The following is a 55,731-nucleotide window of genomic DNA, read 5'->3' as shown; positions in this document are numbered from 1 at the left end:
CGTGCTCGGCATGGAATCCGGCTTCGAGACCGACGAATTCGCCGTCATCAGCGAGCAGGATATTCTCGGTGACCGCCTGGTGCGGCCGCGCAAGGCGAGCCGCAAGCTCGACAATTTCATCTCGGAGGTGACGAGCCTTGCAACCGGCGATCTCGTGGTCCATGTCGAGCACGGCATCGGCCGCTTCGTCGGGCTGCAGACACTGGAAGTCTCCGGCGCGCCGCATGACTGTCTCGAGCTGCATTATGCCGCCGAAACAAAGCTGTTCCTGCCGGTCGAGAACATCGAGCTGTTGTCGCGCTACGGCTCCGACAGCGCCAATGTCGAGCTCGACCGTCTCGGCGGCGGCGGCTGGCAGGCACGCAAGGCCAAGCTGAAGAACCGGATCCGCGAGATCGCGGGCGAATTGATCAAGATCGCGGCCGAGCGGCAGCTGCACGAGGCGCCGAAATTCCCGCTGCAACCGCATGTCTATGACGAGTTCTGCGCGCGCTTCCCCTATGAGGAGACCGAGGATCAGTTAGGGGCCATCACCTCGACCTTGAAGGATCTCGAGATCGGCCGCCCGATGGACCGGCTGATCTGCGGCGACGTCGGCTTCGGCAAGACCGAGGTGGCGCTGCGCGCGGCGTTCGCCGTGGCGCTGGAGGGCAGGCAGGTCGCGGTGGTGGTGCCGACCACGCTGCTGGCGCGTCAGCACTCGCGGACCTTTACCGAGCGCTTCCGCGGCTTCCCGGTCAATGTCGCGCAGGCCTCGCGGCTGGTGTCGACCAAGGAGCTCAACCAGGTCAAGAAGGGGCTCACCGACGGCAACGTCGACATCGTCGTCGGCACCCATGCGCTGCTCGGCAAGACCATCAAGTTCAAGGACCTCGGCCTGTTGATCGTCGACGAGGAGCAGCATTTCGGAGTCAGCCACAAGGAGCGGCTGAAGCAGCTGCGCGCCCAGGTCCATGTGCTGACGCTGTCGGCGACCCCGATCCCGCGCACCCTTCAATTGGCATTGACCGGCGTCCGCGAGCTCTCGATCATCGCCTCGCCGCCGGTCGATCGCCTTGCAGTGCGCACCTTCGTCGCGCCGCATGATCCCCTGATGATCCGCGAGGCGCTGCTGCGCGAACGCTACCGTGGCGGCCAGGCGTTCTATGTCGTGCCGCGGATCGAGGACCTCGCCGGCGTCAAGGATTTCCTCGACAAGAACGTGCCGGAGATGAAAGTCGCGGTCGCCCACGGCCAGATGCCGCCGACCGTGATCGAGGACATCATGTCCGCGTTCTACGACGGCAAGTACGACATCCTGCTCTCGACCACGATCGTCGAGTCCGGTCTCGACATCCCGAACGCCAACACGCTGGTCGTGCACCGCGCCGACATGTTCGGCCTCGCCCAGCTCTACCAGCTGCGCGGCCGCGTCGGCCGCTCTAAGCTGCGTGCCTATGCGCTGTTCACACTGCCGGCACAGCAGAAGATCACGGCGCAGGCGGAGCGGCGGCTTAAGGTGCTGCAGTCGCTGGAGACGCTGGGCGCCGGCTTCCAGCTCGCCTCGCACGACCTCGACATCCGCGGCGCCGGCAATCTGCTCGGCGAAGAGCAATCCGGCCACATCAAGGAAGTCGGCTTCGAGCTGTACCAGTCGATGCTGGAGGAGGCGATCGTCAACCTCAAGGCCGGCGTCGCCGAGCCGGCCGCCGACCGCTGGTCGCCGCAGATCACGATCGGCATGCCGGTCCTGATCCCCGAGGACTATGTCAACGACCTCAGCGTGCGGCTGTCGCTGTATCGCCGGCTCGCCGATCTCGACACCGACGAGGACATCGACGCCTTCGCCGCCGAAATGCGCGACCGCTTCGGCGTGCTGCCGGACGAGGTGCGCTATCTGTTCAAGGTCGCGGCGATCAAGGCCTATTGCCGAAGGGCCAATGTCGGGAAGGTCGATGCCGGCCCGAAGGGCGCCGTGATCGCATTCCGCGACAACAGCTTTGCGCATCCGGAGCGGCTGGTGAGCTTCATCCGCCAGCACGGCCAGGCCGCCAAGGTGCGGCCCGATATGAAGGTGGTGTTCTTCCAGGAGTGGGATACGCCCGAAGAGCGGCTCGCCGGCACCACCGAGATACTGCGCCAGCTCGCCAATCTCGCCGAGAGCAAGAAGGCGGCTTGACACGCGGTTCGACGCAAGCCCCCGCTCAGGATCGGATCAAATAGGGCGCAACGTGGTCGTCGAGCAGTTTCAGGAACTGCTCGGCGAGAACGCTGAGTTCGCCGATCGTCGGCTTGAGGACCCCGACCTCGTAGTGGATCGCCGGCGCGAAGGGGCGGACGACGAGCTTGCTCGCACCGCTGGTTCGCCTGAGCGTTTCGGACGCGCTGAGCGCGTCGACGAGGCAGACGCCCGCGCCATCGATGACGAGGTTGAGCGCGACGGCAAAGAATTCACACTCGATCGCCGGATGAAACGGCGTACCGCTGGCTTCGAAGGCGCGCGATACCGCGGCATAGGTCGATCGGCTCTGCGAGGTGATGATCAGATCATGTCGCTCGAGAAGATCGGGAGTGACGACTTTCCGGTCAGCCAGTGCATGCGTTGCAGGCATCACGCAGTCGAGCGACATCCGGTAGCGCCGCAACACGACATTGGTGCGGTCGAACGGCGGCTCGGCGACTCCGAAGTCGAATGCACGCGCCGAGACCAGGCTCCGGACATTCTCGGAGCTTCGGGTCAGGAGCCTGATCGTTGTTGACGGGCGCTCGCGCTGGAAGCGGCTGACGACGCCCGGAAGCCAGACTATCCCAGGTCCCGGACTCGCGATCGTCAGAACGCCGCGCTTGCCTGCGGAGATTCCGGCAGCGGCGTCCTCCAGTTCGGCAAACCCGGCGAGCGCCCGGATCGCTTCATTGTGCAACAGATGCGCCTCCGGCGTAGGCACGATATGGCGGCTCTCCCGGCGAAACAGCGCAAACCCGACATCTGCCTCCAGCCGTTTCAAGGCCGCACTCACAGCCGGCTGCGATACCCCGAGTGCACGCGCGGCCTCGGTTGCCGATCGATGCTGCATAACAGCATGAAAAATCTCAACAAGACGCCGATCCATAACCAATATCTATATATCGTTTCGATGTCGCTCGTGGTATGAGCATGAAGGGAAACGCCAATAATACAAGGAATTTTCGCACATCACGCCGGCGAAATTCCAGATAGTGTTACCGCAATCTGAGCGTGACGAGCATTGGCATTATATTTGCTTATGTTTCGATATGAAGTCGTCTGGAGGGTCTGCGGGGATGAACACAAGCCACGCATCGTGCGCCGCGTCGGTCCTGGCCGCCGAAGCGGTGGTCAAACGCTTCGGCGCCCACACCGTTCTGAACGGCGTGGATCTTGCGCTGGGCACCGGGCAGTCGACCTGCATCATCGGTCCAAGCGGCTCAGGCAAGACGACCCTTCTGCGATGCATGGCGCTGCTGGAGGCTCCTTCCGACGGGCGCGTCGTGATGGAGGGGGCGACGGTCTCGCAGGCCCGGCCATCGTCCGATGTGCGGCTCGCTGCCCGCAAGGTGCGGCCGGAAATCGGAATGGTGTTCCAGCAGTTCAATCTGTGGCCGCACATGACGGTGCTGGGAAACATCATCGAGGCCCCGATGCGCGTGCGCGGGGTCAGCCGGGATGAGGCGGTCGTCACGGCCGAACGGCTGCTTCAGAAGGTCGGCATGGAGGCGAAGCGCGATGCCTATCCGGCCAGGCTGTCCGGAGGCCAGCAACAACGCGTCGCGATCGCCCGGGCGCTTGCCATGCAGCCGAAGATACTCCTGTTCGACGAGCCGACGTCGGCTCTCGATCCCGAACTTCGCCGCGAGGTGCTGCAGGTCATGCGCACGCTCGCGCTCGAAGGCATGACGATGCTCGTGGTGACGCACGAGATGGGCTTCGCCCGCCGCGTGGCGAGCGATGTCGTGTTCATGGACGAGGGGATGATCGTTGAGCAAGGCACGCCGGCCGCCTTTTTCGAACGGCCGACAACCGAGCGCGCCAAGCGCTTTCTCAATCAGTTTGACGAGTGATCACTGCACGACAGGAGATTGAAGCTCATGCCAAATCTGCGCCGACTTGCCTTCGTTTGCGCGCTCTTTCTCTCGATGACGCCGGCGGCTGCCCAGCAGACGCAGTCGCGCCTCTACGAGATCACCAAGAGCGGGGTACTCAGGGTCTGCATCTGGCCGATGTACTATTCAATTTCGTTCCGCAATCCAGATAGCGGGCAGCTCGAGGGGATCGACATCGATCTCTCCAAGGAGCTCGCCAAGGACATGGGCGTGAAGCTGGACTATGTGGAGACCAGCTTTGGCAGTTTCATCGCCGACCTGCAGGCCAACAAATGCGATCTCGGCATGTTCGGCGTCGGGGCGACGATGAAGCGTGCGCAGGCCGTCGCGTTCTCGGACCCGTATCTGACGAGCGGCGTCTATGCCGTCGTGCGCAAGGGCGGCCCGATCACATCCTGGGCGGATATCGACAAGCCGGGCGTCAATGCCGGCGTCTCGCTCGGCAGCTATGTCGAGAACTTCATGAGGTCCTACTTCAAGAACGCCAAGACCCTCGCGGTCGCACCTCCGGCCACGACCCAGGCTGAGCTGATGGCGCAACGCGTCGACGTCGTCATGACCGATTATCCGGCCTCGATCAAAATGAATGCCCAGTTCGACTGGACCACGACGGTGGCGCCGCCGGAAAACCTGTCCGTGACGCCTTACGCGTACGTCATGAACCAGGGTGACCAGATCTGGCTGAACTACGTGAACCTGTTCGTACGCACCATCAAGCTCGACGGCCGGCTCAAGGCCGCCGCCGAGAAGAACAAGCTCGGACCGATCGTCGCGCCCTGAGACATCAGATGCAAAGCTACAGCTTTCGCTGGGACGTCATCCCGAACAATCTGGGCTTTCTTGCCTCCGGCATGGAAATGACCCTTTTCATTTCAATTGTCACGCTCGTGGTGGCGACCCTGTTGGGGCTCGTCATCGCGATCATGCAGATGTCCCGTTTCCGCATCGCGCGCATCATCGCGCTTTCGGTCGGCGAAATCGTCCGCAATACGCCGATCCTCGTGCAGCTGCTATGGGTCTATTACGTGCTGCCGATCGTCTTCAATGTGAGGATCGATGCGCTGGCCGCATCGATCCTCGGTCTCTCGCTCTATTCGGCGGTGTTCATCTCCGAGGTCTTCAGGGCGGGCATCCAGACCGTTCCGGTCGGGCACCGCGAGGCGGCACAGGTGCTCGGCCTGACGCCCGCGCAGAGCTTTGTGCGGATCGTTGGCCCGCAGGCGATTCGCAGCGTGCTGCCGCCGCTGGCCGCCAATTTCGTCCAGCTCATCAAATATTCCTCGCTTGCGTCCGTGGTGTCGGTCGGCGAGGTCACGCGGCGCGGCATGGAGTTGTCGTCGTCAACGTTCAGGCCGCTGGAAATATTCACCTTCATCGCGGTGGTGTATTTCGCGATCTGCTGGCCGCTCACCCACTCAATCCGCATATGGGAAGCGCGCCTTGCACGACGTTGATCAAGTTCGCCGCGCGGTTTCGAGCGATCGGACCGGCCAGGTCGTCGAGCTGGCGATGCGGCTGATCGGAGTGCCGTCGCCAAATCCGGACGGCGACACGCGCGCCGTGGCGGCGCTGGCGGCCGATCTTCTCAGGGCGCATGTGCCGGGCGTTGCGGTTGAGCTGCATCCGGGGACAGCCGAGATCGTCAACGTCGTCGCGCGGATCAAGGGCCATGCCCCCGGCCGCCGCATCGTGTTCAACGGCCATCTCGACACCTATCCGTTGGGCGAGCGGATGAGCTGGTCGGTCAATCCCGACGGAGAGGTCGTGGGCGGCCGCCTTTACGGCCGCGGCGCGGCCGACATGAAGGGCGGCATTGCGGCATCGATGGCCGCGATGGTCGCGCTGGCCGAGCAGCGCGAGGCATGGGCGGGAGAGGTGGTGCTGACGCTCGCCGGCGACGAGGAAAGCATGGGTCCGTACGGGACCAAATACCTGCTCGACCAGGTCTCCCATGCCAGGGGCGACGCCGTGATCATTGGCGACGCCGGTTCGCCGATGGTGCTGCGCTTCGGCGAGAAGGGATTCCTCTGGATCGAGATCGAGGCGGAGGGCAGCGCGGCGCACGGCGCGCATGTCCATCTCGGCATCAATGCGATCGATCGCTTGCGCGAAGCGCTGGACAGAGTGAGTGAGCTGCGCAGCCTGGCCGTTGCGATGCCGGTCAATGTCGCCGACGCCATCCGCCGCGCAAGGCCTGTCTCCGAACCGTTGTGCGGCGCCGGCGAAGCCGACGTCCTGTCGAGCGTCACGGTCAACATCGGAACGGTGAGTGGCGGTTCGTCACCGAACCTGGTGCCGAGCCATGCGCGAGCGGCCATCGACCTGCGTCTGCCGGTCGGCGTCACGTCGGAAGCTGTTCTCGCGCTGTTGCGAGAGGTGCTCGATCTGCCCGGCATCACATGGCGCGTGTTGCGCTGCTTCGAACCCAATCACACCGACCCCGGTGACGAGATCGTCACGCGCTGCGCAACTGCGGCGACGGACATCATCGGCAGGGCGCCGGCGATCAACATGCGCGTCGGCGGCTCCGATGCGCGCTGGTTTCGCATGGCCGGAATCCCGACGGTCGTCTATGGACCGACACCTCACAACATGGGCGCGCCGGACGAGTACGCTGACATCGCCGAACTGGCGACGGTGTCGCGCGTGCACGCGCTGACCGCCTTCGACATGCTGACAAGAGAGAACAGAGAATGAGCGACGTGGCGGGTTTCGTGGGTCCGGAAACATTCATGGGATTGCCGGCGGGGTTACCGCGGCCGGGCAGCCGCGCTGCCGTGCTCGGCGTGCCGTTCGACTGCGGCACGCATCCGTTCCGCGTCGGCGCCCGGCAAGGTCCGCTGGAGGTCCGGCGGGAGTCGCGGCTCATTCGCCGCTATCATCCGTCGCTCGCCGACGTCGATGTGCTGTCATTGCTGGGGGCGGTCGATGCCGGCGATGTTGCCTTGGTGCCGGGACGCATCGAAGACGCTTTTGTCAAGATCGAGGCTGCCGCTGGCCAGATTCTCGAGCTTGGCGCGGTGCCGGTCGGGATCGGCGGCGACGGTTCGGTCTCGCTTCCGCTGATGCGGGCCGCCGCCCGGTATCACAAGGATCTCGTCGCACTGCATATCGACAGCCATACCGATGCATATCCGTATACGCCGGACGATCGGTACAATGCGGCCACGCAGTTCACCAACGCGGCGCAGGAGGGCGTGGTGAACGCCGGCCGATCCTGGCACATCGGCGTGCGCGGATTCACCTATTGCCCGGGTGTGCTCGAACATACGCGGTCGCTCGGATTTCGCGTCGTCACGATCGAGGAGCTGATGCGGCGCGGTTTCGCGCAGACCGTCGCGGAATTCAGCCAGGTCGTCGGCGCGCGGCCGGTCTATCTGTGCTGGGACATGGATGTGTTCGATCCATCGGTTGCTCCCGGCGTCTGCACGCCCGCCTGGGGAGGCCTGTCGGCCCGCGAGGGGATCGAATTGCTGCGCAGCCTTTCAGGCTTGAATATCGTCGCGATGGATTTCAACACGGTCAGCCCGCCACAGGACGTTCAGGGGATGGCCGCCCAGCTCTGCGCCCATATGATCATGGAGGCTCTCGTGCTGCTTGCCGCGGGCATGGGGCTGTTGCCGGACTGAAATCGCAGCGGCTTGATGGGTCATGCTGCGCCGACGATGACCGTGCCCTAAAATCCGCGGGCCTTACGACGCCGCGCGCTCCGGCGCTCCGAACAAACGCCCCAGCAGCGATAGCGCGGAATCGCCCGGCATCAGCGTTGCGACGCTGACGGCGGGCTCGGAGCGGGCATCGCGGCGGCCGTTCTGGGTGTGGCGCATCACGCTCGCCAGGCGCCGCGTGATCGCTTGCGCGTTGCGCAGGTCGGTGCCGGCGAATGCCACGACCAGCGAGCGCTCGTCATGGACCGCGCCGAAATCGGCCCGGCGCATCAGCCGGCTGATGATCCGTGCGCCGTCGAACTGCGCGCGCGGCTGCGCGTCGTCGAAGGTGAAGCGCGCCACCGAGAGCGCGCCGCCGCGCTCGGCGGTCTGGTAGACGGCGGTCGCGAAGTCGCGCTCGAACGCGACCTTGGTGAGCAGGCCGGTGCGGGCATCGATCAGGCCCTTGGCGTCGATCGCCTTCAGCATGCGGCCGAGCCGCGCCTCGAAGGCGTGCTGGCGGATCATCGGCAGCGCCATGTCGGCGATGCGGGTCGGCCCGGCCGTGACGATCTCGAGATTGGGCAACTCGTATCGCGGCGTCAGTTCGCCCGAGGCGACGATCACGGGCAACGGGCGGAAGCGGACGTCCTCGGTCAGCACGGTCAGGAACGCATCCATCACCCGCGGCGTGAAGCCCTCCGCCAGCACGATGCCGTCGATGTCGCGGCTACTGAGATGCTTGGCGGCGGCCTCGATGCTGAGCGCGCCGACTACGCCGGCCCGTTCGCCGAGCGCGACCGACAGCGTCGGATAAGCGCCGCCGCGGCCGATCAATAGCGCGGTGGCCTCTCCGATCGGATCGATGTCAGACAAGGCGATTGGCGCAGGCGGCACCAGGCGGCGCATCACGGTTGCATGCAGCGCGCGAACGCGTAAGGACGCGTTGAGCCGGGCGACCAGCCGATCCGGCAGACCCTTGTTCTGGAAGAATGCGATCACGGTGTCGGGCAGGGTGGTCGCGGGATCGACCGCGATCAGCGGCAGATACGGCGCGCGGGCGGCGGCGCGCTTGGCGAGACCCGACAGGGTGACGAAGTCGACGCCCTCGGCGGCCGCGATGATCGCGGCCGGCTTGACCTGCTCGATGGCCCGTCCGACCTCGTTCCAGTCGGTGACCACGACCGGGAACAGTTTCGTCTCATCGAGGGCCGCGGCAAACGACGGCTTTGTCGACGCCGATACGATGAGGACCGGACCTTGTTGGGACATTCGAACGCTCGAAACCAATGCTTAAGATCAGCAACGGCTGCGATGCTAGTTCGCATGGCTTAATGCGGCGTCAACACAATGATAAGACTAACACAATGATAAGATTTTAACTCAACCCGGCGCCGCCACGGTCGCGAAATGCCTCGACCATCAAGGGGTTAAGACCAAGTTCTGTGAGGGCGTCGCGGGCGCGCGCATTGTCCTGTGCCCGTCCGGCCAGCCGGTGGCCGCTGAGACGGTCCGGCAATGCGGTGAGCAGCGCCCCCTGGCCGAGGCGGCGCGACCACTCCTGCAGCTCCTGGGCGAGGAAGCGGTAGCCGCCGACCGTCATCACCCCCGACGGCGGCGCGGTGATGTTGACGGCCCCGGTCGCGCGATCGACCCGTGCGGCATATTCGGTGTCGACGAAATCGCGCGGCGGCGGCGCGATCAGGCTGTCGCCGGGCGGAGGCGGCGGCGCATAGGCGGCGACCGGCACCATCGGGCCGCGCAGGCCGAGCGTGCCCTTCGGCGTCAACAGGATCTCGCCGGCGACCGATGCGCCGGGCGCTTCGCGCGGCGCGCTGTGCGGCCCCGGCTTGATCAGGGCCGGCGATCCATCTTCGGCGGTACGGCGGGCGCCGAACAGCCCGGCCTCGCCGAACAGATAGACATCGGTCATGGCCACCCGCCGCGAGCTCCAGTGCGCGCTGGAGGCAACCTGCTCCGGCGTACGCCAGAGGCCGATCACGGTGCGCAGGCTGGGCAGGCGCTCCGACAGGCCGCGCTCGTCGAGCCGCAGCGCGAGCTGCGCCGGCGCGATCAGCGAATTGCAGGTGTGATCGTTGAACTGGGTCTCGAACGCGTCCTCGTCGAAGGGGTGGTGCAACACCAGCGTTCCGCCCGACAGCAGCCAGGTCACGAGCGACGCGCAGATGCCGGCGAACGACATCGGCGCGAACGCCGACATGATGGTGGCGCCTTGCGGCAGATCGCTCTCCAGCGACATCGCGAGCCCGCCGGCGATCAGGCCGAAATGCGCCCGCGGCACCGGACGAAGACCTTCGCTGGTGACGTCGAAGGAGATCAGCGCCGGCTTGCGGCCGTCCTGGATCATCGGGCGCGAGGCCCGGGAGTCCTCCAGGATCGCCTGGTCGAGCGAAGCCATACCTTCGGGCAGATCGCTCCCGAAGCCGCAGACATGGCGGATCGAGAACGCTTCCGCCGCAGCGTTCATGGCGATGTCGGCATAGGAGACGCCGTCGATCCGGCCGCAGCTGACGATCGCCCGCGCCGCGGTGCGGTTGAGCACGGACGTCAGCTCGGCCTGCCGCCACAGCAGCGGCAGCGGCACCACCACGAGGCCGACCCGATGCGCGGCAAGGACCGTCAGGGCGAATTCAACCGTGCCGGGCAGCTGCACGGCGATCACCGTGTTGGCCGGCAATCCGCTCTGCACGAAGTGGGCGGCGATCGCCGAGATCGCGCGGTCGGCCTGGGCATAGGTCAGGCGCTTGCGGGTCTGTCCGGTGATGCGCTGCTTGTTGAGCGGGTCGACCAGCGCCAGCGCCTCGGGCTGCCGCGACAAAGTGCGCTTGAACAGGGTATCGAGCGTTGGCGAGGTGATCGACTGGTTCACGGGTTCAACGTCGGTTGCATCGCTTCGATCGGACCAGATCATGCCGCATCGGGTCGCAAATCACTTGGAAATCACTTGGACTGCGCGGCGGGCTTCTGCCACCAGGTTTCCGGCAGGTAGCCCGTCAACGCCGTGGTCGAAGGCCGTTCTATCCGATTCCAGCGCGCGATCCATTGCTCTCCCAAGTTAAATAGGGGGATAGCGTAGAAGCCCGACATCAGGGCCCGGTCCAGCGCCCGCACCGCCGAGACGAAGGCCGGCCGCTCGCGCGCCGCGAGCAGCGCCGCGATCATGGCGTCGATGGCGGGATCCTTGGCGCCCATGTAATTCCTTGTGCCCGGCACATCGGCGGCCTGGCTGCTCCAGTAGAACCACTGCTCGTTGCCCGGCGACAGCGACTGGTCCCAGCGGATGGGGATCATGTCGAAGTCATAGCCGACCCGGCGCTGCTCGAACTGCACCGCGTCGACCACCCGCACCGCGGCTTCGATGCCGGCCCGCTTCAGGTCACGCTGATAGGCGAGGGCGATCCGCTCGTGCTCGCGCGTCGTCACCAGGATCTCGATGCGCAGCGGCGTCCCTGTCGAGCGCTGCTTCAAGACCGTGCCGTCGAGCGCGTAGCCCGCCTCGGCGAGCAGCGCGAGCGCACTGCGCAGGAGGCCGCGGTCGCGCCCCGACCCGTCGGTGACCGGCAGACGATAGCGGCCGTCGAGGATATCGGGCTGGATGTGCGACAGATATGGCTTGAGCAGCTCGAGCTCGCGATCGTCGGCGGGGCGGCCATAGGCGGACAGATCCGATCCGGCGAAGAAACCCCCGGCGCGTGAGAACAGTCCGAAATAGTAGTTGCGGTTGACCCATTCGAAATCGAACAGCATCGCGAGTGCCTGACGCACCCGCAGGTCGGCGAATTTCGGCCGCCGGCTGTTGAACACCAGGAATTCAGACGGCCGCGGCGTGCCGATCTTGATGGTGTCGCGGATCACCTCGCCGTTGCGCGCCGCCGGGAAGTCATAGCCGTCGTGCCAGCGCAGCGGTTCGGTCTCGGTCCGGAAGTCATACAGGCCGCGCTTGAAGGCCTCGAACATGCCGTTGGCCTCGCGGTAGTAATCGAGCCTGATCTCGTCGAAGTTCCAGAGGCCGCGGTTGATGGGCAGGTCGCGGCCCCAATAATTGGGATCCCGCGTGAAGGTCACGCTGGCGCCGGGCTTGACCGCCGTCACGCGGTAGGGGCCGGACCCGATCGGCGGCGCCAAGGTGGTTTCCTCGAATTTTTCGGGGTCGATGGCGTGCCGCGGCAGGATCGGCATCAGGCTGAGGATCAACGGCAATTCGCGATCCGCCACGCCGCCGAAACCGAACCGGACCGTGAGCGGGTCGAGCGCCTCGGCCTTTGCGACTTTCGAATAATACTGACGGTGCATCGGACGGCCGTGGTCGCGCAGCAGCGCCAGCGAGAACAGCACGTCGTCGGCCAGTACCGGCTGTCCATCCGAGAAGCGGGCGCGGGGATCGATGTGGAATGTCACATAGCTTCTGGCGTCGTCGGTCTCGACGCTGCGCGCGAGCAGGCCGTACAGCGTGAACGGCTCGTTATTGCCCCGCGCCATCAGGCTTTCGTAGACATAACCGCGCTCGTAGCCGTAGCCCCTGACCTGCTGCACGGGGACGCCCCTGATGATCAGGGGATTGAGGCTGTCGAAGGTGCCAATCACACCCTGGACCAGGCGGCCGCCCTTGGGAGCGTCGGGATTGGCGTAGGGCAGGTGGGTAAAGTCGGGTGGCAGCGCGGGGGCGCCATGCATCGCGATCGCGTGGCTCTCGGCGGCCGCCGCAGGGGCCAGCCCGCTCGTCATGTACCCCGAGACCAAGAATCCCAACACCAGCCAGATGGCGGCCCATGCGGCGCGCCAAGTGTGCCCGGGAACACGTGCGTGAGGCGCCGGATTTGATTCGCGAAACGTCACGTCCGGAGGTTTATCACAGGCCGCTGAAACTCGCCGCGAGATGGTCGCAAATCCGCTTGTCGGCATTGATCTTTCCGCGCGCCGCTGTATTGAAGGCGTGCAATTCGAAGGCGGGAACGCCTGTCACGTATCCGCCTCAATTGACTAGGAGACAGCCGCCCAAACGGCTATGTGTCGGCGCCTGCAGCGGTTTCGGGCTTCCGTTCAGAAAGGGTTTTCCGCAATGAATTTCCGTATCTTGGCCGCCCCGGTCCGGCCGCATGGGCGAATTGTTGCCCTGATGGCGGCGACGGCATTCTCTGCAGCGCTCCTGGTTCCTGCCGCTCGGGCCCAGCAGCCGGCAGCGCCGGCGCCTGCGGCACCGAAGGCTGCGCCCAAGGCGGCACCCAAGGCAGCTCCGAAGGCTCCGGCAGCCCAGGCGCCCGCCCAAGCACCGGCCGCCGGCCAGCCGCCCGCTGCGGCCGCCCAGCCGCCGGCGCAGGATCAGCAGATCCAGCTGATCTACGCCCCCTGGACCAAGTTCTGCCTGAAGGGCCAGGAAGCCAACGCCAAGCAGGTCTGCTTCACCGGCAAGGACGGCCGCATCGAGTCCGGCCAGCCGGTGATCGCCGCCGTGATCATCGAGCCGGAAGGCGAGCCGAAGAAGATCCTGCGCGTCACGCTGCCGCTCGGCATGCAGCTCGTGCACGGCACCCGCATCATCGTCGACGGCAACCCGCCGCAGCAGGCGCCCTATGTGATCTGCTTCCAGAACGGCTGCATGTCCGACTATGAAGCAACGCCCGAGCTGATCGCCAACATGAAGAAGGGCCAGAACCTCGTGGTCCAGGCGATCAATTCGAACGGCGCGCCGCTGACGCTGCCGCTGCCGCTCAACACCGAATTCGCCAAGGCCTATGACGGCCCGCCGACCGATCCGAAGGTGTTCGAGGAAAACTCGAAGAAGCTGCAGGAAGAGTTGCAGAAGCGCGCCGAAGAGCAGCGCAAGAAGCTGGAAGGCGCGGGCGGTGGCTCTGCGCAGGCTCCGGCGCCGGCCAACCCGGCGGCCAAGTAAACACTTCAATCACGCGTTCAAGAAAACGCGAGATCATCGCGATCAAAAGGCGCCCGGAAGGGCGCCTTTTTTGTCATGCGAAACAGACTGGCTGCTGGCAGCCTGCTGCGCTGGTGATCGTGCAGATCGTGTGCGATGGTCATCGAAGGGTGCTTCGATTGCGTCGCGCGAGGAGCGCGCATCGTCGGTGCCTCGTCCGGACAAGTCCGGCGTCGAAGCACAATCATAAATCCGATACGGGAGGCCAGACGAAAGCGCGGACAGCGCCTTCGATGCGCAAATCTGCGCGTGGTTCTTCCGCGAATCCTGGCCGCCGCTCGCAGTCATGGAAGTCGCGCAATGTCCCAGCAAGTCAGCACGCAGCGGCGCGAACCGCGCTCCCGGCCTCGGGAGCAGCCGGCCGGCGGTGCTTCGGTCGACGCTGGCGTTCGCGTCAGCCAGGACAACGCCCCCGGAACGTTTCATCCCGGCATCGTCCATCTCGCGCTGGCGATGGGCGGCTTTGCGATCGGCATCGCCGAATTCGCAACCATGAGCCTGTTGCCGTTCTTCGCCCACGACCTGCACGTCAGCGAGCCCCAGGCCGGCCACGCGATCAGCGCCTACGCGCTCGGCGTCGTCGTCGGTGCGCCGGTCATCGCGGTGTTGTCGGCGCGCATGACGCGGCGGACGCTGCTGATCGCGCTGATGGGCTTCTTCGCGCTGATGAACGGCCTTTCGGGGCTGGCGCCCGACTATCACTCCATGCTGGCGCTGCGCTTCCTGGCGGGGCTGCCGCACGGCGCCTATTTCGGCATCGCCATGCTGGTCGCGGCCTCGCTGGTCCCGACGGACAAGCGCACGGCGGCTGTCGGCCGCGTGCTGCTGGGGCTCACCATCGCGACCACGATCGGCGTTCCGCTCGCCAACGGGGTCGGGCAGGCGATCGGCTGGCGCTGGGCCTTCGCGATCGTCGCCGGCCTCGCGCTCTTGACCGCGGTCCTGGTCCTGATCTTCGCCCCGCGTGATGCCGCCAACAGCAAGGCGAGCCCGCTGCGTGAACTGTCGGCGCTCGGGCGCAAGCATGTCTGGCTGACGCTGGCGATCGGCGCCATCGGTTTCGGCGGGCTGTTCTCGGTCTACACCTATCTGGCCTCGACCATGCTGGCGGTGACCCACACCTCGTCCGCGCTGGTGCCGGTCACGCTGTGCGTGTTCGGCGCCGGCCTCACCGCCGGCAACATCATCGTGCCGCGCTTCGCCGACCGCGCGCTGATGGCAACCGCGGGCGGGCTCCTGCTGTGGTCGGCGGCGACGCTCGCGCTCTATCCGCTGGCGGCCGGAAATTTCTGGACGCTGACCGCCGACGTGTTCCTGATCGGGCTGGGCGGAGCGCTCGCCACCGTGTTGCAGACCCGCCTGATGGACGTCGCGGGCGAGGCACAGAGCCTCGCCGCCGCGCTCAACCACTCCGCCTTCAACGTCGCCAATGCGCTGGGTCCGTGGCTCGGCGGAATGGCGGTTGCCGCGGGCTATGGCTGGACGTCGACCGGCCTCGTCGGCGCGGGGCTGGCGCTGGCGGGATTTGTCGTCTGGGCGATCGCGGTTGTATTGGCCAGGCGCGAGGGGGTGTGAGCGTGGCAGCGCGAACGCCGTGGCATTCGCCGGAGCGTCGCCGAACCTCAGTTCAGCGACGGATTGCGCGGACGGTAGCCGCCCGATTTGTCCTTGATGAAGATCTCCGCCACCTGCGAATGCCGGATCGGCTCGCCGGACTCGTCGGGCAAGAGGTTCTGCTCCGAGACATAGGCGACGTACTCGGTCTCCGAGTTTTCCGCGAGCAAATGGTAGAACGGCTGGTCCTTGTGGGGCCGCATGTCCTCGGGGATCGACAGCCACCATTCCTCGGTGTTGTTGAACTCCGGGTCGATATCAAAAATCACGCCCCGGAAGGAGAACACCCGGTGACGGACGATCTGCCCGATCTGAAACTTGGCGGTGCGCGCTTTGATCATGGTTCGTCGATAGACCAACATTGTGGCCGATGCTAGGGGCTAAGGTCCGAATTAACCCACGCTTTACCGATTCCAGCCCTGCAAAAACGACCCGAAATCCGGCCGAGAAACTACTTTCAGAATGATCGATATCCTCAATCTGGCGTTGCCGTATTTCGGCTTGATCTTCATCGGTTACGCGTGCGGCAAGGCCAAGGGTTTGCCCGAGAGCGGGCTCGCCTGGATGAATTTCTTCCTGCTTTACGTTTCGTTGCCGGCGCTACTGTTCGGGATCATGTCCAAGACGCCGTTTGCGGAGCTGAACAACCCGCCATTCCTGATCGCCACCACGCTCGGAACCGTGCTCGCATTCTTCCTGGCAATGGTCGCGGGCAAGGTGATCGGCGGGCTCACGCTGCGCGAGGCGACGCTGGCCGGCCTGTCGGGAGCCTACGGCAATATCGGCTATATGGGGCCCGGCCTTGCGCTCGCCGTGCTCGGTGCCAAGGCGGCGGCGCCGACCGCGCTGATCTTTTGCTGCGACAGCATCTTCCTGTTCTCGATCGTGCCGCTGCTGATCGAGCTCACCGACCGCGACCATCCCTCGCTGCTGCACGCCCTCGGCGTGGTGCTGCGGCAGATCGTGCAGAACCCGCTGATCATGTCGGCGGTGTTCGGGGCACAGGTCGCCGCGTTTCACATCCGGATCCCGGTCGCGCTCGATCGCACCATCCAGTTCCTGGAGAACGCCGCCGCGCCGACAGCACTGTTCGTGCTCGGCATCACGGTGGCGCTGCGGCCGTTCGAGCGGGTGCCGTGGGAGGTCCCGGGCGTGGTCGCGATCAAGCTTTTGATCCACCCGCTGCTGGCGTTCGGCCTGATGCTGCTGTTCGGCCCGTTCGCGCAGCCTTGGGCTGCGACAGCGGTGCTGATGGCTTCGCTGCCGCCGGCGCTCAATGTGTTCGTGATCGCGCGGCAGAACGACACCTGGATCGAGCCGGCCTCGGTCGCGGTGCTGATCGGCACCTTCGCCTCGGTGGTCACGCTGACCAGCGTGATGTGGTTCATCCAGAGCGGACGGCTGGTGTTTCCCTGATCGGCGCGCTTCTTATTTGACGCGTTTTCTTAACGCGAACCGGTACCCACTTCGCTCGAAAACGCTTTGCTTACCGCCGCCACGACGGCGCGAGGCCTTCGCGCATCGCGAGGCGCCGCAACGGGCCGAATGCGTCGAGCAGATGCAGGCCGGCAGCGCGCGCCGTCTGCATGCCGAGGAAATCGCTCAGCAGCGATCGGTTGGCGATGTCGATCGCCCAGGTCCGGCTGGCGACATCGGGGCGCCGCGCCGCCTGGTAGCGCGACAGCACATTGGGCGCGCCGGGATCTTCGCCACGACCGATCGCCTGACCGGTGATCTCGGCGATATCGGCGGCATCGCGCAGTCCCATATTGAGGCCCTGCGCGCCGATCGGCGGCAGCACATGGGCGGATTCCCCGACCAGTGCGATCCGGTCCTTGGCGAATTGCCGCGGCCGTTCGATCGCGAGCGGAAACACGTGACGGCCGCCCTGGACCTCGACGCGGCCGAGGATCGAATGCGATTGTCGCTCGGCGGCGAGGGACAATTCGTCGTCCCCGAGTGCCATCAGCCGTTCGGCCTCCTTGGGCGCCGAGACCCAGACCACGCTGCTTCTGACGCCGCTGAGCGGCACGAACACGCAGGGGCCGTGCTCGGTGTGGAACTCGGTCGAGATGTTGTGGTGCGGCCGGGTGTGGGTGACGTTGAAGGTGAGGGCGGACTGCCCGAGCTCGCGGCTTGTCACCTCGATGCCGGCGGCCTCGCGGGACAATGAATTGCGCCCGTCGGCACCGACCACGAGCCGGGCCTGAAGCGACTGGCCCTGCCGCGTCACCACGGTGACCGCTGCATCGTCCGGCCGCACCGAGGCGGCTTCATCGTCGAACCGCGTCAGCGCGGACATTTCACCGGCGCGGTCCTCGAGCGCCGCGACCAGCGAGCGGTTGTCGATGTTGAAGCCGAATTGCTCGCGGCCGATCTCATCGGACGAAAAGCGCACCTCGGGCGCACGGATCAGGCGGCCGGTGTCGTCGACGAGGCGCATGGTCTTGAGCGCCGCCGCTCGGTCGCTGCAGCGCCGCCAGACGTCGAGCCGATCCAGGATATCGGTCGAGGCACCGAGCAGCGCGGTGGTCCGGTTGTCGGCATAGGGCGCGCGGCGCGCCAGCAGCGCAGTCCGCGCACCTGCGTCGGCAAGGGCAATCGCAGCCGTTAATCCGGCCGGACCGCCGCCTATTACGATAACGTCATAATCCAGCGAGCTGTCGGTCATATCAGGACATTTGACATGCTTGGCCCGATTTTCAAGCCATCGGTAACCACCAAGAGTTTCCAACGCTTTGCGCGGCGGAACGCCGCAAGACCGCATATGCAAACCGGTCCGATTCCTGATAGCACTCGGCCGATGGAGCATTCGAGCCAGCCCGATGCGTTGCCAGAACGGATGCGGACCGCCGCATTCACCGTTCATATTTTCACGGCGCTCGGCGCCGGGGTCGCGCTGCTGGCGATGCTGGAGGCGGTGCGCGAGCACTGGGCCAACATGTTCGCCTGGCTCGGGGTCGCGCTCATCATCGACGGGATCGACGGCCCGCTGGCGCGCCGGCTCGACGTGGTGCGGCTGCAGCCGAACTGGTCGGGCGAGGTGCTCGACCTGGTGGTTGATTTCGTCACCTATGTGTTCGTGCCGGCCTATGCGATCACCGCGAGCGGCATGCTGCTGCCGCTGGCGGCGCCGATCCTCGGCGTCGGCATCGTGGTCTCCAGCGCGCTGTATTTTGCCGACCGCCGCATGAAGGCCGATGACAACCATTTCCGCGGCTTCCCGGCGCTGTGGAATGCGGCGGCGTTCTACCTGTTCCTGCTGCACCTGCCGCCGGTGCTGTCGACGATCGTGGTCGCGCTCCTGATCGTGCTGACCTTTGCGCCGTTCCACGTGCTGCATCCGCTGCGTGTGGTGCGGCTGCGCTGGCTGACGCTGTGGCTGCTCGGCGCATGGGCACTGCTCGGCATGTACACGCTTGCCAACGATTTCGTGGTCGGAGCCCCGATCACCTTCGGTCTCTGCGCCATCGCCGTCTACATCATCGGCAGCGATACCGTGATCCGCCGGATGAAAGCCTTCAGAGCATGATGCAATTGATCACCAGCCCGGAAGCCTGGGCGGCGCTGTTGACCCTGACAGCGCTCGAGATCGTGCTCGGCATCGACAACGTGATCTTCCTGTCGGTGATCGTGTCGCGGATTCCGCCGGCGCAGGCCAAGCGCGCGCGGCAGATCGGCCTGCTGCTGGCGCTGGTGTTCCGCATTGTGCTGCTCTCGATCCTGGTCTGGCTGATCGGGCTGACCCAACCGGTGATCACCGTCAGCGACGTCGCGCTGTCGTGGCGCGACATCATCCTGATCGGCGGCGGCCTGTTCCTGATCGCGAAAGCGACCCATGAGATCCACGGCGAGGTCGAGGCGCGCGAGGCGGAAGCCGACGGCAGGCCGAGCGCCAGCGCGTTCTTCTGGGTGATCGTGCAGATCATCATCATCGACCTGGTGTTCTCGCTGGATTCGATCATCACCGCGATCGGCATGGCGCAGGACATCGAGATCATGATCGCGGCGGTCGTGATCGCCTGCGTCATCATGTACATCTCGTCGGGACCGGTGGCGCGGTTTGTCGCCGAGCATCCGACCACCAAGATGCTGGCGCTGGCCTTCCTGGTGCTGATCGGCGTGGCGCTGGTGGCCGATGGCTTCAAATTCCACATCCCGCGCGGCTACATCTATTTCGCGATTGCCTTCTCGGCCGCGGTCGAGGCGTTCAACGTCATGGCCAAGCGCAACCGCAGGAAGCCGGCGCGCTGATGGGCATGATCTCCGCGCAAACGCTGCGCGTTTGTCGCGAGGGAAAGCCGGTTCGCACATTTCCGGATCGTGCCGTAGCCGGTTCCGGCCCGCTTGGTTGACAAGCCGGCCGCGATGGCATTCGCTCGCTTGACGCTGATATCTGAGGGGAGCGACGACATGACCAAGGCTGTGCGCGTGCACCAGGTGGGGGGCCCGGAAGTCCTGACCTATGAGGACGTCGAGGTGGGCGCGCCGGGGACGGGCGAGGTCCGGATCCGCCAGCACGCGGTCGGTCTGAACTTCATCGACGTCTATTTCCGCACCGGCCTCTACAAGGCGCCCGGCCTGCCGTTCATTGCCGGCAACGAGGCCGCAGGCGAGGTGTTGGCCGTGGGTCCGGGCGTGACCAATTTCCACCCCGGCGATCGCGTCGCCTACTACTACAATCTCGGCGGCTACGCGTCCGAGCGCGTCATCCCGGCCGACAAGCTCGTCAAGCTGCCCGACCATATCACCTACGAGCAGGGCGCCGTGCTGATGCTGAAGGGCCTCACGGTCTGGTATCTCCTGCACAAGACCTTCAAGGTCGAGCACGGCCATCGTGTGCTGATCCACGCCGCGGCGGGCGGCATCGGGCTGCTCGCCTGCCAATGGGCGCGGGCGCTCGGCGCGCATGTCATCGGTACCGTCGGCTCGAAGGCGAAGGCCGATCTCGCGCTCGCCAATGGCTGCGATCACGTCATCCTCTACAACGAGGAGAACTTCGTCGAACGCGTCAAGCAGATCAGTCGCGGCGAGCTCTGCGACGTCGTCTACGACGGCGTCGGCAAGACCACGTTCCCGGGATCGCTGTCCTGCCTCAGGCCGCGCGGTCTGTTCGTCTCCTTCGGCAACGCGTCGGGCCCGGTGCCGCCGTTCCCGCTTGCCGAGCTCAACAACCACGGCTCGCTGTTCGCGACGCGGCCCAAGCTCAACGACTATGTCGGCACCCGCAAGGAATTGCTCGAAGGCGCCGACACGCTGTTCGCCGCCGTGATCAACGGCAAGCTGCACGTGCCGATCAACCACGCCTATGCGCTCAAGGACGCCGCCAAGGCGCATATCGACCTCGAGAGCAGGGCGACCACCGGCGCAGCGATCCTGCGGCCGTAATTCTCGCCGTCATTGCGAGGCGCGAAGCGTCGAAGCAATCCATTGTCCCGCATATGCGGAGGGATGGATTGCTTCGCTTCGCTCGCAATGACGCGCGCGGGCGCTACGCCACCCGCCGCGCAGCGCCGACCTTGGTCAGCACCGTATCCAGGCAGTCGATGACAAGGGAAATCTCCTCCCGCGTCACGTTCAGCGCCGGCATGAAGCGCAGCGTGTCCGGCTGCGGCGAGTTGATCAGCACGCCGGCCGCGAACGCCTCGGCAACGACGGCCGCGCCGATCGGCATCTTCAGGTCGAGCGCCAGCAGGAGGCCGCGCCCCCTGATCTCGCCGAGACCGTGCCGCGACGACAGCCGTTGCAATTCCCGCTCGAGCAAAAGGCCGGCATCGACAACCGATTTCAGGAAATCGGGCTTTGCGATCTGATCGAGCACGACAAGCCCCGCGGCGCACATCAGCGGATTGCCGTTGAAGGTGCCGCCCTGATCGCCGTGATCGAAGCACGAGGCATGCTCGGTCGCGAGCAGGGCCGCGAGCGGCACGCCGCCGCCGATGCCCTTGCCGAGCGTCATGATGTCGGGCTCGACCCCGGCGTGCTGATAGCCGAACAGCTTTCCGGTCCGGCCGATGCCGGTCTGGATCTCGTCGACAATGAGCAGCAGGCCGCGCTGCTGGGTCAGCGCCCGCAACTCCTGCAAAAACTCATCCGTCGCGGGCCAGACGCCGGCCTCGCCCTGGATCGGCTCCAGCATGACCGCGACCGTCGACGACGAGATCAGCTTTCGCACCGACCCGATGTCGTTCAGCCTGGCCTTGCGGAAGCCCGAGACCTTCGGCTCGAACAGCGGCTCGAACGCCTTCTTGCCCGAGGCCGACATGGTCGCGAGCGTGCGGCCGTGGAAGCCGCCTTCGAAGGTGATGATCTCGTGGGCGCCATTCTTGTACTTGGCGCCGAATTTCCGCGCGAGCTTGATCGCACCTTCATTGGCCTCGGCGCCCGAATTGGCAAAGAACACCTGGTCGAAGCAGCTGTTGTCGACCAGCAACTTTGCCAGTTTCAGGCTCTGCTCGTTGTAGAACGCCGGGCTTGGCGTCAGCAGCCGTCTCGCCTGCGCGGCCAGCGCGTCGGCTACGATGACCGGTGAGTGGCCGAGGGGATTCACGGCCCAGCCCTGCACGAAGTCGAGATAGCGGTTGCGCTTGCTGTCCCACAAATACGAGCCCGCGCCGCGCACGAACACGACCTCGGGGCGAGCGGTGATGTCCATCAGCGCATCGAACGGATGGGTGGCGTTGGTCATGTCGTTCTCCTCTGGGGTCGGTGTTGGGAAAGGGTAGGCCGAAAAGCGAGAAGGCCGCGCTTTGGGGGCGCGGCCTTCTCGAAAACCTTGGCTGATTTATAGGATCAGCGATGGCGTCGGACACGGCGCAGCCCAGCATCGTCGCGGGTGCGACGACGGCAGATGGCGCGGCGGTGGGTCCGGTTCAGCTTCATGGCGCAGGGCCATACAGCGAGAGGGGCGGTGGTGTCAAGCGCGGACAGCGCCTCATTCGACGGTCATAGCGCGGAAGCAGACCGCGCGCGTTCGCAAGCAGGACCGTGCGCGCGTCGCCGGCGGGCAGGATTACGAGGTGAGCTATGAGGCGAGGAAAACCCGGAAGTCGGCAGCATCGGTGAAGAAGGCCGTCAAGAAGGTCGGCAATAGCCGCAAGCGAGTTGAGCGCCGGCTCGGGTCGGCGATAAGGAAGACGTTAGGAACGGTACCTTCGACGCGTCGTTAGCAATGCGCCGCTCCTCGGCAGAGCGGCATTGGACGAATGAACGTGCCCCGGGTCTTGCCCCCGAAGACCCGGGGCACATTCGCGACCATCTCTATTGGGACCGTCCCTGTGGACCGAAAAAGCGCAGCTATTTTCCGCCAAGATTCACGCAGGATATTTTCGGAACCGGAAATCGTTTAGATGATCCGAGCAACAGGGCAGGTAATTTTCATTTCGAACTTTTTTCAGCCCTCGAACGACGACGGTTGCTACTCGGTGAACAGCGGTGCGGCGATCCAGCTTGCCCCTGCATGATCCGGATGCAGGGGCCTTTTTTATGAGTAGGAACGAAGCGCTTGCGGCCGCATTGTTCGCCCTGTTCGGTGCCGCACCGCTACCGGCACTGAGACGCCCAGCTGAACACTGGCCTCAGCTTTCGCAGCTGGGGCCCTTTCTATTGCGCGAATAGGGGTAATACGTCAGCCTCGCTGCAGGCCGGCCAACTGAGAGGCCCTATTACATAAGAATGCTCGTCATCAGTGCAGCGAGCATCGTGGCGCTAAAGACCGCAACTCCGAGACAGACGCGCGCAGCCGTCGAATAGGAATCGAATTGGGGCTGGTTGATCATGGCGCGGCCTAGATCGGCGCTCGTGAACCTGGGGTCGTCAGCCACTCCGTCAGATTGGCTGCGGTCTCGTCTTGCCGGGCTCTCCTGAGCAGGGCTTCTTTTTTGGCAGACGGAGAGAGTGCCTTGGCCTGCGAGCGCGGGCGCATGGCCCCTTCGGCTAGGCGTTCCTTCAGTGATTGGGTTTGCTTGAAACGACGCCGCTTGCTGGTCATGGCGTTGCTCCCTGCTGGTGTTGGGCGGAGCGCTAAACCGGGCGATCGCATCACCGATAGATACCACCGGCCGTGCGGTGATGTTCCGTTAACGAACGGAAAGAAGCGGCGTTCCTACGGAGCGAAACCCGGCGCAGTTGCTACCGGCCTGGTGCTGTCCTAGCCTTGTTCGCAGAAGCTCGAAGGTTTCGACCTGAGTGTCTCAAAATGCGCAAGCCCGTCCTCGGGTGCCCGACGAGTTGGCCGGTGTCCTTCGGCAACTCATGAAGCGCACGGCAATCATCAATGCATTGCTTGCCTTCGTGGGCATAAGCGTGACCTTGTACGTCTACGTCAAGTTTCCAATTCCCTCTGAAATCATCCGTCATGGGCTCGATAGGTTCGGTAAGCCGCTTGAGCCTGAGAACGCTATATCCTACCTCTTCGTTGGCCCGATTTTCCTAGTTTGGCTTGTCTTGATGCCATTGTGGGGAGCCAGGCAGGCAATGAGCATGACTGATGAAGCTGTCGCTAGGGGGCGAGAGACCTTTGCTTGGGTGCGTTGGGCAAAGCCGATCGAACCGTCCGTTCCATTTTATCAGTTGCTTTGCATTCTCGTCGTGATCTTCCAGATCCTCGTACTTAGCGCAACTATCTTCCGTGATGTTTCAGCCGCGCTCGGCAGCTTCTGACGCAATTGTCGCGACAGCAGTCTCCCGCGCGGCCTTGCGCCGATAATCATCGGCGGCCTTCTTTAGCGCGCTCTTGATTTCCTCATCGGTGGCTTGGTCAGCGTGGCGCTCCGCATTCTCCGCCTGTCTCAAAAGATCTGCTCGGCTCATCGTATTCCTCCTGGACCAACGATTTGTCGGAGACGCTTGAGTTCCGTCTAGCAACGGACGCCGTTTGGCATCCGCGGAGGTCTCGAAGGAGCGGACTGGAGCTAGAATCCGACGACGCTGCCGTGCAGGTCGTATTGGTCGGAGCGCTCGATCTTGGCGGTCACGATCTCGCCGACCTTCAGCGGGCGGCGGCTAGTGAGGTAGACGGCGCCGTCGATCTCGGGCGCGTCGGCCTTTGACCGGCCCTTCGCCACCGTGGGGCCGACCTCGTCGATGATGACCTGCTGGCGGGTGCCGACCTTGCGCTTCAGGCGCCTCGCGGAGATCTTCTGCTGCCGCGCCATCAGCGCATTCCAGCGCTCCTGCTTGACCTCGTCGGGCACGGCATTGGGAATCGCGTTCGACGCGGCGCCGGCAACCGGCTCGTATTTGAAGCAGCCGAGGCGATCGATTTCCGCTTCATCGAGCCAGTCGAGCAGATAGGCGAAATCGGAATCGGTCTCGCCGGGGAAACCGACGATGAAGGTCGAGCGCAGCGTCAGCTCGGGGCACGCTTCACGCCATTTCTGGATGCGAGCCAGCGTCTTCTCCTGCGCAGCCGGGCGCTTCATCGCGCGCAGCACGTCGGGGCTTGCATGCTGGAACGGGATGTCGAGATAGGGCAACACCTTGCCCTCGGTCATCAGGCCGATGACCTCGTCGACATGCGGGTAGGGGTAGACATATTGCAGCCGCACCCAGGCGCCGAGCTCGCCAAGCTCCTTGGCGAGATCGAAGAATTTTGCGCGGACGCTGCGGTCCTGCCACGGGCTCTCGGCGTATTTCAGGTCGACGCCATAGGCCGAGGTGTCCTGCGAGATGACGAGCAATTCCTTGACGCCGGCCTTCACCAGCTTCTCGGCCTCGCGCAGCACGTCATTGGCCGGCCGCGACACCAGATCGCCGCGCAGCTTCGGGATGATGCAGAAGCTGCAGCGGTTGTTGCAGCCTTCGGAAATCTTCAAATACGCGTAGTGCCGTGGCGTCAGCTTGACGCCCTGCGGCGGCACCAGGTCGATATGCGGGTTGTGCGCCGGCGGCAGCGCGCGGTGCACGGCATCCAGCACGCTCTCATATTGCTGCGGCCCCGTGATCGAGAGCACGCCGGGATAGGCGCTCTCGATCTGCTCCGGCTCGGCGCCCATGCAGCCGGTGACGATGACCTTGCCGTTCTCGGCCATCGCCTCGCCGATTGCGGCGAGCGATTCCTGCTTGGCGCTGTCGAGGAAGCCGCAGGTGTTGACGATGACGATGTCGGCGCCGTCATGCTTGCGCGCCAGCTCATAGCCTTCCGCGCGCAGCCGGGTGATGATGCGCTCGGAATCGACCAGCGCCTTGGGGCAGCCCAAGGACACAAAGCTCACTTTCGGCGCGGCGGCCTCTTGCATATCTCTGATCTGCCTGATGAATGGGCAGGAGCTAGTCCCAATTGCCGAGAATTACAACCCTTTCCCGGGGCTTCCGGCATGATATGGATGCATCTGCCGGGCCTTAAGAGTTGTCGATGAGCGCTGAATCGTCTCCCAAGATCGTCATAGTCGACGAGAGCCCGATCCGAGCGGCCATCCTGGAGGAGGGACTGCGGGAGGCCGGGTATACGGACGTCGTGCATATCAGCGAGATGCAGAGCCTGCTCTCGCGAATCTATGCGCTCGACCCCGAGATCATCGTCATCGACCTCGAGAACCCCAGTCGCGACGTGCTGGAACAAATGTTCCAGGTCAGCCGTGCCGTCCGCCGGCCGATCGCGATGTTCGTCGACCAGAGCGACGCCGCCTCGATCCAGGCCTCGGTGGAGGCGGGCGTCTCCGCCTACATCGTCGACGGTCTCAAGAAGGAGCGGATGAAGCCGATCCTCGATCTCTGCGTCTCCCGCTTCAATGCCTTCGCCAAGCTGCAGGACGAGCTCGACCGCACCAAGCACGCGCTGGAGGAGCGCAAGGTGATCGACCGCGCCAAGGGCATCCTGATGAAGGTGAAGGGGCTGACCGAGGAAGAGGCCTACGTGCTGATGCGCTCGACCGCGATGCGCGAGAAAAAGAAAATCGGAGAGATCGCGCAATCGATCCTGACGGCGTCGGAGCTCCTGAAATGACCACACCATTGCGCATCGGGTTCATTCCGCTGGTCGACGCTGCTGCGCTGATCGTTGCCGTCGACAAGGGATTCGCGGCGGCCGAAGGCCTCGACGTCACGCTGGTGCGGGAAGTGTCGTGGTCGAACGTCCGCGACAAGCTCAACATCGGCCTGTTCGACGCCGCTCATCTGCTGGCGCCGGTGGCGATCGCCTCGAGCCTCGGGCTCGGTCACGTCAGGGTGCCGATCGCGGCGCCCTTCAACCTCGGGCTGAACGGCAATGCCATCACGGTATCGCCGGCGCTTCATGCCGCGCTGATGGAAGAGCTCGACGGCGACCGCTTCGATCCGATGGCAACCGCACAGGCGCTCGCCCGCGTGGTGGCCAAGCGGCGCAAGAGCGGGGCGGAGCCGCTGACCTTCGGCATGACCTTTCCGTTCTCGACCCACAACTATCAGTTGCGGTTCTGGATGGCCGCCGGCGGCGTCGATCCCGACGAGGATGTTCAGCTCGTGGTGCTGCCGCCGCCCTACATGGTCGACAGTCTTGCCAACGGCCATGTCGACGCGTTCTGCGTCGGCGCCCCCTGGAATTCGATCGCGGTCGATCTCGGCATCGGCCACATCCTGCACTTCGTCTCCGACATCCTGCTCAGCGCGGTGGAAAAGGTGCTGGCAGTGCGGCAGAGCTGGTCGGAGAAGCATCCCGACATCGTGGCGGCGCTGGTGCGTGCGCATCTGCGCGCCGTGGAGTTCATCGAGCGGCCCGAGAACCGGTCCGAGGTCGCGCGCATCCTGGCGCAGCCCGAGCGGATCGGTGTCGATGCCAGTGTCATCCAGCGTACGCTCGATGGCCACCTGAAGATCTCGCCCGACGGCACCATGCGCGAGAGCAATCGCTATCTGCTGGTCGGGCGCGAGGCAGCGGCGCGGCCTGATCCGGGGCAGGCGGCCTGGCTCTATGCGCAGATGGTTCGCTGGGGCCAAACGCCGTACCGGCCGGAGGCGCTGAAGACCGCCCTGGCCGTGTTCAGGCCCGATCTCTACGACGCCGCATCGGGCCGCCCGGCCGGCGCTTCCAGCGCCATCGGGGCGTTCGCCGGCCCGCCGTTCGACCCGAGCGACGTTCCGGGCCATCTGGCGGCGTTCAAGATCGGGCGCTGGAAGGCCTGAGCGCGACGCAATCCACCGGCAACAGACGCGGCAGCGGCAGCGCCTCGGCTATCCACCTCCGGCTACTTTGCATGGGGTTGTTTTCGAGATTTTCGGTTATTACGGGACTGGCGCGGGTTCCCGACGCCTCGAATTGCAGCGAATAGGATTCTCGGCCGAGCGCGCGAGAAGGAATATTCCTCTCGGAACCGAGTTCCCGAAGGCGGCGGCATCGCTATTTTTGCCGCCCGCTTGAATCCGGACGCGAACGATATTCCATATGTCCGAGAATGGGGCGTTGGAGATCGACCATGCGCGAGCTATCGGCGGAGGCCCGCCTGCACCTTTACGCGCGAAACATTTCACGGAAGTCCGGGACCGGAATTCACACGGCGGCGCTGTACAGCGCCTTTGCGGTGATCGCGGCCATCGTGTTTGGCACGCTGTCCGTCCACCCGTTCTGAGCCCTTCGGAAAATTCAAAAGCCGCCGTCTGATGTCCTCAGGCGGCGGCTTTGTGTTGGCTATGTGCTGACAGCTCAGTAGCCGTAGCCGCGACCGTATCCGTATCCGTAGTCGCCGCCGCAGGTGCTGCAGGTCGGCTGAACCGGCGCGTAGTAGGAATAGCCCGGCGAGACCATCTGGGTGCGCTCCTGGGTGGCGTATTGCGGCGGGATGCGCTCATAGGCGACGCCTTCGGGCGCGACCATCACCGTCCTCGGCACCATCACGGTGCGATACTGTGCCGGCGTGCGATGCGCGACGACGCGGCCCGGCGCCACCATGACGGTCTCCTGCACCGTGCGATACTGCGGCGGCACGCTCTGCACCTGATAGCAGGTCGTGCACGGCTGGGGCGGCGGCGTATAGCAGCTGTAGCAGCCGGCGGATGCCGCGCTGGTGAAGGCGGCGGTAGCAACCGCGGCAATGGTGAGAGAGAGGCTGGTGCGGAACATGCTTTCGTACCCAATTTCCTAAGAGGACAATCAAAGGCTCGGAAGCTGCACCTAACAATCAAACGGCAAGTTTGGGTTTAAGAAGACTCTTAACGGAATCTAAAAGGGCCGGCGCGGCGACCGGCCCTTTTTTGATCGATGCGTTCGCGGCTCAATGCGCGGTCTTGAACGGCGCAACGGTGATGCCCGCCTGCTTCAGCGCCTCGCGCAGGCCGCGCGCGATCTCGACGGCGCCACGCGTGTCGCCATGGATGCAGACGGTATCGGTCTGCATCTTGATCACCTTGCCGGTGACCGAGACGACCGCGCCGTCCTGCACCATCCGCACCACACGATCCGCAATCGCCTTGGGATCGTGCAGCACCGCGCCGGGCTTCTTGCGCGACACCAGGTTGCCGTCGTCCTCATAGGCGCGGTCGGCGAACACCTCATGCGCCATCCGCAGATTCGCCGCTTCACCTGCGCGCACCAGCTTCGAGTTGGCGAGCACCACGAAGATGAGATTGGGGTCGACCGCCTTGATCGCATTGGCGATCGCCCTTGCGGTCATGTCGTCCTCGCAAGCGACGTTGGAAATCGCGCCATGCGCCTTCACATGGGTGACCTTGTGGCCGGCCGCGGTCGCGATCGCCTGCAAAGCGCCGATCTGGTAAGCGATCAGGTTCTCGATCTCCGAGGACGTCAGTCCCGGCATCGGACGGCGGCCAAAGCCGTGCAGATCGCGATAGCCGGGATGGGCGCCGACGCTGACGCCGCGCGCCTTCGCCAGCTCAACCGTCTTGCGCATGATGTCGGCGTCGCCGGCATGAAAGCCGCAGGCGACGTTGACCGAGGTCGCAAGCTCGATCATCGCGGCATCATTGCCCATTTCCCAGGGGCCAAAGCTTTCGCCGAGATCGCAATTGAGGTCGATGGTTGAGGTCATGACGATCGATCCGTCTGTTGTTGTACAGATTCAGGGTAGCGCAACTTGCCAGGTCGACACATCGACGGCGTTGACGGCCTGACCCGCGACATTCGCATCCCGCAGCGCTTCGATGTTGAGGCCAAAATCCTCAATGCCGCGGAGGCGGTCGGGCAGGGAACGCAGCAGCTCGTGGAACTTGATCGACTCGGCCTGCGCTTCCGCCATCGTCACCGCCTTGAAGCGGAACGGTCGGCCGGCCGAGATCTGCGCGAAGCGGCCGAAATCGGCCGTGATCACGGTTGCGATCTTCGGATAGCCGCCGCTGGTGCCGCGGTCCGGCATCAGCACGATCGGCTGCCCGTTGCCGGGCACCTGGATGCTGCCGTTCACGGTGCCGTCGGAGACGATGTTGTGGCCGTCGAGATGCTTGATGGCGGGACCTTCGAGGCGATAGCCCATGCGGTCGCTGGTCGCCGAGATCTTCCACTCGCTGTCGACCAACAGCTTCTTGTGGTCCTCGGCGAACTCGTCGTCCTGCGGGCCGAACACGATGCGGATCGGCGCATCGGTCGCGGCCGGCAATTCGATGCGGCGTTCTGGCGCGCCACTTGCGGCCTGCGTCGTCAACTCGTCGCCGCTTTGCAGCGGCCGCGGGTAGGGGCTGCCGAGCCCGGCGCGGGCGTTGACGGCGAGGCTGCCGAACATCGGCTCGCCTTCGATGCCGTGCTCGATTGCGAGATAGCTGAACGAGCCGCTGCGGGCGAAGCCGAGATTGAGCGTCTCACCTTCGGCAAGCGTTGCCGAACTGTCGAACGCGACCGGCCGGCCGCCGATATCCGCATTGCGCGACGCGCCGGCGAGGGCGACGCGCACCGCGCCCCCGCGCGCGGTGAAGCTGGCGCCGAACGGGCCGATCTCCACCGCGGCGGCGAACAGCTCGTTGCCGACCAGCGTGTTGGCGGCCGCCAGCGAAAGCCGGTCCATCGCGCCGCTCGGCACGAGACCGTAGCGCTGCGAGCCCGGACGACCAGCGTCCTGCACCGAGCTCGCCGGGCCGATCGAGGTGACGACGAGCTTGCTCATGGCGTCACCAGTTCGGCGACGAACTCGCCGGCCTCGGCGGCGCGGTCCTGCTCGGCAAACGTCTTGGCGTCGATCGCGGCGAAGGTGATGGCGTCGCCCGGCTCCAGCAGGAAGGTCGGATCGCGATGCAACTGGTAGGTTCGCACCGGGGTGCGGCCGAGCAGGTGCCAGCCGCTCGGGCCAGCCAGGCACTGCACGCCGGTCTGGATGCCACCGATCGAAATGGTGCCGGCCGGGGTCAGTAGCCGCGGATCCTTGCGCCGCGGCATGTGCAGGAACTTCTCCAGTCCGCTGAGATAGGACCAGCCCGGCGTGAAGCCGATCATGGCGACCCGATAGTCGCCGGCGACGTGGCGTGCCACGATCTGGTCGGGCGTGGTTTTGAGCGCCTTCGCGACGTCCTCGAGATCGATGCCATGCTCGCCGCCATAGGTCACGGGAATCCGCCAGCGCCGCGTTCCGGTCTCGGTCGGCGGCGCCTTGGCGGCGCGTGCCAGCAGCTGCTCGCCCAGCCCATCGAAAGTGATCTGCACGGGGTCGTAATGCACCAGCAGCGACCGGTAGGTCGGCACGGTCTCGGTGATGCCGGCGATCGGCTCGGCGGATATCACGCGGTCGAGCGCCAGCACCCGCCGGTTGGCGGCGTCGTCGATGGTGCGGCTGAATTCCACCGTGATGGCGCTGTCGCCACTCGGCAAAAGGCGGGGAGGACTTAAGGGTTCGGCCATTGGGTCAAGCGCTGTCGTCAGCCATCAAGCTAGCGTGTTTCGAGATAAAACGGAATTCGCTTCGTGCAAAATGATGCAGCAACTTCAATAAATTAATCGGCATGCCGGCGATAAATCTGGATGATCGCAGCTTTTTCGCGCAGCCCTTGACGCAAGGCCTTTGCCCGGCAACATGCGCCGGTCTTTTCCTCCCATCGGAGCAAGCTTTCCAGATGTCACTGTCCGCCGAAGCGATCGCGACGCTGTCGCACGTGTCCACCGCCACCATCACCACCGTCCTGCTCAAGAAGGGCCTGCGCAACATCTGGATGCGCGGTACCAAGCCCTTGAAGCCCGGGCAGAAGCGGCTGGTCGGACCGGCCTTCACGCTGCGATTCGTGCCGGCCCGTGAGGATCTGGCGACGCCGGAATCCTGGTCGTCGCCGATCTCGACCCGCACCGCGATCGAGGCGATGCCGGCGGGCTGCATTGCCGTGGTCGATGCCATGGGCATCACCGATGCCGGCATTTTCGGCGACATCCTCTGCGCCCGCATGGCCAAGCGCGGGGTGACGGCGCTGATCACCGATGGCGTGGTGCGCGACGTCGAGGGCGTGCTCGGCACCGGCCTGCCGGTGTGGTGCGACGGCTACGCGGCTCCGCCGTCAGTCGCAGGTCTGACCTTCGTCGGCTGGGGCGAACCGATCGGCTGCGGCGGCGTTGCCGTATTCCCGAACGACGTCGTGGTGGCCGACCAGGACGGCGCGGTGCTGATCCCGCAGGCGTTCCTCGATCACGTGCTGGCCGAGGGGCCGGAGCAGGAACGGATGGAAGCCTGGATCGTCAACGAGGTGAACAATGGCGCCCAGCTGCCCGGCCTGTATCCGATGAATGCCGAGACCAAGGCACGCTACGCCGCCACCAAGAAATAACGTCAAGAAAGGGAGGTAACCCCATGGACATCCACGTTTCCGGCTCGCGGCCGACCCGCCGCGCGCCGAAGGAGAATTTTACCGGCACGGTGCTGCAGGACCCGATCAACATGGCGCCTGCGCCGGCGCGGCTGAACGCCTCGCGCGTGTCGTTCGAGCCCGGCGCACGCACCGCCTGGCACACCCATCCGCTCGGGCAGACGCTGTATGTGATCTCCGGCATCGGGCGCGTGCAGGCCAAGGGCGGCCCGATCAGGGAGATTCGTCCCGGCGATGTCGTCTGGATTCCGCCGAACGAGAAGCACTGGCACGGCGCCTCGCCGGACAACAGCATGACCCACATCGCCATGCAGGAGGCGCTCGATGGCGTCTATTCGACCTGGATGGAGCACGTCACCGACGAGGAATACAACGGCAAGGTCGGCTGAGCAGCCGTAGCAGTTCGCAAGATGAAAGCCCCGCTATCAGGCGGGGCTTTTGATTTTATGAGACCGTAGCCCGGATGGAGCGAAGCGCAATCCGGGGCGGTCTCTCCCATGGTGAAAATCCCGGATTACGCTTCGCTCCATCCGGGCTACGATTTGCAGGCAATCAATTCACCCGCGTCCATGTCTGGCCGCCGCAGAACATGCCGCCGAACGCACAGCCCTGGACGCGCAGCGTGTCCGGGCTCTTCATCGCGATGTTGGAATCGTAGGTGCTGCCGCTGTTCGGATCGAAGATGCGGCCGCTCCATTTGTCCTTGCCCGGCTTCATGTTGATCAGCACCTGTTCGCCGTTGGCGTTCGATTTCTTGTCGACGGCGTAGCCACAGAGATTGGCGCCGCATTGCTCGATGCGGATTTTGCCTTCCTTCTCTTCGGTGAGCCAGACGCCGAGCGGCGAGTTCGCTGCTTGCACGGGATTGGCGAGCGGCTTGGGCACCGGAGCGCTCGGCGAGGCGGCGCCAACCGTTGGAGCGGTGGTGTGCTTTGCAGCCGGCGCAGTTTGCTGGACGGCTGGCGCCGCGGGCGGCGGGGGTGTGGTCGCGGCTGTAGCTGAAGGCGGCGTGGCCGCAACGCCCGTGCTGGCCGGCTCCGTCGTTGTTGCGGCAGGCGCCGGCGGGACGGCGGCCTGATCGACGGCAGGCGGAGCAGCCGCTGCTGGCGCGCTGGGCGGCGCGGCCTGGGAATTCGTCTTAGTGTCCGACTTAGTGTCCGACTTGGCGTTCGTGTTGGCTTCCTTCGGAGCCTTGCGCTTCTGCTCGGTGTCCTCGCTTTTGGCGCGTTTGGTGCGGCGGGGAGTATTGTCGTAGACGCCGGGGATCGAAACCGTGCCGCGATCGGGATCGATGCGAATAGTGCGGCCGCCGTAATCGAATGTGTACTGCGCCTGCGCTGCGGCCGTGCTTGCCAGCACGAGCGTGGCGATCGCCAGAAGCTTTCTCATCTCGACCTCCGGTGCAGGGAGCCTCGTTCGCAAGGCTATCCGGTGACCACCCCGTTGAACGTGTCCCAGATCACGGTCAGAACATGAGTCGTATCCTTGCGGCTAAGGTTCAAATCGCTGGATTGCGGTCTGGTTTCAGGCCGTGCGCTTCAAATTTTGAGCGTGGCGCGGGCTATTCGAACCATGCAGCGTAGATCTTCGCGTAGCTGCCATCTTCGCGCGCGATGTGAAGCCATTGGTCGACGAACGCTTTCAAGGCGACGTCGCGCTGCATCCAATAGGCCTTTTCCGCGAAGTCGAACGGCTTATCGGGATGCACGGCGCACAGCACGCCGGAATGCAGCTTCTGCTGATAGCGCGTCTCGGACGCATCGGTCATCATCAGGTCGGCGTCGCCCTTGGCGATCTCGTCGAAGACCTTGGTGTTGTCGTTGAAGACGCGGATCTCGGCGGTTTTCACGTGGGCGCGCGCGAAGCGCTCGTTGGTGCCGCCGGGATTGACGATGACTCGGGTGCCGGGTTTGTCGATCTCGGCGATCGTCTCAAACTTGCCCTTGTCGGCGCAGCGCGCGATCGGCGTCTTGCCTTCGCGCATGATCGGCGTCGAGAACAGACCCTTCTTCTGCCGATCGAAGGTGATGGAGACGCCGCCCATCGCGATGTCGAAATCGTCGGCCTCGAAATCCCTGGTCATTTGCGGCCACGACGTCTGCACGAACTCGACCTTTACGCCGAGCGCCTTGCCGAGCGATTGCGCCATGTCGACATCGAAGCCGCGGAAGGCCTTGGTCTCCTTGTCGAGATAGGTGAAGGGCAAATAGTCGCCGGTCATGCCGACACGCAGGCTGCCGCGTTTGACGATCTCATCGAGCCGGGACGGCGCCTGCTGCGCGTGCGCGGTGGACAGGAGCAAGGCGAAGGCGAGGCCGGCCAGCGCGCGAAACATCGAGGTCTTCTCCATCCGCATTTGATTGCGATGCCCGAAGGGCACGTATCGCGTCTCAGGCCTCGTTGCTGTCCTTGCTCGCCTGAACGACGCTTGCAGTGCGGCTGAGCATCTCGTGCTTGAAATGCTCGAAGCGCCGCCGCGCTTGGGCCTCGCGATCGTCGACGAATTTGATCGCGGCATCCCTGTCCATCGGGCCGTTGACGAGTGGGGTCGATGCCTCGCCGACGGTCTCGTCGACATAATATTGGGCGCCGTCCTGGCGCACCGTCCAGCGGAAGCGCAGCGCGGCCATCGGACCTGGGCCGGACTTGGAATAACCATTGGCCTCGATCGGTTGGGGCGGCGGCTGGATCGGCTCCGGCTCCGCTTCCGGCTGGCTCGGCTCCGGTTCGGTTGGCTCCGGTTCACCTGCTTCAGCTTTACTTGCCTCGGGCTGTTCGACCGGCTCTGGCTCCTCGATCGAAGGTGGCTCGGCAGGCGCGGCCTCGACGGACACGGACGTGACGGACACGACCTGGATGGACGGCGGCAAAGGCGGCGGCATCGCTATGGACGCCGGCGGCTCCGCTGCGGGCTCAACTGCCTTGTCCGCCGTCTTGTCGGTCGATTTGGAGGTCTCGGGAGGTGTGGTCGTCTGGTCGAGAATGCTCGCGATTGCGGCCAGCGCATTGTCGGTCGGATCATTCACGGTTTGGTCTCCCAGGCTGACGGCGCGCGGAATCGTGCCGACGCCCTCCCTATCTACCTGATCTGACTATCCTTTGTCAGCCCCGCTGGTTCTGGCGCGCAGTCGTGACGCGAAGCGGATCCACTTCGCTTGAAAGCGTCGTCAGGCACAAACCGGCGGACGCCGGTCCTTCCAGGGGCGGACCTGTTCGAGCTGGCCGGCCAGGCGGAACAGCAGTCCTTCCTCGCCGAGCTTGGCCGCGAACATCATGCCGAGCGGCAGACCGGCCTTGTTCCAGGCCAGCGGCACCGACATCGCCGGCTGTCCGGACATGTTGAACATCGAGGTGCCCGGCATGTAGCGGCGCAGCACCGGCGCGATGTGACCGAGGTCCTCGGACATCGTGTTCAGCTCGCCGAGGCGGAGCGGCGGCGCGCACAGCGTCGGGCTGAGGAAGATGTCGCAACCTTCGAAGAAGGTCGCAAGCGCGCGCGAGATCTGGAACGCTGCAAGCTGCGCTGCCACGTAGTCGGCCGGGTTCATCTTGGTCGCATTCTGGGCGCTGGCGAGCGTGAGCCGCTCGACATCGTCCGACGTCAGGGTGCGCCCGACGCGCTGCTCGAGCAGACGGATCGTCAGCGCCGTGTTGCCGCCGACGATGGTCGTCATGACCGCGGCGGGATCGGCCGCCAGCGGCGGCGCACGCTCCTCGACATGATGGCCGAGCCCCGCCAGCAGCTTGGCTACGTCGCGGACCGCCGCGGCGATCTCGGGATCGATGGCATCGCCGTAGGGCGACTTGTCGGTGAAGCTGATGCGCAAATGGCCGGGATCGCGGCCGACTTCCTGCGAGAACGGTCGCTCCGGCGGCGGCGCGACATAGAGGCTCGACGGCTCCGGACCGTGGATCGCATCCATCATCACCGCGCTGTCGCGGACGCTGATGCTGAGCACATGGCCGACGGAGAAGCCGCCCCAGCCTTCGCCGCGATCGGGACCCACCGGGTTGCGGGCGCGCGTCGGCTTCATGCCGAACACCCCGGAGGCGGAGGCGGGGATCCGGATCGACCCGCCGCCGTCGCTGGCATGCGCGACGGGCAGGATGCGGGCCGCGACCGCAGCCCCAGCGCCGCCGGACGAGCCGCCGGAGGAATGGTCGAGATTCCAGGGATTGCGGGTCGGGCCGAACAGGCGGGATTCCGTCGTCGGCATCAGCCCGAATTCCGGGCTCGAGCTCTTGCCGAAGATCGCAAGCCCGGCATCGAGGAAGCGCTGGGTCAGGGTGCCGTTGTGATCGGCAACGAAGTCCTTCAGCAGGCTGGCGCCCGACGTGGTGCGTGTGCCCTCGAGCAGATCGAGGTCCTTCAGCAGGAACGGCACGCCCGTGAAGGGACCGTCAGGCAGCCCCTTGGCGATCTGGCGCTCGGCATAGTCGTAATGCTTGACGACGACAGCGTTGATCTTGGGATCGACGGCGGCGGTGCGCGCGATCGCCTCGTCGAGCAGCTCCTTCGGCGTCACGTCCTTGTTGCGAACGAGCTCGGCGAGACCGACCGCATCGTAGTTGCCGAATTCCTTGAAAGCCATGTGGGTACTCCGCATCGCCGGGCCGATCCTTTCGGATCGGCCGCGGCGCAAACGAGGAAGGCTGAAAGCTCAGCCGAGGACGTCCTGGTTGATCACGTTCTGGCGCAGCGGATTGCCATCCAGCACGCTCAGGATATTGCGTGCGGTCTGCTCGCTCATGCGATCGACGGCCTCGACCGTGACGCCGGCCACATGCGGCGCCATGATCACGTTGGGCAAAGCGTGCAGGGGCTGGCCGACCGGCGGCGGTTCGACCTCGAACACGTCGAGGCCGGCGCCGGCGAGCTTGCCCGACACCAGCGCGTCGTGCAGCGCCTTCTCGTCGACGATGCCGCCGCGGGCGGTGTTGATGAGATAGGCGGTCGGCTTCATCAGCCTGATCCGCGCGGCGTTGAACAGCCCGACGGTTTCGGGATTCTTCGGGCAATGGATCGTGACGAAGTCCGCCCGCGGCAGCGCCGCTTCGAGGTTCGACACGGCCTCGCAGCCGGCAGCCGTGATCTCGCTGGCGGGCTTGTAGGGATCGTAGACCAGCACGTTCATTTCCATGGCGAGGCAGCGCTTGGCGGTGCGGGTGCCGATGCGGCCGAAGCCAACGATCAGGACGGTCTTGCCGTAGAGATCGAACGGCAGCACGCCGAGCCGGCTCGCCCAAGTGCCGTCCTTGACCATCGTGTGCATTTCCTGCGCGCGCTTGGCCAGCGTCAGCATCATGAACACAGCTTGTTCGGCGACCGACGGCGAGTTCGCGGTGCCTGCGACCATCAGCGGCACCTTGCGGCGCGACAGCGCCGGAACGTCGACGGCGTCATAGCCGACACCGATCCGGGTCACCACCATCATGCCCTTGGACGCCTCCAGCTCCGCCTCGCCGAAGCGGGTTGCGCCGAGCGCCACGCCATGGACCGGCGCATGCTGCTCGAGCATGGTCTGAAAGTCCTTGGCGGAGATCAGGTTGGGAAATTCGATGAGTTCTACGTCGTCCCGCTCGTTGAGGAGCACCCGCGCCCCCGGTGACAAAGTCTGGGTGACGAAAATCTTCTTCTTGTTGGTGGCCATTTCCTGCCCTTGAGGTTTCTTGTGCGCCGTCAAAGGACGACGCCGGTCACCTCGTTTAGCAAATGCATATTGTTGAGGTCCACAGCCAATCGGAGCGGGCTGCCATCCTGCGCACCAGCATTGGGATTGACCCGGCCGCAGACCTGGTTGCCCTCGAGCGTGAAATAGACCAGGGTCTCCATCCCCATCGGCTCGGTGACGTCGAGCATCGCGTCGAACGGCTCGATGCCCGGTTCGGCATGCGGCCGAGCCTCCATGACGTGCTCGGGCCGGATGCCCAGCAACAGCTTGTCGGTGCGGGGGAGAGCCTGGTAGCGGGCGGCGCGTGCCGGCGGCAGCGCGAAGGCGAGGCGATCGGTCAGCCGCACGTTGAGCTTGCCGCCGGTATCCTCGAGCCGACAGGGCACGAAATTCATCGCGGGCGAGCCGATGAAGCTTGCGACGAACCGGGTCGCCGGCTTGTGGTAGAGCTCGTTAGGCGTGCCGATCTGCTCGATCCTGCCGTGATTCATCACCACCACGCGGTCGGCGAGCGTCATCGCCTCGACCTGGTCGTGGGTGACGTAGACCGTGGTGGTGCGGACCTTCTGGTGCACCTTCTTGATCTCGATCCGCATCTGCACGCGCAGCTTGGCGTCGAGGTTGGACAGCGGCTCGTCGAACAGGAACACCTTCGGATTGCGCACGATCGCCCGTCCCATCGCGACGCGCTGGCGCTGGCCGCCGGAGAGCTGCTTCGGCTTGCGGTCGATCAGATCGGTGATGTCGAGCATGCGGGCGGCCTCGGTGACCCGGCTCTTGATCTCGGCCTTGGGATAGTGCTTCAGCCGCAGACCGAACGACATGTTCTCGGCAACGGTCATATGCGGATAGAGCGCGTAGTTCTGGAACACCATCGCGATGTCGCGGTCCTTCGGCGGCACGTCGTTGACGACGTCGCCGCCGATCATGATGTCGCCGTCGGAAATGTCCTCGAGGCCGGCGATCATCCGCAGCGTCGTCGACTTGCCGCAGCCGCTCGGCCCGACCAACACCACGAACTCATGGTCGGCGATATCAAGGTCGATGCCGCGCACCGCCTCGACCTCATCGTAACGCTTCACAACCTTCCGCAAACTGACGTCAGCCATAAGTTCAACCCTTTGTCGCACCGGCGGTCAGGCCGGCAATGTAGTAGTCCATCAGGAAGGCATAGATGATCAGCGGCGGCGCGGCGCCGAGCAGGGCGCCGGTCATGATCTGTCCCCAGTTGAAGACGTCACCCTTGATCAGGGTCGTGATGATGCCGACCGGCAGCACCAGCTGATCGGTCGAGGTCGTGAACACCAGCGGATAGAGGAACTGAGCCCAGGAGACGGTGAAGGCAAAGATCGTGGCCGCGATCAGGCCGGGCAGCGCGACCGGGATGAAGATCCGGGTCAGCGTCTGGAACCAGCTCGCGCCGTCGATGATCGCCGCCTCGTCGAGCTCCTTCGGGATCGACGCGAAATAGCCGATCATGATCCAGGTGCAGAACGGCACCGTCAGCGTCGGGTAGATGAACAGCAGCACGTACCAGCGATTGACGAGCTGGATGCCGGTCCAGTCGCCGAACACGGCGAACATCTTGAACAGCGGAATGAACAGCAGGCTGTCCGGAATGAGATAGGTGAGGAATACGCCGGTCGCGAGCGTCGCCGAGCCCCAGAATTTCATCCGCGCCAGCGCGAAGGCCGCCGGCACGCTGATCAGCATCGTGATGGTGACCACGATGATCGAGACCCAGGCCGAATTCCAGAAGAAGCGCAGGAACTGGTTCGAGGTCAGCAGCTCGATGTAGTTGCTGAGTGTCGGATGATAGACCCACCACGGATTGGTCGCGGCCGAGATCTCGGCGCTGCTCTTCAGCGAGGTGATCAGCATGTAGATCGGCGGCGTCAGCGAGAAGATCGCAAACAGCACCAGGAAGAAATAGGACCAGCGTAGCGCCCAGGCGCGGTCGCGGCTCATGCTGCCGTACTTGACCTTGCGGGTCGGTCCGGACTTGTCGATCGTCAGGGAGCTCATCAGGCTTCGTTCCCGCGTTTGGTGATGTCGCGCAGGATGAAGATCGCCGCGACCGCGAGGATCGGCACCATGAACAGCGAAACGCTGGCACCGAGCGGCACATCGCTGCCCTCGATGCCGACCCGGAACGCCCAGGTGGCGAAGATATGGGTGTGGTCGAGCGGCCCGCCCGCGGTCAGGATGCGCACGATGTCGAAGTTGGCGAAGGTCACGATCAGCGAGAACAGCGTCGTGATCGCGATGATGTTGCGCATCATCGGCAGCGTCACGTACCAGATGCGCTGCCACCAATTGGCGCCGTCGATCGCGGCCGCCTCATAAAGTTGGTCGGGTACCGATTTCAACGCCGCCAGATACATGATCATGAAGAATGGCGCGCCGTACCAGACGTTGACCAGGATCACCGAGAAGCGCGCCCACATCGCATCGCCGGTCCACGGGATCGGCCCGATGCCGAAGAAGGAAAGCGTGTAGTTGAAGGCGCTGTAGGAGGGGTCGAACAGCCAGAGCCACGCCAGCGTGCTCATCGCCGGCGGGATCACCCATGGCACCAGCAGCATGCCGCGCCACTTGCGCTGCTTGTTGGCGGGTACGTTGTGCACGAAATGCGCGACGATGAAGCCGATCAGGGCTTTGAAGATCACCGCCGAGATCGCGAAAATGCAGGATTGCTTGACCACCAGCCAGAAGGTGTCGCGCTTGAACAGGAACTCGAAATTGCCGAACCCGACGAACTTCGTCATCGCCTTGTTCAGCGTTGCGAGGTGCAAGGAGTAGAGGGCCGGGTAGAGCACCAGGATCGCGATCAGGAGGATCAGCGGCAAGGTCATCAGGAACGCGGCCATCGACTTGCGCCGCAGTGCGTTGCGCAGGCCGACGCGCCTTCGTCCCGTCTGGGCAGCGGCTGCGCGATTGGATTGGAATGCGACATCAACCATAACGCAGGTCCCTCGCGGGGGTTGGTTGCACAGCTCGCCGGTTCGGCGGCTGGGATGTGAAGACGGGACCTCGCGCAGCCAACATTACGGGTGGTCGCGCGAGACCTCGCTTGTCGTCAGCTTCGCATGAAGCCTTCGCACTCGCCCTCGGCCCAGGCGAGCGTCTTTTCCATGCTTTCACCCTGGTAGTACCGCAGGCACATCTTGGTCAGCGTGGCCTGGAAGTAGATCTGCTGCGCGATCTTGGGCGGCGCGGGCGAGGCCGCAATCGACAGCGTCTGGTGCTTGTAGGGGTTCGGATAGTGGTAGAGCGTCCCCTTTGGCGGCGCTTGCTCCGCCCAGACCTTCAAGGTCGTGAGCTTTTCGTAGGCCGGCAGGTCATAGCCACCGCTTGCGACCACCATCTTCTCGATCGACGCGGGTTGCGACAGGTGGGACAGCAGGCTCTTGGCCGCCTCCTTGTTCTTCGAGAACGACCAGATCGACCAGAAGAACGGCAGGTAGGGCGCGAAGCGTCCCTTCGGCCCGGCCGGGAACCCGTGCGTCCAGCACTGCTCGGCGACTTGCGGAGCATCGCGCTTGGCGACCGCCCACGCGCTCGGCGGATTCAGGATCATCGCGCCCTTGCCGGCGACCAGCCACTTGTTGTTGGAAGCGTCGTCCCATGCCGCCACATCGGGCGGCAGGAAGGCGAGCAGCTTCTTGTAGTAGTCGAGGGCCTGGCGCACCGCGTCGGTCTTGACGGTAAGATTGCCCTTGGCATCGACCAGCTGCGCGCCGAACGACTGGAAGATCGCGCCGGCGGTGTCGACGCTGTCGCTGGTTTCGCCAAGGCCGATACCGAACGGGAATCCGGCCTTGTGGCAGGCTTCAGCCGCCTTGAGGAACGTATCGAGGGTCCAGTTATCGGCTTTCGGCTCGCCTCCGACCGGATACATCTCCTGCACGTCGATGTTGGCGTGTTTCTTCATCAGGTCGATGCGTGAGCAGGGACCCTTGATCTGGCTCCCGACGCTGGCGGGAACGCCGAGCCATTTGCCGCCGGCCTGGCCGAGATATTTCACCGTGCCGTTGACATCGCCGTTCAGCTTGAGGAGCGGATCCATGATGTCGTTGACCGGCTCGAGCAACTCGGCGTTGGCCTGCGGCCACCATGTCGGCATCTGGAAAATATCGTGACCGGATTTCGCCTGCGCCTCGGCGGCGATGGTGACGATGTTCTTGTTGCCCTGGCTGGTGATGTAGTCGATCTGGACCTCGACCTTCTCCTTGGCAGCCCATTCATTGACCAGCTCGGTGGACGCACTGTTCGCGCCGGGCACCCAGTGATCCCAGAAGCCCATCGAGAGCTTTCCGGCTGCGTAGGCGCCACGCACGTAGGGGGCTGTAATCAGCGCGGCCGATGACAGCGCTGTCGCTGCGACGAATTCTCGGCGCGAGAGCTTCTTCCGTGACATGGCATTCCCTCCCTGGTAGCCGACGGACAAAAGACTTTTTGAATCCCGTTGTTCTTTTTTGTGCGTCGCGTTTGCGCGACGTCGCGGGATTGCGTTGAAACCGATCAGAACAGAATTGCCGGCATCTGTCGAGAAACGAGATGCTGATGCCAACTAGAACTAACGTTGTGGTCAAATAGCAGGCAGTGCCGTTCGCATCACTGCAGTTGCCGGCGGTTTGCCGTGCGTCTTGCGATCATGCTGCGACGCACGCGGGCGGCGACGCAGACAAGGTCGCAGACGGTGCGCGGTTGAGCCGCAGCTTTCCGGTCAAGCCTCAGCGAACTCTGTTCCGCCATGGTGATGCCCGGCACGGCCGATAGACTTGCCGAAGCCGGAAACGCTAAAGTCCGGATTCGTCGAACCTACTCCCGCATCAATTCCGCAATCCACCATCGATCACGGAGACCCGATCATGCTCATCCCGGTAGCGAAGCTGCGAGCGCAATGGAGATTGTGCGCCGCGGTTGGGGCCGCCACCGTCACGTTGCTCGCAGTGCCTCATATGGTCGATGCGCAGATCGTGCAGGGCGTCGAAAAGGGCGCGCGCGAGGGCAACAAGGCTGCCGGGCCGGTCGGCGGCGTTCTCGGCGGAGCCATCGGCGGCGTTGTCGGGGTGGTGACCGGCGTGACCGGGGTGTTGACCGGCAACAATGGCAACAACCCCAATGCCGGCGGCGGCAAAAACGCACAGGGCGCGGCGGCCGGCGCCAAGGCCTCCAAGTCGGCCAAGGCCGCCGCCAAGGACAAGGGCGCGAAGCAAGCGCCGACCGTGCTGACCCAGGCCGGCGCGCCGCAGCTGACGGCCGAACAGATCGTCGCCAACAGCGATGCCAACATCGAACGGATCAAGAAGGAGCTCAACCTGACGCCGGAGCAGGAGAAGAATTGGGCCGGCTTCAACAGTGCGATGCACTATCTCGGCCACAACGGCGCCGACCGCCTCAACCTGCGCATCGCGCGGGCGCAGCGCGATCCACCGGATGACATCATCGAGCAGATGCGCAACGAGGCCCAGTTCCTCAATGACCGGGCGGTCGATCAGCGCGGCGTCGCCGACGCCGCCGAGCCGCTGTTTGCCAGCCTCGACGACAAGCAGAAACAAATCTTCATCAACGAAATGGTCCGCCTGAGCCACGAACGCGGCCTCGACTGAGAGGTCTCGCCCGCCAAGTGGGGACGAATAGCCGGGCCACCAAGCCCTGGGGTAGGTTAAAGGCGCAGCACCCGGCTATTCTGCCGCAGCGGCGCGGCCCGGTTAATTCGTCATTCAATGTTGAAGAAAAACGGACCGGATCACGCCCGAGTGATGGCCGAGTCAGGGCCTTGTCGGGAACCATCCACAGCGCCCGAGGCCAGCGCGGATTGAGCCGCCAATGACCGGGACATCGGCGCGGCAAAGCGACGATGTCCTTCGGACGGCTCTGCCCGGCAATCAGCGATCCGCAAAACGCCGGCGCTTAGCTCTTCGGGAAGTTCAGCTCCACACCGACGCCGTCCGGATCGTAGAGGAATATCTGGGTGTCGCCGGTGCGCGGCACGATCTGCTCACGGAAGGTGACGTTCTTCGACTGCAGGCGCTTGCGCACGGCTTCGACGTCGCTGGCGGCAAAGGCGATATGGTCGAGGCGGCCGGTGTCCTCATATTTCTTCGCGGTGCCGCGCACCACGATGCCGTCGCGCGGCTTGCGGGTGCCCATCAGGTGGACCGTGGCCTGGCCGCCGGAATAGAGCCAGTAGCCCGGGAAATCGAGCGGCGGCCGTTCGCCGTTCTCGAGCCCGAGCACATCGCAATAGAACTCCCTGGTGCGCTCGAGGTCCTGCGGCTCGATGGTGTAATGCTGTAGTCCACCCAATGGCATGGTTCTTCTCCTTGAGAAATCGGGTTAAACGAAGCTGAGGTCGGCATCGACGCCCAGCATCCAGGCGCCGACAGTCTCGAAATGGCTGAAGCGGCCCTGCAACTGCTGGGTCACGGTGTGGATGTCGCGGAAGCGCCGCTCCAGCGGATGACCGTCGAAGATCGCGGTGGCGCCGGCGGTGTTGTAGGCGAAATCGACGGCCTCCCGCGCCTTGTGGATGGCGTGCGTCGCGGCCATCCGGATCGTCATGCGCTGCGCGACCGTGATGCTGTCGCCGGCAACCAGATCCTTCCAGATGTCGGCCATCGACTGCAGAAGGAAGGCGCGGGCGGCGCGCAGATTGACCTCGGCCTGGGCGAGGCCGGACTGCACCACCGCATTGTCCCGCAGCGTCTTCTTCATGCCGCGCGGCACCTTGTTGCGGGCGACGTCGACGAAATTGTCGAGCGCGCTGCGGGCAATGCCGCAGGCGACCCCGGCGAAGCCGATCTGGTAGCAGGTGTGGTTGCTCATCCGGTACAGCGGGCCGTCCTCGCGGCACTCGCGGTCGAATTCGCGGGTGATCGAATGGTCCGCGCGGACGAAGAAATCGTCGAGCGCGAACTGGTCGCTGGCGGTACCGCGCAATCCGACCGTGTTCCAGATGTCGGTCCATGCGACGTCCTCGGTCCGCACCAGCATGGTGCGCTCGACCTGCTCGCCATTGGCATCCCGGCGCGGCGAGCCGTCCGCGGCATAGACCGGGCAGTGCGCGCCGAGCCAGGTGGCGTGCCGCCCGCCCGAGGCAAATGACCAGACCCCGGTGACGCGGTAGCCGCCCTCGCACTCGATCGCCTTGACCTTCGGGCCGGGGCCCCAGGCGAGCACGGCACGCGGGTCGGCAAACACTTCCTGCGCGACCGGCAGGTCGAGATAGGCCGCCGACATCGCGCAGCCGCCGGCCTGGCTCAGGCACCACGCCGTCGAGGCATCCGCCTTGGCGATGGTCTCGATGGCATGGAAGAAGGTGACCGGGTCGGTTTCGATCCCGTTGGTTGAACGCGGCAGCAGCAGGCGGAACAGCCGCGCCTCATGCAGCCGGTCGAGCAAGTCGGGCGGCAGGCGGCGCGTCGTTTCGATATCGTTGGAGGCGGCCGCCACCGTGTCCCTGATCGCCTCGGCGCGGGCAATCACGTCGCGATCACCGATAAGGTCCGCAGCAGTCACATTCATGTTCGGCCTCCCTCAGGCGCGCCGGATCGTTGCGGAGGCCGCGACGTCGGCCGTCGCGTTGAGCTCTTTGTCGATCTGCTCGATCGACTTGCCCCGGGTCTCGAGCCCGAAGAACAAATAGACGGCCCCCGCCATCAGGAACCAGCAGCCGAGATAGACAAAGGCGGTCGGGATCTGGGTCAGTGGCACGTCGGGCTTGAGGTAGTTGTTCGAACCGACGATCAGCGCAAGACCGACCGGCCCGATGATCTTGCCGATGCCGCCGAAGCCATAGGCAGAGCCCATCCCCGTGGTGCGCAGATGCGACGGCCAGACCTCAGCCGCGTAGGGACCGACGATCGCAAAGCCGCCGTCGGCGAAGAAGAAGGCGGCGGCCAGCAGCAGCCAGAAGGCCGACATGCCGAACAAAGTCGCGTCGTAGTGGTAGCCGGCGATGATGGTCAGCGCGCCGGCGCCGAAGCCGAGCAGGCCACCGGCAACACGCCGTCCGAGCAGCTCCGAGAACCAGGAGAACGAGATGCGGCCGAGGAAGCCGGTGATGCTGAGTAGGATCATCATCTTGGCGGCTTCCTGCGGCGTCACCTTCAGCAGCAGCACGAACAGCGCAGGGGCCCATAGCGTGATGCCGTAGACGCCGGTTTGCGCGCCTGCATTGCCGAGCCAGGAGACGATCAGGCTGCGCGGATATTTGAACAGATCGAACCAGCTCGTCGTGACGATCGGACCGGCGTCGGCCGCGCTCGGCAGCGGCAGCTCCGACGGCGGCACCTGCAGCGCCCAGGCCAGCGACTTGCGGGCTTCGTCATAGCGTCCTTGCCGGCACAGCCAGCGCGGCGACTCCGGGACCCAGATCCGAACCAGCAGCACCAGGACCGACGGCAGCACGCCGATCGCAAATAGCAGCCGCCACTGATCGGTTCCCATGACGGCTCCGAGCACCGCGCCGAGGCCGACGCCGAGCGGGATCACGCAGGTGACGAGGCCGCCGACCCAGCCGCGCTTGTGCGACGGCATGAACTCCTGCACCAGCGGCAGGTCGACACAATAAAGACCGCCGACGCCGGTGCCGACGAAGAAGCGCAGGATCGCCAGATAGACCCAGCCATTATCGGGTGTGAAATAGAGCAGGCCGGTCGCGATCGAGAAGTTCAGCACCGTGCCGATAAAGACGATACGTCGACCGACCCGGTCGGCGAGCCAGCCCCAGAGGTAGGCGCCGAGGATGGCGCCGATGCCGGAACTCATCAGCACGGTGGCCGACTGGCCGAAGGTGAGCTTCCACGGTCCGATCAGGAACGCGAGCACGAAGCCAATCAGGAAGTAGTCGAAGAATTCCAGCGCATCGCCGATGATGGCCGCCGCAAGGATCTTGATCTGGTTGCCGGTCAGAGTCGTCCGGCGATCGAGAATCTCGAACATGGCGCGTCTCCCATGGCGCCTGTTCATTGTTCCCCGGAGCGTGCGTCGCGCCAGCGCATCGCCCATAGGATGAGGCTATCCTCGTGCCAGCGCGAACGACAAGCCCGCGCCGACGCGGGGCTCATCTGCATTGGCGCGATAAGCGGTTCGGCGTACTGCTGCGCACAAATGGTGGTGCGAAAGCCCGATGTGAGCGCCGGAGCCGTTGACTTCTGCAATGCCGATCGCCCACGTTTGCGTGGAGGAAGCGGGGAGCAGCCGGGTGGACGAAAAGCGCAAGCATCCGCGAACCGAGGTCAATGAACCCGGCTATGTCTCGTCGGGCGGTTCGGTCATGCATTGCACGATCGTGAACATCTCGCCGGAGGGGGCGGCCATCGAGGTCGAGAATCCGGCCTTCGTCCCGCACCGATTCCGCCTGGTGATGGCCCGCGACGCCTCGGTCGTCTACGAGTGCCAGGTGATCTGGAGTAAGAAGTCGCGAATTGGAGTGAGTTTCGTGGCGACCGCCTGAGCGCGGCAATCTCGATTGGGGACGCCCATGAACCAGCGTGCCAAGGGGACCCGGGTTTCGTTGCTGGAACACCAGGTGATCCGCCGATGACTCCGGAACCTGCAACGATCTGCCTTGGCTGCTGGCAAAACCTGCACATGCCGATCCCGTTGCGCGGTCCCTTGGCGGCGCCGTTCCGTCTGTTCGGCGTCCGGCCGAGCCGCATGAACCCGAACACATGCACGCTCTGCGAGATGGCCTTCTCGAAGATCATGAAGGCGCGCGCCGTGACCATCGACGCCACCATCCTGTTCGCCGATCTGCGCGGCTACACCACACTGACGCAGACCATCGCGCAGGACGGGCTGACCTCGCTGCTCGACGCGTTCTACGACGACTGTGCCGCCGCGATCTGGCGCTATGACGGCATCCTCAACAAGACCATCGGCGACGCCGTGTTCGCGATCTTCAATTTTCCGGTGCGGCGCGACGATCATGCCGTGCAGGCCTTGCTCGCGGCGCGCCAGATCCAGCGCAGTTTTCGCGACAGGCACGACGCGCTGGTGCGGGCGATCGGCGCCGGCGACATCGAGATCGGCATCGGAATCGGGATGGATAGCGGTGACACCAATTTCGGTGAGTTCGGCCAGGCCCACCGCGACCTGACGGCAGTCGGCACGGTGGTCAATCGCGCGGCGCGCGCGCAGGCGGCCGCCAGGTCAGGCGAGATTCTTGTGACGACGGCCGTGCGGGATCGAACCCGCGACATGATCACGGCAGCCGGTGCCGATTACACCCTGAAGGGCTTCGACCAGCCCGTCACATTATTTCCTGCGTGAATTGGCTTTCGCGTGAATTGACGCGGCGCAAAAAAAGACGGCTCCAGCGTGCAACTGCGCGCCGAAGCCGTCGGGGATGGTCGTTTGCCGATTACGAACGCCGCCTCAACGCAAGGTCGGCGGCTTTGTTCCAGCCCGGATGAAAAGCTTCGAACCGGCGTCAGCGCCACATGCCGCGCATCCGGGCGCCGATGTCGATCGGCGGCGCGCGGTTGGCCGCCGATGCCTGCGCGGCCGCGGCGCGCGGCCAGGTGGTCCGCTCGAACATCGGCAGCAGTCGTTCCGGGATGAAGCGGGTGCGCGAGGCGTACATGTGGCGGTCGCCCTTGGCCGCCTGGCCGTGGACGAAGAAGCGCTGCGGTACCAGCAGATGCAGATCGTCCTTGGCGCGGGTCATCGCGACATAGAGCAGGCGGCGCTCCTCCTCGAGTTCGGCCGACGTGCCGGCGCCGAGGTCGGAGGGCATGCAGCCGTCGACGACATTGAGCACATAGACGGATTTCCATTCCTGCCCCTTGGCGGAATGGATCGTCGACAGGATCAGATAATCCTCATCGAGCAGCGGCACGCCAGCCTGGTCGCTGGTCGCATCGGGTGGATCGAGCGTGAGCTCGGTGAGAAAACGCTCGCGTGACGGGTAGCCGGCGGCGATCTGCTCGAGCTGAATGAGATCGGCGCGGCGTACCTCGCTGTCCTCGTGGATGCGATCGAGATGCGGTTCGTACCAGAGGCGGGCGCGTTCGATATCGACGGGCCATTCCGAGTAGCGGAGATTCTCGATGGTCTCCACGAACAGCCGCCAATCCGCACCGGCGCGGGGCGGAGCGGGCAGCGCGACGAGCGCAGCAATCGGATCGGCGGCCTCCGTCATGCGGTCGAGCACCCGCTGCGCCGAGGCCGGTCCGACGCCGGGCAACAGATGCAGGATGCGAAAACCTGCAACCCGGTCGCGCGGATTGGCGGCGAAGCGCAGCAGCGCCAGCATGTCCTTGACATGCGCGGCGTCGAGGAATTTGAGGCCGCCGAATTTCACGAACGGAATGTTGCGGCGGGTCAGTTCGACCTCCAGCGGTCCGCTGTGCGAGGAGGTGCGGAACAGCACCGCCTGGTGCTTCAGCAGGGTGCCTTCCTCGCGATTGGCCAGCACCTGCTCGACGATGTAACGGGCCTGATCGGCCTCGTCACGGATCGTGACGAGCAGCGGCTTGCGGGTCGACGTCCGGTCGGTCCACAGGTTCTTGGTGAAGCGCTCCTTGGCGAGCGAGATCACGCCGTTGGCGGCCGACAGGATCGGCTGCGTCGAGCGATAGTTGCGGTCGAGCGTGACGATCTCGGCGGCCGGGCTGAACTGGGCCGGGAAGTCAAGGATGTTGCGCACGGTGGCGGCGCGGAACGAATAGATCGACTGCGCGTCGTCGCCGACCACGGTGAGCCCGCGTCCCGCGGGCTTGAGTGCGAGCAGGATCGAGGACTGCAGCCGGTTGGTGTCCTGATATTCGTCGACCATCACATGATCGAAGCGGCCGCCGATCTCCTCGGCCAGCGCGGCGTCCGTCACCATCTGCGCCCAGTAGAGCAGGAGGTCGTCGTAATCGAGCACGTTCTGCCGCTGCTTGGCTTCGACATAGGCGCCGAACAGCTGTTTCAATTCACTGGCCCAGCCGGAGCACCACGGGAAGAACTGGCCGAGCACGGCCTCGATCGGCATTTCCGCGTTCACGCAGCGCGAATAGATCGCAAGGCAGGTGCCCTTGGTGGGGAACCGGCTTTCGGTGCGGGAGAACCCGAGATCGTGGCGGACTAGATTGATCAGGTCGGCGGAATCCTCGCGGTCATGGATCGTGAAGGCCGGGTCGAGGCCGATACGCTCGGCGAATTCGCGCAGCAGCCGCGCGCCGATGCCGTGGAACGTGCCGGCCCAGCTCAGCGCGTCGGTCATGACCGAGGCGCGATCGCCGAGCACGCGGCGCGCAATGCGCTCGACGCGGCCGGCCATCTCGGCGGCGGCGCGCCGCGAAAAGGTCATCAACAGGATGCGGCGCGGATCGGCGCCAGCGACGATCAGATGCGCGACGCGATGGGCGAGGGTGTTTGTCTTGCCGGACCCCGCGCCAGCGATCACCAACAGCGGCGCGCCGACGATGCAATCCTTGCCGACCCCGTGCTCGACAGCGCGGCGCTGCTCGGCATTGAGCGCATCGAGATAGGCTGTGTTGGCAAGATCAGTCACGAATCACCCCCACGAAACGCTAACAGACATTGCGATTCATTGGGGCCGACGCGCCGAGGCGGACGCAGAGAAATTAGATTGACATTAACGCGGCGCGGCGCACAACCCCGCCATGGGTGACGTATCCAAATCCGACACGCCGCTGAAGGCGACGTTCAAGGTGCGGCTGAACGGCGAGACGGTGACGCTTGCGACCGTCGGCCAGGCCTATCGCTTCATCAGCAATCTCAGCGCCGTCGAATGGATGGAGTTCCGCTCGCTGCATGACGAGGCATTGGTTGCGCTCGAGAGAGCGGCCGGTAACGCCATGCTGACGGTGCAAGCGACCAACGCGTTGCGGATGCTGTTCGTCCGCGCGAAATTGCTTTGAAAGGAAAATGAGCCGCCTTGGTGTTCCCTTGGCCCTCCAAGGCGGCCCGAGAGTGCGGCTGAAGCGCATTGCGCACCCGGCCGTCGCGTGTACCGCCGTTACCTTGTTTGCGGCCATAACGAGCAGGGCCTTACGCAACCACAGCCGATTCGGCTGTAGCCGCCGCACCACAATCAGGAGCCAACGTCGTCGACCAGGCGGTCATATACGAGCGCGGACCGGAGGTTCATGGTTGCGATCTTCAGATAGCCCGGTTCGCGCATGGCGTTGTTGAACATCATGATCGCCGTCTTCCAGTAGCCGCGCTCGCGCTGATCCAGGTTCAGCGCGGACAGGTAGTCCGCGGCGTCGCCGACCGTCGCGAGCGTTCGCCCGTCCTTCAGCGTAATCGGGAACGCAAGCGGCGACCGCTTCTCCAGCTCCAGCACGTCAGGCTCCCCCAGAACCAAGCAGCAATAAGACAAAGCAGCAATAACAGGAACAGACCTAGCCGCGCCGCTATATCAAAGCCTTAAGGGGACGGCCGGCCTGGCTGGAGCGGACGGTTTAGAAAGAATCCGCCAGCGCGATCTCCGCCTTCAGCGCATCGATCCGCCGTTCGGCTTCCTCGGACGTCAGGTCGCGTGCGTACTGGTTCGGCTGATAGGCCTCCTCGGCGAGGCTCCTCAACCGCAGCGCCTGGGCACGGGTCATCAGCCCGTCAAGCCGCTCCGCAACCCCACCATATCTTACCGCTGCCACGCTCATTGCTTGCCTCGCTTGCTGGATCGTGACTTGACAATATGTTCTATTTTTGTTCTAACAAGGCATGGACAATAAGATCAATGAAATTCGGCGCAAGATCAGCGCGTTGCGAGCTGAGATGACCCTGATCGAGGCGTCGATCCGGGATCAGGTCAACCGCGACCTCGATTGCAGTGAAGCATCGTACCGGCTGATGGCGATGCGAGCGGAAGTCGCCCAACTGGTCGGCCGGTGGAAGGCCGCCGGCGGCGGCGAGCGTCTCCCCACGGTCCGGGAGCGGCTGAGCCGGAGCTTCGAGGACCGCGCCGGCACAAAGGTCAAGGTGGACAAGGACAAGGCGAAGCCTACGCCCGGTCACAGCAACGCCCGGGTGTGATCCGGCGGTTCGCCCAAAGAGGGGAGCCTCGAACACCGGCTCAGGCTCAAATCAGGTTTCAAGGAAGGAACCCGGACCGCAGGATCTGCATTTTCTTGTGGTGAGAGCCAATACCATAGCATCGCCCAGCGCCATGATCGCCGATCCGACCGCGCCACCGCGGGCATCGATGAATGACGATCGCAGTCCACTGCTGACGCTGATCTCCTGCATCAGCTGCATCAGGACGATGCGGCTCGAGAGCAGCCATCCGGGCAGCGAGGGCAGGGATATTCTTCAGTACCGCTGCGAGCAATGCAGCCGTATCGAGCGGGTGCAATTGGTGCGGCGAAGCTGGCCGGCGGAACGCTAGCCTTTCGATTTTGAACTAGGAGCGGGCTTTCGCCTTTGGTCTTGCCGCGACGTCATGCGCGGTGGCATCGAACTCGCTCGAAGCGTTGCCGGATGGCCCGCTCGTCGCGCTGCCGACGCCGTGCCCCGTCAACTTTGCGAGTTCGCGGCTGAGGTCGTGGATGTGGTACGGCTTGCGTAACACCGGAAAGTCGGACCTCACGTCGCGTGCGCTCGCGCTGTAGCCTGTCGTCAGCAGGATCGGCAGCTCGGGCTTTCTGTCCCGGATCGTGCGCGCCAGCTTCAGTCCATCAATCCTGCCGGGCATGACGATGTCGCTGAACACCACATCGATCCCGTTGGCGTCGATTTCCGACAAGGCGGCCTCCGCGTTCGAGGCCCAGCGCACGGTGTAGCCGAGCTGTTCGAGCAGGCCCGTGCTCGCATCGGCGACGGCAGGATTGTCCTCGATCAGCAGGATCGTGGCCGAGCCGGGCGCGCTGTGCCCCGTAGCCGTGCGCTTTGCGGCCGCAGTCCCCCGCGGGAGATAGATGCTGACCGTCGTGCCCTTGCCGAGCGCGCTTGTAATCTCGACCCGGCCGTCCGCCTGGTGCGCGAAGCCGTGAACCTGGGACAGCCCAAGGCCGGTCCCTTTGCCGACCGGCTTGGTGGTGAAGAAGGGATCAAAGACCTTGTTCATGACATCGTCTGGAATGCCTTCGCCGGTGTCGGTAATGCTGACGACCACCTGGGCGGCTTCCGGGACATTGCGCGCCGCGACGGTCAGCGTGCCGCCGCCGGTCATCGCATCCCGGGCATTGACCACGAGGTTGATCAGCGCGGTCTCAAATTCCGTCGGATCGACGAAGATCGGCCAGAGATCCGGTCCGATCTCCATGTTCAGCTTGATCGCGCCGCCGAGCGCGCTGGTCAAAACCTCTCGCACCGCGGTGATCCTGTCAGCGACGTTGATGGTCTGCGGATTGACGCTCTGCCGACGCGCGAAGGTGAGGAGCTGCCTGGTCAGGGACGCGGCACGCTCGGATGCGGTTTCGATCGCGCCGAGTGCAAGCGTGCCCCGTTCGCTCGTTACCTCGCGCTTGATCCGGTGCAGATTGCCGGAAATGATCATCAGCAGGTTGTTGAAGTCGTGCGCGACTCCGCCGGTCAGTTGGCCGAGCGCATCCATCTTTTGCGATTCCGCAAGCTGACGCTGCACCTGTTCGAGCTTCTGATGCGCGTCGCGCCGCTCGGAAATATCCCGGGTGATCTTGGCGAAGCCGACCAGGCTGCCGTCGGTATCGCGGATCGGATCGATCACGACGCTCGCCCAGAAGAACGAACCGTCCTTGCGGACCCGCCAGCCTTCCTCCACGTAATGCCCGGTCTCTTCCGCGATTTTGAGCGCATGGGCGGGCTTGCCGGCAGCCTGGTCGGCCGGCGTATAGAACCGCGAGAAGTGCTGGCCGATGATTTCGCCGGGCGAATAGCCCTTGATGCGCTCGCCGCCGGCGTTCCAATTGGCGACGATGCCGGCCGGCGTCAGCATATAGAGCGCGTAGTCGGTGACATTGCTCACCAGCAGGCGGAACTGGCTTTCGCTGGCCTCGAGATCCGCGCGCGCCTGATGCCGCTCGGTGATGTCGCGGGTAACCATTGCGTAGCCGACGAGCTTGCGCTTCTCGTAGGTCGGATCGATGACCACAGCGGCGTAGAATTGCGACCCGTCCTTGCGGACAGACCAGCCTTCGGCCGCTGAGTGCTTTTCCTTCCGCGCCAACTGCAGCGCTCTCGCCGGAACGCCGGATGCGCGGTCTTCGGCAGGATAGAAGACCGAGAAGTGCTGGCCGAGAATCGCCTTGGCCGGATAGCCCGTGATGCGCTCGGCGCCCTTGTTCCAGTTGATGACCCGGCCATCGGGGCCGAGCATGCAAATGGCGTAGTCGACCACGCCGCCAGCCACCGGCCGACGATCATGCGGGCTCTCGACGATGCCCCGTTTGAGTTGTTCTGATTTCTTAACCATCACCGATCCTGCCCCCGCCCGAAACGCGCGGGGATGGTCAATGTTCCATGCGAGCACGAGGACCGGGCGATCAGGGCCGGCTCCGTCGTTCTTCGGAAAAGTTCGGCCAACTGTCGGAACTTTTGGTTCCAATCGCGATTAAGGTACTCGGTTTACGTCACAAATTGCGGTTTTGGCGTTTTCCCGCTTGAATAGATCAAGGGCAGTCATTCTTATGGTCACACTGGCTTTTCCGAGTCTCTGGATTCGCGGCCAGCGCGTAGGGGAAATTACATGACCGATCTCGGTTCGTCGCCTCGTCCCCGTGCTGATACACGCCGCAGCCAGCAATCAAACGGAAGCCTCGATTCTTCGCATGACCTGCTGCAGTCGCTGCAGGCGATGCGCGCCGGCGATTTCTCGGTCCGGATGCGTGGCGACTATCTCGGCATCGACGGCAAGATCGCGGACGCCTTCAACGAAATCGCAGCCGCCAACGAGCGCATGGCGCAGCAATTGGCGCGCGTCGGCCAGGTCGTCGGCCGCGAGGGACAGACCCGCCAGCGCGTCAATTTCGGCCTCGCAAGCGGCGCCTGGGCCGATATGGAGAGCTCGGTCAACACGCTGATCGACGATCTGCTGTGGCCGACGCGCGAGGTCACCCGCGCGGTCGCTGCGGTGGCGCAAGGCGACCTGCTGCAGACCGTGCAGCTCGACGTCGAGGGCCGGCCGCTGCGCGGCGAATTCCTGCAGTCGGCGAACATCGTCAACACGATGATCAAGCAGCTCTCGGTGTTCACCTCGGAGGTCACGCGCGTGGCGCGCGAAGTCGGCACCGAGGGCAAGCTCGGCGGCCAGGCCCAGGTGCCGGAAGTGACCGGCGTCTGGAAGGACCTGACCGAGAGCGTCAACTCGATGGCCAACAATTTGACCGGCCAGGTCCGCAACATCGCCGAGGTGACGATCGCGGTCGCCAACGGCGACCTGTCCAAGAAGATCACGGTCGACGTTCGCGGCGAGATCCTGCAGCTGAAGGAAGCCATCAACACGATGGTCGATCAGCTGCGTTCGTTCGCTTCCGAAGTGACGCGCGTGGCGCGCGAGGTCGGCACCGACGGCAAGCTCGGCGGCCAGGCGATCGTGCCCGGCGTCGCCGGTACTTGGAAGGACCTCACCGACTCCGTGAACGCGATGTGCGGCAACCTGACCGCCCAGGTACGCAACATCGCCAACGTGACCACGGCCGTGGCGCGTGGCGACCTGTCGCGCAAGATCACGGTCGACGTCAGCGGCGAGATTTTGGAGCTGAAGGACACCATCAACACGATGGTGGACCAGCTCAACTCGTTCGCTTCGGAAGTGACACGCGTGGCACGCGAGGTCGGCACCGAGGGCAAGCTCGGCGGCCAGGCCCAGGTGCCCGGCGTCGCCGGCACCTGGAAGGACCTGACCGACAACGTCAACTTCATGGCATCGAACCTGACCGCGCAGGTCCGCAACATCGCCGACGTCGCGACCGCGATCGCCGGCGGCGATCTCTCGAAGAAGATCACGGTCAACGTGTCGGGCGAGATCCTTCAGCTGAAGGAAACGCTGAACACGATGGTGGACCAGCTCAACGCGTTTGCGTCGGAAGTGACGCGCGTGGCGCGCGAGGTCGGCACCGAAGGCAAGCTCGGCGGCCAGGCCAACGTGCTCGGCGTTGCCGGC

General features: G+C 64.8%; 56 protein-coding genes (1 of these 56 only partly in view). 26 read left to right on the top strand and 30 right to left on the bottom strand.

Features of this window, described 5'->3' with window-relative positions; all coding sequences use genetic code 11:
- On the top strand, positions 1–2,158 hold the 3' portion of the coding sequence (gene mfd, locus J6525_RS25700; protein ID WP_225646769.1) for a transcription-repair coupling factor. The gene continues 1,361 nt to the left of window position 1, outside the view; only the last 2,158 of its 3,519 coding nucleotides appear in the window; its start codon lies beyond the left edge, outside the window; its stop codon occupies positions 2,156–2,158.
- Between the two features lie 25 nt (positions 2,159–2,183).
- Here mfd and J6525_RS25695 read toward each other — a convergent pair whose 3' ends face one another.
- Complete coding sequence (locus J6525_RS25695; RefSeq protein WP_076828905.1) at positions 2,184–3,089, bottom strand: LysR family transcriptional regulator; 906 nt, start codon at positions 3,087–3,089, stop codon at positions 2,184–2,186.
- A gap of 190 nt (positions 3,090–3,279) precedes the next feature.
- Between J6525_RS25695 and J6525_RS25690 the strand changes: the two genes are divergently transcribed.
- Genes J6525_RS25690 through J6525_RS25670 form a run of 5 tightly spaced genes read left to right on the top strand, consistent with a single transcriptional unit; the run spans position 3,280 to position 7,727 of the window.
- The gene (locus tag J6525_RS25690) at positions 3,280–4,056 is read left to right on the top strand and encodes an amino acid ABC transporter ATP-binding protein (protein ID WP_092084790.1); all 777 of its coding nucleotides are present in this window, start codon (positions 3,280–3,282) and stop codon (positions 4,054–4,056) included.
- Between the two features lie 27 nt (positions 4,057–4,083).
- On the top strand, positions 4,084–4,878 hold the full coding sequence (locus tag J6525_RS25685; RefSeq protein WP_225646768.1) for an ABC transporter substrate-binding protein: 795 nt from the start codon (positions 4,084–4,086) through the stop codon (positions 4,876–4,878).
- 8 nt (positions 4,879–4,886) lie between these two features.
- Positions 4,887–5,552 (top strand): amino acid ABC transporter permease, encoded by a 666-nt coding sequence (locus J6525_RS25680; protein WP_092084788.1) that lies wholly within the window; start codon positions 4,887–4,889, stop codon positions 5,550–5,552.
- Positions 5,539–6,795, top strand: coding sequence for a M20/M25/M40 family metallo-hydrolase (locus J6525_RS25675; RefSeq protein WP_225646767.1), 1,257 nt, complete (start codon positions 5,539–5,541; stop codon positions 6,793–6,795). The genes J6525_RS25680 and J6525_RS25675 overlap by 14 nt, the downstream gene beginning before the upstream one ends.
- Positions 6,792–7,727, top strand: coding sequence for an arginase family protein (locus tag J6525_RS25670; RefSeq protein ID WP_197971312.1), 936 nt, complete (start codon positions 6,792–6,794; stop codon positions 7,725–7,727). Before J6525_RS25675 ends, J6525_RS25670 begins: the two co-directional genes overlap by 4 nt.
- Before the next feature lie 63 nt (positions 7,728–7,790).
- Here J6525_RS25670 and J6525_RS25665 read toward each other — a convergent pair whose 3' ends face one another.
- From J6525_RS25665 to J6525_RS25655, 3 genes are all read right to left on the bottom strand, one after another.
- Complete coding sequence (locus J6525_RS25665) at positions 7,791–9,017, bottom strand: GGDEF domain-containing protein (protein WP_225646766.1); 1,227 nt, start codon at positions 9,015–9,017, stop codon at positions 7,791–7,793.
- A 106-nt stretch (positions 9,018–9,123) separates the two neighbouring features.
- Positions 9,124–10,677, bottom strand: coding sequence for an AMP-binding protein (locus tag J6525_RS25660; RefSeq protein ID WP_225646765.1), 1,554 nt, complete (start codon positions 10,675–10,677; stop codon positions 9,124–9,126).
- Between the two features lie 29 nt (positions 10,678–10,706).
- Entirely contained in the window at positions 10,707–12,491 is a 1,785-nt protein-coding gene (locus J6525_RS25655) for an extracellular solute-binding protein (protein WP_225646764.1), read from the bottom strand.
- A 334-nt stretch (positions 12,492–12,825) separates the two neighbouring features.
- On the opposite strand from J6525_RS25655, the gene J6525_RS25650 reads away from it, so the two are divergent.
- Complete coding sequence (locus tag J6525_RS25650; RefSeq protein ID WP_028340693.1) at positions 12,826–13,656, top strand: invasion associated locus B family protein; 831 nt, start codon at positions 12,826–12,828, stop codon at positions 13,654–13,656.
- A gap of 339 nt (positions 13,657–13,995) precedes the next feature.
- Complete coding sequence (locus J6525_RS25645) at positions 13,996–15,270, top strand: MFS transporter (protein WP_225646763.1); 1,275 nt, start codon at positions 13,996–13,998, stop codon at positions 15,268–15,270.
- Positions 15,271–15,317: 47 nt separating this feature from the next.
- Here J6525_RS25645 and hspQ read toward each other — a convergent pair whose 3' ends face one another.
- Positions 15,318–15,650, bottom strand: a complete 333-nt coding sequence (gene hspQ, locus J6525_RS25640) for a heat shock protein HspQ (protein ID WP_021081543.1) — start codon at positions 15,648–15,650, stop codon at positions 15,318–15,320.
- Between the two features lie 121 nt (positions 15,651–15,771).
- On the opposite strand from hspQ, the gene J6525_RS25635 reads away from it, so the two are divergent.
- Positions 15,772–16,725: an AEC family transporter gene (locus tag J6525_RS25635; protein WP_225646762.1), complete on the top strand. Its 954-nt coding sequence runs from the start codon at positions 15,772–15,774 to the stop codon at positions 16,723–16,725.
- Between the two features lie 70 nt (positions 16,726–16,795).
- Here J6525_RS25635 and J6525_RS25630 read toward each other — a convergent pair whose 3' ends face one another.
- Entirely contained in the window at positions 16,796–17,980 is a 1,185-nt protein-coding gene (locus J6525_RS25630; RefSeq protein ID WP_225646761.1) for a UbiH/UbiF family hydroxylase, read from the bottom strand.
- Positions 17,981–18,112: 132 nt separating this feature from the next.
- Here J6525_RS25630 and pcsA point away from each other — a divergent pair, with 132 nt between their 5' ends.
- The 3 genes from pcsA to J6525_RS25615 all read left to right on the top strand — a co-directional run bounded on the left by pcsA (position 18,113) and on the right by J6525_RS25615 (position 20,697).
- The gene (pcsA, locus tag J6525_RS25625) at positions 18,113–18,841 is read left to right on the top strand and encodes a phosphatidylcholine synthase (RefSeq protein WP_225646760.1); all 729 of its coding nucleotides are present in this window, start codon (positions 18,113–18,115) and stop codon (positions 18,839–18,841) included.
- On the top strand, positions 18,838–19,563 hold the full coding sequence (locus tag J6525_RS25620) for a TerC family protein (protein ID WP_225646759.1): 726 nt from the start codon (positions 18,838–18,840) through the stop codon (positions 19,561–19,563). Before pcsA ends, J6525_RS25620 begins: the two co-directional genes overlap by 4 nt.
- Before the next feature lie 159 nt (positions 19,564–19,722).
- The gene (locus tag J6525_RS25615) at positions 19,723–20,697 is read left to right on the top strand and encodes a quinone oxidoreductase family protein (RefSeq protein WP_050384723.1); all 975 of its coding nucleotides are present in this window, start codon (positions 19,723–19,725) and stop codon (positions 20,695–20,697) included.
- A gap of 103 nt (positions 20,698–20,800) precedes the next feature.
- Here the strand turns inward: J6525_RS25615 and J6525_RS25610 are convergent, their stop codons facing one another.
- Entirely contained in the window at positions 20,801–21,997 is a 1,197-nt protein-coding gene (locus tag J6525_RS25610) for an acetylornithine transaminase (RefSeq protein ID WP_225646758.1), read from the bottom strand.
- Positions 21,998–22,256: 259 nt separating this feature from the next.
- Between J6525_RS25610 and J6525_RS25605 the strand changes: the two genes are divergently transcribed.
- Positions 22,257–22,478 (top strand): DUF3606 domain-containing protein, encoded by a 222-nt coding sequence (locus J6525_RS25605; protein WP_176936986.1) that lies wholly within the window; start codon positions 22,257–22,259, stop codon positions 22,476–22,478.
- Between the two features lie 617 nt (positions 22,479–23,095).
- Here J6525_RS25605 and J6525_RS25600 read toward each other — a convergent pair.
- Entirely contained in the window at positions 23,096–23,299 is a 204-nt protein-coding gene (locus J6525_RS25600) for a hypothetical protein (RefSeq protein WP_225646757.1), read from the bottom strand.
- 263 nt (positions 23,300–23,562) lie between these two features.
- Here J6525_RS25600 and J6525_RS25595 point away from each other — a divergent pair, with 263 nt between their 5' ends.
- On the top strand, positions 23,563–23,970 hold the full coding sequence (locus J6525_RS25595) for a hypothetical protein (protein WP_225646756.1): 408 nt from the start codon (positions 23,563–23,565) through the stop codon (positions 23,968–23,970).
- Here J6525_RS25595 and J6525_RS25590 read toward each other — a convergent pair.
- Positions 23,947–24,120, bottom strand: coding sequence for a hypothetical protein (locus tag J6525_RS25590; protein WP_225646755.1), 174 nt, complete (start codon positions 24,118–24,120; stop codon positions 23,947–23,949). The genes J6525_RS25595 and J6525_RS25590 overlap by 24 nt on opposite strands.
- Positions 24,121–24,221: 101 nt before the next feature.
- Complete coding sequence (gene rimO / locus J6525_RS25585; protein WP_225646754.1) at positions 24,222–25,547, bottom strand: 30S ribosomal protein S12 methylthiotransferase RimO; 1,326 nt, start codon at positions 25,545–25,547, stop codon at positions 24,222–24,224.
- Positions 25,548–25,663: 116 nt separating this feature from the next.
- On the opposite strand from rimO, the gene J6525_RS25580 reads away from it, so the two are divergent.
- The 3 genes from J6525_RS25580 to J6525_RS25570 all read left to right on the top strand — a co-directional run bounded on the left by J6525_RS25580 (position 25,664) and on the right by J6525_RS25570 (position 27,851).
- Entirely contained in the window at positions 25,664–26,254 is a 591-nt protein-coding gene (locus J6525_RS25580) for an ANTAR domain-containing response regulator (protein WP_028332037.1), read from the top strand.
- Positions 26,251–27,408, top strand: coding sequence for a CmpA/NrtA family ABC transporter substrate-binding protein (locus J6525_RS25575; protein ID WP_225646753.1), 1,158 nt, complete (start codon positions 26,251–26,253; stop codon positions 27,406–27,408). Before J6525_RS25580 ends, J6525_RS25575 begins: the two co-directional genes overlap by 4 nt.
- A gap of 290 nt (positions 27,409–27,698) precedes the next feature.
- Positions 27,699–27,851, top strand: coding sequence for a hypothetical protein (locus J6525_RS25570; RefSeq protein WP_016844408.1), 153 nt, complete (start codon positions 27,699–27,701; stop codon positions 27,849–27,851).
- Between the two features lie 74 nt (positions 27,852–27,925).
- Here J6525_RS25570 and J6525_RS25565 read toward each other — a convergent pair whose 3' ends face one another.
- The 4 genes from J6525_RS25565 to pxpB form a co-directional block, all read right to left on the bottom strand.
- Positions 27,926–28,342, bottom strand: coding sequence for a hypothetical protein (locus J6525_RS25565; RefSeq protein ID WP_225646752.1), 417 nt, complete (start codon positions 28,340–28,342; stop codon positions 27,926–27,928).
- A gap of 151 nt (positions 28,343–28,493) precedes the next feature.
- Positions 28,494–29,267 carry a LamB/YcsF family protein gene (locus J6525_RS25560; protein ID WP_057018693.1) on the bottom strand — a complete coding sequence of 258 codons (774 nt, stop codon included), beginning with the start codon at positions 29,265–29,267 and terminating at the stop codon, positions 28,494–28,496.
- A 30-nt stretch (positions 29,268–29,297) separates the two neighbouring features.
- Entirely contained in the window at positions 29,298–30,332 is a 1,035-nt protein-coding gene (locus J6525_RS25555; protein ID WP_225646751.1) for a 5-oxoprolinase subunit C family protein, read from the bottom strand.
- Entirely contained in the window at positions 30,329–31,060 is a 732-nt protein-coding gene (gene pxpB, locus J6525_RS25550) for a 5-oxoprolinase subunit PxpB (protein ID WP_092084754.1), read from the bottom strand. Before pxpB ends, J6525_RS25555 begins: the two co-directional genes overlap by 4 nt.
- A 212-nt stretch (positions 31,061–31,272) precedes the next feature.
- Here pxpB and J6525_RS25545 point away from each other — a divergent pair, with 212 nt between their 5' ends.
- A complete protein-coding gene (locus J6525_RS25545) occupies positions 31,273–31,971 on the top strand; it encodes a ribonuclease activity regulator RraA (protein WP_076828879.1) in 699 nt (232 codons plus the stop codon).
- A gap of 23 nt (positions 31,972–31,994) precedes the next feature.
- Positions 31,995–32,399: a (R)-mandelonitrile lyase gene (locus tag J6525_RS25540; RefSeq protein ID WP_016847553.1), complete on the top strand. Its 405-nt coding sequence runs from the start codon at positions 31,995–31,997 to the stop codon at positions 32,397–32,399.
- A gap of 163 nt (positions 32,400–32,562) precedes the next feature.
- Here the strand turns inward: J6525_RS25540 and J6525_RS25535 are convergent, their stop codons facing one another.
- The 9 genes from J6525_RS25535 to J6525_RS25495 form a co-directional block, all read right to left on the bottom strand.
- Entirely contained in the window at positions 32,563–33,399 is an 837-nt protein-coding gene (locus J6525_RS25535; protein ID WP_225646750.1) for a DUF2147 domain-containing protein, read from the bottom strand.
- Positions 33,400–33,571: 172 nt separating this feature from the next.
- Entirely contained in the window at positions 33,572–34,345 is a 774-nt protein-coding gene (locus J6525_RS25530) for a transporter substrate-binding domain-containing protein (protein ID WP_225646749.1), read from the bottom strand.
- A 55-nt stretch (positions 34,346–34,400) separates the two neighbouring features.
- Positions 34,401–35,036, bottom strand: a complete 636-nt coding sequence (locus J6525_RS25525) for a hypothetical protein (protein ID WP_225646748.1) — start codon at positions 35,034–35,036, stop codon at positions 34,401–34,403.
- 141 nt (positions 35,037–35,177) lie between these two features.
- A complete protein-coding gene (locus J6525_RS25520) occupies positions 35,178–36,602 on the bottom strand; it encodes an amidase (protein ID WP_225646747.1) in 1,425 nt (474 codons plus the stop codon).
- A gap of 69 nt (positions 36,603–36,671) precedes the next feature.
- Positions 36,672–37,661, bottom strand: a complete 990-nt coding sequence (locus J6525_RS25515) for a hydroxyacid dehydrogenase (protein ID WP_225646746.1) — start codon at positions 37,659–37,661, stop codon at positions 36,672–36,674.
- Positions 37,662–37,690: 29 nt separating this feature from the next.
- Positions 37,691–38,791: an ABC transporter ATP-binding protein gene (locus J6525_RS25510; protein WP_225646745.1), complete on the bottom strand. Its 1,101-nt coding sequence runs from the start codon at positions 38,789–38,791 to the stop codon at positions 37,691–37,693.
- Positions 38,792–38,795: 4 nt separating this feature from the next.
- Positions 38,796–39,707, bottom strand: a complete 912-nt coding sequence (locus J6525_RS25505) for a carbohydrate ABC transporter permease (protein ID WP_016847559.1) — start codon at positions 39,705–39,707, stop codon at positions 38,796–38,798.
- Positions 39,707–40,645: a carbohydrate ABC transporter permease gene (locus J6525_RS25500; protein WP_028340672.1), complete on the bottom strand. Its 939-nt coding sequence runs from the start codon at positions 40,643–40,645 to the stop codon at positions 39,707–39,709. Before J6525_RS25500 ends, J6525_RS25505 begins: the two co-directional genes overlap by 1 nt.
- Before the next feature lie 116 nt (positions 40,646–40,761).
- Positions 40,762–42,102, bottom strand: coding sequence for an ABC transporter substrate-binding protein (locus J6525_RS25495; RefSeq protein ID WP_092084740.1), 1,341 nt, complete (start codon positions 42,100–42,102; stop codon positions 40,762–40,764).
- Positions 42,103–42,556: 454 nt separating this feature from the next.
- Here J6525_RS25495 and J6525_RS25490 point away from each other — a divergent pair, with 454 nt between their 5' ends.
- Positions 42,557–43,297 (top strand): Spy/CpxP family protein refolding chaperone, encoded by a 741-nt coding sequence (locus J6525_RS25490; RefSeq protein ID WP_376708563.1) that lies wholly within the window; start codon positions 42,557–42,559, stop codon positions 43,295–43,297.
- A 304-nt stretch (positions 43,298–43,601) separates the two neighbouring features.
- On the opposite strand, the gene J6525_RS25485 is transcribed toward J6525_RS25490, so the two are convergent.
- Genes J6525_RS25485 through J6525_RS25475 form a run of 3 tightly spaced genes read right to left on the bottom strand, consistent with a single transcriptional unit; the run spans position 43,602 to position 46,634 of the window.
- Positions 43,602–44,003 carry a VOC family protein gene (locus J6525_RS25485; protein WP_092084736.1) on the bottom strand — a complete coding sequence of 134 codons (402 nt, stop codon included), beginning with the start codon at positions 44,001–44,003 and terminating at the stop codon, positions 43,602–43,604.
- A 24-nt stretch (positions 44,004–44,027) separates the two neighbouring features.
- Positions 44,028–45,215 (bottom strand): acyl-CoA dehydrogenase family protein, encoded by a 1,188-nt coding sequence (locus J6525_RS25480; protein ID WP_225646744.1) that lies wholly within the window; start codon positions 45,213–45,215, stop codon positions 44,028–44,030.
- A 12-nt stretch (positions 45,216–45,227) separates the two neighbouring features.
- Complete coding sequence (locus tag J6525_RS25475) at positions 45,228–46,634, bottom strand: MFS transporter (RefSeq protein ID WP_092084732.1); 1,407 nt, start codon at positions 46,632–46,634, stop codon at positions 45,228–45,230.
- 217 nt (positions 46,635–46,851) lie between these two features.
- Here J6525_RS25475 and J6525_RS25470 point away from each other — a divergent pair, with 217 nt between their 5' ends.
- Together J6525_RS25470 and J6525_RS25465 are read left to right on the top strand one after the other, a co-directional pair.
- Complete coding sequence (locus J6525_RS25470) at positions 46,852–47,148, top strand: PilZ domain-containing protein (protein WP_210262664.1); 297 nt, start codon at positions 46,852–46,854, stop codon at positions 47,146–47,148.
- An 86-nt stretch (positions 47,149–47,234) separates the two neighbouring features.
- Positions 47,235–47,966 carry an adenylate/guanylate cyclase domain-containing protein gene (locus J6525_RS25465; RefSeq protein ID WP_225646743.1) on the top strand — a complete coding sequence of 244 codons (732 nt, stop codon included), beginning with the start codon at positions 47,235–47,237 and terminating at the stop codon, positions 47,964–47,966.
- Between the two features lie 160 nt (positions 47,967–48,126).
- Here the strand turns inward: J6525_RS25465 and J6525_RS25460 are convergent, their stop codons facing one another.
- Positions 48,127–50,196 (bottom strand): ATP-dependent helicase, encoded by a 2,070-nt coding sequence (locus J6525_RS25460; RefSeq protein WP_225646742.1) that lies wholly within the window; start codon positions 50,194–50,196, stop codon positions 48,127–48,129.
- Between the two features lie 112 nt (positions 50,197–50,308).
- On the opposite strand from J6525_RS25460, the gene J6525_RS25455 reads away from it, so the two are divergent.
- Positions 50,309–50,566, top strand: a complete 258-nt coding sequence (locus tag J6525_RS25455) for a hypothetical protein (protein WP_018271640.1) — start codon at positions 50,309–50,311, stop codon at positions 50,564–50,566.
- 173 nt (positions 50,567–50,739) lie between these two features.
- Here J6525_RS25455 and J6525_RS25450 read toward each other — a convergent pair whose 3' ends face one another.
- Complete coding sequence (locus tag J6525_RS25450; RefSeq protein WP_016845793.1) at positions 50,740–50,994, bottom strand: hypothetical protein; 255 nt, start codon at positions 50,992–50,994, stop codon at positions 50,740–50,742.
- Positions 50,995–51,112: 118 nt separating this feature from the next.
- Positions 51,113–51,313, bottom strand: coding sequence for a DUF3072 domain-containing protein (locus J6525_RS25445; RefSeq protein ID WP_225646741.1), 201 nt, complete (start codon positions 51,311–51,313; stop codon positions 51,113–51,115).
- 61 nt (positions 51,314–51,374) lie between these two features.
- Here J6525_RS25445 and J6525_RS25440 point away from each other — a divergent pair, with 61 nt between their 5' ends.
- The gene (locus J6525_RS25440) at positions 51,375–51,686 is read left to right on the top strand and encodes a hypothetical protein (RefSeq protein WP_225646740.1); all 312 of its coding nucleotides are present in this window, start codon (positions 51,375–51,377) and stop codon (positions 51,684–51,686) included.
- A gap of 169 nt (positions 51,687–51,855) precedes the next feature.
- A complete protein-coding gene (locus J6525_RS25435) occupies positions 51,856–52,038 on the top strand; it encodes a hypothetical protein (protein ID WP_225646739.1) in 183 nt (60 codons plus the stop codon).
- A gap of 15 nt (positions 52,039–52,053) precedes the next feature.
- Here the strand turns inward: J6525_RS25435 and J6525_RS25430 are convergent, their stop codons facing one another.
- The gene (locus J6525_RS25430) at positions 52,054–54,042 is read right to left on the bottom strand and encodes a hybrid sensor histidine kinase/response regulator (protein ID WP_312009821.1); all 1,989 of its coding nucleotides are present in this window, start codon (positions 54,040–54,042) and stop codon (positions 52,054–52,056) included.
- Positions 54,043–54,315: 273 nt separating this feature from the next.
- On the opposite strand from J6525_RS25430, the gene J6525_RS25425 reads away from it, so the two are divergent.
- Positions 54,316–55,731: HAMP domain-containing protein (locus J6525_RS25425; protein ID WP_376708562.1), on the top strand; the 1,416-nt coding region annotated here is incomplete at its 3' end.

Source organism: Bradyrhizobium australafricanum (assembly GCF_020329495.1).
In the GTDB taxonomy this organism is placed as follows: Bacteria; Pseudomonadota; Alphaproteobacteria; order Rhizobiales; family Xanthobacteraceae; genus Bradyrhizobium; species Bradyrhizobium australafricanum.
Note: the sequence above shows the minus strand (reverse complement) of the source record. Positions and strands in the feature narration are given on the sequence as shown.

Coding starts and splice junctions, on each gene's coding strand:
- J6525_RS25565 (WP_225646752.1), bottom strand. CDS start 28,342: ATGTTCCGCACCAGCCTCTCTCTCACCATTGCCGCGGTTGCTACCGCC.
- J6525_RS25455 (WP_018271640.1), top strand. CDS start 50,309: ATGGGTGACGTATCCAAATCCGACACGCCGCTGAAGGCGACGTTCAAG.
- J6525_RS25545 (WP_076828879.1), top strand. CDS start 31,273: ATGTCACTGTCCGCCGAAGCGATCGCGACGCTGTCGCACGTGTCCACC.
- J6525_RS25535 (WP_225646750.1), bottom strand. CDS start 33,399: ATGAGAAAGCTTCTGGCGATCGCCACGCTCGTGCTGGCAAGCACGGCC.
- J6525_RS25650 (WP_028340693.1), top strand. CDS start 12,826: ATGAATTTCCGTATCTTGGCCGCCCCGGTCCGGCCGCATGGGCGAATT.
- pcsA (WP_225646760.1), top strand. CDS start 18,113: ATGGAGCATTCGAGCCAGCCCGATGCGTTGCCAGAACGGATGCGGACC.
- J6525_RS25555 (WP_225646751.1), bottom strand. CDS start 30,332: ATGAGCAAGCTCGTCGTCACCTCGATCGGCCCGGCGAGCTCGGTGCAG.
- J6525_RS25680 (WP_092084788.1), top strand. CDS start 4,887: ATGCAAAGCTACAGCTTTCGCTGGGACGTCATCCCGAACAATCTGGGC.
- J6525_RS25505 (WP_016847559.1), bottom strand. CDS start 39,707: ATGAGCTCCCTGACGATCGACAAGTCCGGACCGACCCGCAAGGTCAAG.
- hspQ (WP_021081543.1), bottom strand. CDS start 15,650: ATGATCAAAGCGCGCACCGCCAAGTTTCAGATCGGGCAGATCGTCCGT.
- J6525_RS25665 (WP_225646766.1), bottom strand. CDS start 9,017: ATGTCCCAACAAGGTCCGGTCCTCATCGTATCGGCGTCGACAAAGCCG.
- J6525_RS25500 (WP_028340672.1), bottom strand. CDS start 40,645: ATGGTTGATGTCGCATTCCAATCCAATCGCGCAGCCGCTGCCCAGACG.
- J6525_RS25530 (WP_225646749.1), bottom strand. CDS start 34,345: ATGTTTCGCGCGCTGGCCGGCCTCGCCTTCGCCTTGCTCCTGTCCACC.
- J6525_RS25695 (WP_076828905.1), bottom strand. CDS start 3,089: ATGGATCGGCGTCTTGTTGAGATTTTTCATGCTGTTATGCAGCATCGA.
- J6525_RS25690 (WP_092084790.1), top strand. CDS start 3,280: ATGAACACAAGCCACGCATCGTGCGCCGCGTCGGTCCTGGCCGCCGAA.
- pxpB (WP_092084754.1), bottom strand. CDS start 31,060: ATGGCCGAACCCTTAAGTCCTCCCCGCCTTTTGCCGAGTGGCGACAGC.
- rimO (WP_225646754.1), bottom strand. CDS start 25,547: ATGCAAGAGGCCGCCGCGCCGAAAGTGAGCTTTGTGTCCTTGGGCTGC.
- J6525_RS25510 (WP_225646745.1), bottom strand. CDS start 38,791: ATGGCTGACGTCAGTTTGCGGAAGGTTGTGAAGCGTTACGATGAGGTC.
- J6525_RS25635 (WP_225646762.1), top strand. CDS start 15,772: ATGATCGATATCCTCAATCTGGCGTTGCCGTATTTCGGCTTGATCTTC.
- J6525_RS25595 (WP_225646756.1), top strand. CDS start 23,563: ATGAAGCGCACGGCAATCATCAATGCATTGCTTGCCTTCGTGGGCATA.
- J6525_RS25440 (WP_225646740.1), top strand. CDS start 51,375: ATGGACAATAAGATCAATGAAATTCGGCGCAAGATCAGCGCGTTGCGA.
- J6525_RS25520 (WP_225646747.1), bottom strand. CDS start 36,602: ATGGCTTTCAAGGAATTCGGCAACTACGATGCGGTCGGTCTCGCCGAG.
- J6525_RS25475 (WP_092084732.1), bottom strand. CDS start 46,634: ATGTTCGAGATTCTCGATCGCCGGACGACTCTGACCGGCAACCAGATC.
- J6525_RS25445 (WP_225646741.1), bottom strand. CDS start 51,313: ATGAGCGTGGCAGCGGTAAGATATGGTGGGGTTGCGGAGCGGCTTGAC.
- J6525_RS25610 (WP_225646758.1), bottom strand. CDS start 21,997: ATGACCAACGCCACCCATCCGTTCGATGCGCTGATGGACATCACCGCT.
- J6525_RS25540 (WP_016847553.1), top strand. CDS start 31,995: ATGGACATCCACGTTTCCGGCTCGCGGCCGACCCGCCGCGCGCCGAAG.
- J6525_RS25570 (WP_016844408.1), top strand. CDS start 27,699: ATGCGCGAGCTATCGGCGGAGGCCCGCCTGCACCTTTACGCGCGAAAC.
- J6525_RS25615 (WP_050384723.1), top strand. CDS start 19,723: ATGACCAAGGCTGTGCGCGTGCACCAGGTGGGGGGCCCGGAAGTCCTG.
- J6525_RS25600 (WP_225646757.1), bottom strand. CDS start 23,299: ATGACCAGCAAGCGGCGTCGTTTCAAGCAAACCCAATCACTGAAGGAA.
- J6525_RS25685 (WP_225646768.1), top strand. CDS start 4,084: ATGCCAAATCTGCGCCGACTTGCCTTCGTTTGCGCGCTCTTTCTCTCG.
- J6525_RS25580 (WP_028332037.1), top strand. CDS start 25,664: ATGAGCGCTGAATCGTCTCCCAAGATCGTCATAGTCGACGAGAGCCCG.
- J6525_RS25660 (WP_225646765.1), bottom strand. CDS start 10,677: ATGATCTGGTCCGATCGAAGCGATGCAACCGACGTTGAACCCGTGAAC.
- J6525_RS25620 (WP_225646759.1), top strand. CDS start 18,838: ATGATGCAATTGATCACCAGCCCGGAAGCCTGGGCGGCGCTGTTGACC.
- J6525_RS25430 (WP_312009821.1), bottom strand. CDS start 54,042: ATGGTTAAGAAATCAGAACAACTCAAACGGGGCATCGTCGAGAGCCCG.
- J6525_RS25630 (WP_225646761.1), bottom strand. CDS start 17,980: ATGACCGACAGCTCGCTGGATTATGACGTTATCGTAATAGGCGGCGGT.
- J6525_RS25480 (WP_225646744.1), bottom strand. CDS start 45,215: ATGAATGTGACTGCTGCGGACCTTATCGGTGATCGCGACGTGATTGCC.
- J6525_RS25470 (WP_210262664.1), top strand. CDS start 46,852: ATGCCGATCGCCCACGTTTGCGTGGAGGAAGCGGGGAGCAGCCGGGTG.
- J6525_RS25670 (WP_197971312.1), top strand. CDS start 6,792: ATGAGCGACGTGGCGGGTTTCGTGGGTCCGGAAACATTCATGGGATTG.
- J6525_RS25490 (WP_376708563.1), top strand. CDS start 42,557: ATGCTCATCCCGGTAGCGAAGCTGCGAGCGCAATGGAGATTGTGCGCC.
- J6525_RS25435 (WP_225646739.1), top strand. CDS start 51,856: ATGAATGACGATCGCAGTCCACTGCTGACGCTGATCTCCTGCATCAGC.
- J6525_RS25465 (WP_225646743.1), top strand. CDS start 47,235: ATGACTCCGGAACCTGCAACGATCTGCCTTGGCTGCTGGCAAAACCTG.
- J6525_RS25645 (WP_225646763.1), top strand. CDS start 13,996: ATGTCCCAGCAAGTCAGCACGCAGCGGCGCGAACCGCGCTCCCGGCCT.
- J6525_RS25495 (WP_092084740.1), bottom strand. CDS start 42,102: ATGTCACGGAAGAAGCTCTCGCGCCGAGAATTCGTCGCAGCGACAGCG.
- J6525_RS25575 (WP_225646753.1), top strand. CDS start 26,251: ATGACCACACCATTGCGCATCGGGTTCATTCCGCTGGTCGACGCTGCT.
- J6525_RS25515 (WP_225646746.1), bottom strand. CDS start 37,661: ATGGCCACCAACAAGAAGAAGATTTTCGTCACCCAGACTTTGTCACCG.
- J6525_RS25560 (WP_057018693.1), bottom strand. CDS start 29,267: ATGACCTCAACCATCGACCTCAATTGCGATCTCGGCGAAAGCTTTGGC.
- J6525_RS25485 (WP_092084736.1), bottom strand. CDS start 44,003: ATGCCATTGGGTGGACTACAGCATTACACCATCGAGCCGCAGGACCTC.
- J6525_RS25655 (WP_225646764.1), bottom strand. CDS start 12,491: ATGACGAGCGGGCTGGCCCCTGCGGCGGCCGCCGAGAGCCACGCGATC.
- J6525_RS25590 (WP_225646755.1), bottom strand. CDS start 24,120: ATGAGCCGAGCAGATCTTTTGAGACAGGCGGAGAATGCGGAGCGCCAC.